General features: G+C 61.8%; 55 protein-coding genes and 2 pseudogenes (2 of these 57 running past the window's edge). 24 read left to right on the forward strand and 33 right to left on the reverse strand.

Annotated features, from left to right (window positions below; genetic code table 11):
* A protein-coding gene (locus C444_RS07020; RefSeq protein WP_004591884.1) for a beta-CASP ribonuclease aCPSF1 crosses the window boundary here: on the reverse strand, positions 1-1,560 show its 5' portion. It extends 363 nt beyond the left edge of the window; only the first 1,560 of its 1,923 coding nucleotides appear in the window; the start codon lies at positions 1,558-1,560; the stop codon falls past the left edge of the window.
* A 174-nt stretch (positions 1,561-1,734) separates the two neighbouring features.
* On the opposite strand from C444_RS07020, the gene C444_RS07025 reads away from it, so the two are divergent.
* The gene (locus tag C444_RS07025) at positions 1,735-1,917 is read left to right on the forward strand and encodes a DUF5786 family protein (protein ID WP_004591885.1); all 183 of its coding nucleotides are present in this window, start codon (positions 1,735-1,737) and stop codon (positions 1,915-1,917) included.
* Between the two features lie 16 nt (positions 1,918-1,933).
* Here the strand turns inward: C444_RS07025 and C444_RS07030 are convergent, their stop codons facing one another.
* Both C444_RS07030 and C444_RS07035 read right to left on the reverse strand, forming a co-directional pair.
* Positions 1,934-2,284 (reverse strand): glutaredoxin family protein, encoded by a 351-nt coding sequence (locus tag C444_RS07030; RefSeq protein ID WP_004591886.1) that lies wholly within the window; start codon positions 2,282-2,284, stop codon positions 1,934-1,936.
* Positions 2,285-2,350: 66 nt separating this feature from the next.
* Positions 2,351-2,593, reverse strand: a complete 243-nt coding sequence (locus C444_RS07035) for a BolA/IbaG family iron-sulfur metabolism protein (RefSeq protein WP_004591887.1) — start codon at positions 2,591-2,593, stop codon at positions 2,351-2,353.
* Positions 2,594-2,804: 211 nt separating this feature from the next.
* Between C444_RS07035 and C444_RS07040 the strand changes: the two genes are divergently transcribed.
* Positions 2,805-3,188, forward strand: a complete 384-nt coding sequence (locus C444_RS07040; RefSeq protein ID WP_004591888.1) for a thiol-disulfide oxidoreductase DCC family protein — start codon at positions 2,805-2,807, stop codon at positions 3,186-3,188.
* 73 nt (positions 3,189-3,261) lie between these two features.
* On the opposite strand, the gene C444_RS07045 is transcribed toward C444_RS07040, so the two are convergent.
* Together C444_RS07045 and C444_RS07050 are read right to left on the reverse strand one after the other, a co-directional pair.
* Positions 3,262-3,672 (reverse strand): CoA-binding protein, encoded by a 411-nt coding sequence (locus C444_RS07045; RefSeq protein ID WP_004591889.1) that lies wholly within the window; start codon positions 3,670-3,672, stop codon positions 3,262-3,264.
* Between the two features lie 46 nt (positions 3,673-3,718).
* Entirely contained in the window at positions 3,719-4,093 is a 375-nt protein-coding gene (locus C444_RS07050) for a winged helix-turn-helix transcriptional regulator (RefSeq protein WP_004591890.1), read from the reverse strand.
* A 229-nt stretch (positions 4,094-4,322) separates the two neighbouring features.
* On the opposite strand from C444_RS07050, the gene C444_RS07055 reads away from it, so the two are divergent.
* Entirely contained in the window at positions 4,323-4,646 is a 324-nt protein-coding gene (locus C444_RS07055; protein ID WP_004591891.1) for a hypothetical protein, read from the forward strand.
* On the opposite strand, the gene C444_RS07060 is transcribed toward C444_RS07055, so the two are convergent.
* Positions 4,647-5,864, reverse strand: a complete 1,218-nt coding sequence (locus C444_RS07060) for an inorganic phosphate transporter (RefSeq protein ID WP_004591892.1) — start codon at positions 5,862-5,864, stop codon at positions 4,647-4,649. It abuts the gene before it with no gap.
* 475 nt (positions 5,865-6,339) lie between these two features.
* Between C444_RS07060 and C444_RS07065 the strand changes: the two genes are divergently transcribed.
* Together C444_RS07065 and C444_RS22645 are read left to right on the forward strand one after the other, a co-directional pair.
* Positions 6,340-7,035, forward strand: a complete 696-nt coding sequence (locus C444_RS07065) for a ThuA domain-containing protein (protein WP_004591893.1) — start codon at positions 6,340-6,342, stop codon at positions 7,033-7,035.
* Between the two features lie 268 nt (positions 7,036-7,303).
* Positions 7,304-8,692 (forward strand): annotated as a pseudogene (locus C444_RS22645) (NAD(P)/FAD-dependent oxidoreductase).
* A 196-nt stretch (positions 8,693-8,888) separates the two neighbouring features.
* On the opposite strand, the gene C444_RS07080 reads toward C444_RS22645, so the two are convergent.
* From C444_RS07080 to C444_RS07090, 3 genes and pseudogenes are all read right to left on the reverse strand, one after another.
* Positions 8,889-10,112 (reverse strand): iron-containing alcohol dehydrogenase family protein, encoded by a 1,224-nt coding sequence (locus C444_RS07080; protein WP_004591894.1) that lies wholly within the window; start codon positions 10,110-10,112, stop codon positions 8,889-8,891.
* A gap of 60 nt (positions 10,113-10,172) precedes the next feature.
* Positions 10,173-12,074, reverse strand: a pseudogene (locus C444_RS07085) (molybdopterin biosynthesis protein).
* The gene (locus tag C444_RS07090) at positions 12,071-13,291 is read right to left on the reverse strand and encodes a molybdopterin molybdotransferase MoeA (RefSeq protein ID WP_004591895.1); all 1,221 of its coding nucleotides are present in this window, start codon (positions 13,289-13,291) and stop codon (positions 12,071-12,073) included. Before C444_RS07090 ends, C444_RS07085 begins: the two are co-directional and overlap by 4 nt.
* 68 nt (positions 13,292-13,359) lie before the next feature.
* Between C444_RS07090 and C444_RS22230 the strand changes: the two genes are divergently transcribed.
* Positions 13,360-13,518 (forward strand): hypothetical protein, encoded by a 159-nt coding sequence (locus C444_RS22230; RefSeq protein WP_167320808.1) that lies wholly within the window; start codon positions 13,360-13,362, stop codon positions 13,516-13,518.
* 52 nt (positions 13,519-13,570) lie between these two features.
* Positions 13,571-14,797: a tripartite tricarboxylate transporter permease gene (locus tag C444_RS07095; RefSeq protein ID WP_049909213.1), complete on the forward strand. Its 1,227-nt coding sequence runs from the start codon at positions 13,571-13,573 to the stop codon at positions 14,795-14,797.
* A 15-nt stretch (positions 14,798-14,812) separates the two neighbouring features.
* Here C444_RS07095 and corA read toward each other — a convergent pair whose 3' ends face one another.
* The 5 genes from corA to C444_RS07115 form a co-directional block, all read right to left on the reverse strand.
* Positions 14,813-15,790, reverse strand: coding sequence for a magnesium/cobalt transporter CorA (gene corA / locus C444_RS07100; protein WP_004591897.1), 978 nt, complete (start codon positions 15,788-15,790; stop codon positions 14,813-14,815).
* Positions 15,787-15,957, reverse strand: coding sequence for a hypothetical protein (locus tag C444_RS22235; RefSeq protein ID WP_004591898.1), 171 nt, complete (start codon positions 15,955-15,957; stop codon positions 15,787-15,789). Before C444_RS22235 ends, corA begins: the two co-directional genes overlap by 4 nt.
* 43 nt (positions 15,958-16,000) lie before the next feature.
* Entirely contained in the window at positions 16,001-16,642 is a 642-nt protein-coding gene (locus C444_RS07105; protein ID WP_004591899.1) for a DUF6517 family protein, read from the reverse strand.
* Between the two features lie 103 nt (positions 16,643-16,745).
* Positions 16,746-18,224, reverse strand: a complete 1,479-nt coding sequence (cysS, locus tag C444_RS07110) for a cysteine--tRNA ligase (protein WP_004591900.1) — start codon at positions 18,222-18,224, stop codon at positions 16,746-16,748.
* A 47-nt stretch (positions 18,225-18,271) separates the two neighbouring features.
* The gene (locus C444_RS07115) at positions 18,272-18,757 is read right to left on the reverse strand and encodes a DUF7523 family protein (protein WP_004591901.1); all 486 of its coding nucleotides are present in this window, start codon (positions 18,755-18,757) and stop codon (positions 18,272-18,274) included.
* A 151-nt stretch (positions 18,758-18,908) separates the two neighbouring features.
* On the opposite strand from C444_RS07115, the gene C444_RS22240 reads away from it, so the two are divergent.
* The 3 genes from C444_RS22240 (at position 18,909) to C444_RS07125 (ending at position 21,227) form a co-directional block, all read left to right on the forward strand.
* Positions 18,909-19,067, forward strand: coding sequence for a hypothetical protein (locus C444_RS22240; protein WP_004591902.1), 159 nt, complete (start codon positions 18,909-18,911; stop codon positions 19,065-19,067).
* 101 nt (positions 19,068-19,168) lie between these two features.
* On the forward strand, positions 19,169-20,050 hold the full coding sequence (locus C444_RS07120) for a CbiX/SirB N-terminal domain-containing protein (protein ID WP_049909244.1): 882 nt from the start codon (positions 19,169-19,171) through the stop codon (positions 20,048-20,050).
* Positions 20,051-20,150: 100 nt separating this feature from the next.
* Entirely contained in the window at positions 20,151-21,227 is a 1,077-nt protein-coding gene (locus C444_RS07125; protein WP_004591904.1) for a DR2241 family protein, read from the forward strand.
* 11 nt (positions 21,228-21,238) lie between these two features.
* On the opposite strand, the gene C444_RS07130 is transcribed toward C444_RS07125, so the two are convergent.
* From C444_RS07130 to C444_RS07140, 3 genes are all read right to left on the reverse strand, one after another.
* Positions 21,239-21,802 carry a DUF7524 family protein gene (locus C444_RS07130; protein WP_239641263.1) on the reverse strand — a complete coding sequence of 188 codons (564 nt, stop codon included), beginning with the start codon at positions 21,800-21,802 and terminating at the stop codon, positions 21,239-21,241.
* Positions 21,803-21,835: 33 nt separating this feature from the next.
* Complete coding sequence (locus C444_RS07135) at positions 21,836-22,030, reverse strand: methytransferase partner Trm112 (protein ID WP_004591906.1); 195 nt, start codon at positions 22,028-22,030, stop codon at positions 21,836-21,838.
* 110 nt (positions 22,031-22,140) lie between these two features.
* On the reverse strand, positions 22,141-23,517 hold the full coding sequence (locus tag C444_RS07140) for an adenylosuccinate synthase (RefSeq protein ID WP_004591907.1): 1,377 nt from the start codon (positions 23,515-23,517) through the stop codon (positions 22,141-22,143).
* A 178-nt stretch (positions 23,518-23,695) separates the two neighbouring features.
* On the opposite strand from C444_RS07140, the gene C444_RS07145 reads away from it, so the two are divergent.
* Positions 23,696-24,001 (forward strand): hypothetical protein, encoded by a 306-nt coding sequence (locus tag C444_RS07145; protein WP_004516266.1) that lies wholly within the window; start codon positions 23,696-23,698, stop codon positions 23,999-24,001.
* 9 nt (positions 24,002-24,010) lie between these two features.
* On the opposite strand, the gene C444_RS07150 is transcribed toward C444_RS07145, so the two are convergent.
* Entirely contained in the window at positions 24,011-26,548 is a 2,538-nt protein-coding gene (locus C444_RS07150) for a DUF7527 domain-containing protein (protein WP_004591908.1), read from the reverse strand.
* Positions 26,549-26,637: 89 nt separating this feature from the next.
* Between C444_RS07150 and C444_RS07155 the strand changes: the two genes are divergently transcribed.
* The 4 genes from C444_RS07155 to C444_RS07170 all read left to right on the forward strand — a co-directional run bounded on the left by C444_RS07155 (position 26,638) and on the right by C444_RS07170 (position 29,784).
* Positions 26,638-27,033, forward strand: coding sequence for a DUF7541 family protein (locus C444_RS07155; protein WP_004591909.1), 396 nt, complete (start codon positions 26,638-26,640; stop codon positions 27,031-27,033).
* Positions 27,034-27,096: 63 nt separating this feature from the next.
* Positions 27,097-27,348 carry a DUF6684 family protein gene (locus tag C444_RS07160; protein ID WP_004591910.1) on the forward strand — a complete coding sequence of 84 codons (252 nt, stop codon included), beginning with the start codon at positions 27,097-27,099 and terminating at the stop codon, positions 27,346-27,348.
* 169 nt (positions 27,349-27,517) lie between these two features.
* Positions 27,518-29,302 (forward strand): cytochrome c oxidase subunit I, encoded by a 1,785-nt coding sequence (locus C444_RS07165; protein WP_004591911.1) that lies wholly within the window; start codon positions 27,518-27,520, stop codon positions 29,300-29,302.
* 212 nt (positions 29,303-29,514) lie between these two features.
* Positions 29,515-29,784: a DUF7520 family protein gene (locus C444_RS07170; RefSeq protein ID WP_049909215.1), complete on the forward strand. Its 270-nt coding sequence runs from the start codon at positions 29,515-29,517 to the stop codon at positions 29,782-29,784.
* 5 nt (positions 29,785-29,789) lie between these two features.
* Here the strand turns inward: C444_RS07170 and C444_RS07175 are convergent, their stop codons facing one another.
* The 6 genes from C444_RS07175 to C444_RS07200 all read right to left on the reverse strand — a co-directional run bounded on the left by C444_RS07175 (position 29,790) and on the right by C444_RS07200 (position 37,504).
* Complete coding sequence (locus C444_RS07175) at positions 29,790-31,493, reverse strand: methylmalonyl-CoA mutase family protein (RefSeq protein WP_004591917.1); 1,704 nt, start codon at positions 31,491-31,493, stop codon at positions 29,790-29,792.
* Between the two features lie 75 nt (positions 31,494-31,568).
* Positions 31,569-32,360, reverse strand: coding sequence for a CBS domain-containing protein (locus tag C444_RS07180; RefSeq protein WP_004591919.1), 792 nt, complete (start codon positions 32,358-32,360; stop codon positions 31,569-31,571).
* Positions 32,361-32,398: 38 nt separating this feature from the next.
* The gene (locus tag C444_RS07185) at positions 32,399-34,114 is read right to left on the reverse strand and encodes a DHH family phosphoesterase (RefSeq protein ID WP_004591922.1); all 1,716 of its coding nucleotides are present in this window, start codon (positions 34,112-34,114) and stop codon (positions 32,399-32,401) included.
* 35 nt (positions 34,115-34,149) lie between these two features.
* Positions 34,150-34,578, reverse strand: a complete 429-nt coding sequence (lrpA1, locus tag C444_RS07190) for an HTH-type transcriptional regulator LrpA1 (RefSeq protein WP_004591923.1) — start codon at positions 34,576-34,578, stop codon at positions 34,150-34,152.
* Positions 34,579-34,663: 85 nt separating this feature from the next.
* Positions 34,664-35,602 carry a thiamine pyrophosphate-dependent enzyme gene (locus tag C444_RS07195; RefSeq protein ID WP_004516277.1) on the reverse strand — a complete coding sequence of 313 codons (939 nt, stop codon included), beginning with the start codon at positions 35,600-35,602 and terminating at the stop codon, positions 34,664-34,666.
* A gap of 3 nt (positions 35,603-35,605) precedes the next feature.
* Positions 35,606-37,504 carry a 2-oxoacid:acceptor oxidoreductase subunit alpha gene (locus C444_RS07200; RefSeq protein WP_004591924.1) on the reverse strand — a complete coding sequence of 633 codons (1,899 nt, stop codon included), beginning with the start codon at positions 37,502-37,504 and terminating at the stop codon, positions 35,606-35,608.
* 267 nt (positions 37,505-37,771) lie between these two features.
* Between C444_RS07200 and C444_RS07205 the strand changes: the two genes are divergently transcribed.
* Positions 37,772-38,491 (forward strand): DICT sensory domain-containing protein, encoded by a 720-nt coding sequence (locus C444_RS07205; protein WP_004591925.1) that lies wholly within the window; start codon positions 37,772-37,774, stop codon positions 38,489-38,491.
* Positions 38,492-38,558: 67 nt separating this feature from the next.
* Positions 38,559-38,741, forward strand: a complete 183-nt coding sequence (locus C444_RS07210; RefSeq protein ID WP_004591926.1) for a hypothetical protein — start codon at positions 38,559-38,561, stop codon at positions 38,739-38,741.
* An 18-nt stretch (positions 38,742-38,759) separates the two neighbouring features.
* Here C444_RS07210 and C444_RS07215 read toward each other — a convergent pair whose 3' ends face one another.
* Positions 38,760-39,557 (reverse strand): N-acyl homoserine lactonase family protein, encoded by a 798-nt coding sequence (locus C444_RS07215; RefSeq protein WP_004591927.1) that lies wholly within the window; start codon positions 39,555-39,557, stop codon positions 38,760-38,762.
* A 577-nt stretch (positions 39,558-40,134) separates the two neighbouring features.
* On the opposite strand from C444_RS07215, the gene C444_RS07220 reads away from it, so the two are divergent.
* Positions 40,135-41,463, forward strand: a complete 1,329-nt coding sequence (locus tag C444_RS07220; RefSeq protein ID WP_004591928.1) for a Cdc6/Cdc18 family protein — start codon at positions 40,135-40,137, stop codon at positions 41,461-41,463.
* A gap of 847 nt (positions 41,464-42,310) precedes the next feature.
* Here the strand turns inward: C444_RS07220 and C444_RS07225 are convergent.
* Positions 42,311-43,465, reverse strand: coding sequence for an acyl-CoA dehydrogenase family protein (locus tag C444_RS07225; RefSeq protein ID WP_004591929.1), 1,155 nt, complete (start codon positions 43,463-43,465; stop codon positions 42,311-42,313).
* Positions 43,466-43,591: 126 nt separating this feature from the next.
* On the opposite strand from C444_RS07225, the gene C444_RS07230 reads away from it, so the two are divergent.
* Positions 43,592-44,365, forward strand: a complete 774-nt coding sequence (locus C444_RS07230; RefSeq protein ID WP_004591930.1) for a DUF6517 family protein — start codon at positions 43,592-43,594, stop codon at positions 44,363-44,365.
* A 66-nt stretch (positions 44,366-44,431) separates the two neighbouring features.
* Here the strand turns inward: C444_RS07230 and C444_RS07235 are convergent, their stop codons facing one another.
* The 5 genes from C444_RS07235 to C444_RS07255 all read right to left on the reverse strand — a co-directional run bounded on the left by C444_RS07235 (position 44,432) and on the right by C444_RS07255 (position 49,113).
* Positions 44,432-46,084 (reverse strand): long-chain fatty acid--CoA ligase, encoded by a 1,653-nt coding sequence (locus C444_RS07235; protein ID WP_004591931.1) that lies wholly within the window; start codon positions 46,082-46,084, stop codon positions 44,432-44,434.
* 102 nt (positions 46,085-46,186) lie between these two features.
* Complete coding sequence (locus C444_RS07240; protein WP_049909218.1) at positions 46,187-46,789, reverse strand: chemotaxis protein CheC; 603 nt, start codon at positions 46,787-46,789, stop codon at positions 46,187-46,189.
* Between the two features lie 88 nt (positions 46,790-46,877).
* Entirely contained in the window at positions 46,878-47,270 is a 393-nt protein-coding gene (locus tag C444_RS07245; protein ID WP_004591933.1) for a hypothetical protein, read from the reverse strand.
* An 86-nt stretch (positions 47,271-47,356) separates the two neighbouring features.
* On the reverse strand, positions 47,357-48,025 hold the full coding sequence (locus tag C444_RS07250) for an O-methyltransferase (protein WP_004591934.1): 669 nt from the start codon (positions 48,023-48,025) through the stop codon (positions 47,357-47,359).
* Positions 48,026-48,075: 50 nt separating this feature from the next.
* A complete protein-coding gene (locus C444_RS07255; protein WP_004591935.1) occupies positions 48,076-49,113 on the reverse strand; it encodes a DUF7504 family protein in 1,038 nt (345 codons plus the stop codon).
* 197 nt (positions 49,114-49,310) lie between these two features.
* Here C444_RS07255 and C444_RS22245 point away from each other — a divergent pair, with 197 nt between their 5' ends.
* Entirely contained in the window at positions 49,311-49,469 is a 159-nt protein-coding gene (locus C444_RS22245) for a hypothetical protein (protein WP_004591936.1), read from the forward strand.
* Positions 49,470-49,496: 27 nt separating this feature from the next.
* Here C444_RS22245 and C444_RS07260 read toward each other — a convergent pair whose 3' ends face one another.
* Complete coding sequence (locus C444_RS07260) at positions 49,497-50,087, reverse strand: thioredoxin family protein (RefSeq protein ID WP_004591937.1); 591 nt, start codon at positions 50,085-50,087, stop codon at positions 49,497-49,499.
* 75 nt (positions 50,088-50,162) lie between these two features.
* Positions 50,163-50,495 carry a hypothetical protein gene (locus C444_RS07265; RefSeq protein ID WP_004591938.1) on the reverse strand — a complete coding sequence of 111 codons (333 nt, stop codon included), beginning with the start codon at positions 50,493-50,495 and terminating at the stop codon, positions 50,163-50,165.
* 117 nt (positions 50,496-50,612) lie between these two features.
* Between C444_RS07265 and C444_RS07270 the strand changes: the two genes are divergently transcribed.
* The 4 genes from C444_RS07270 to C444_RS07285 form a co-directional block, all read left to right on the forward strand.
* Positions 50,613-51,107, forward strand: coding sequence for an Lrp/AsnC family transcriptional regulator (locus C444_RS07270; protein WP_004591939.1), 495 nt, complete (start codon positions 50,613-50,615; stop codon positions 51,105-51,107).
* On the forward strand, positions 51,104-52,249 hold the full coding sequence (locus C444_RS07275; RefSeq protein ID WP_004591940.1) for a pyridoxal phosphate-dependent aminotransferase: 1,146 nt from the start codon (positions 51,104-51,106) through the stop codon (positions 52,247-52,249). The genes C444_RS07270 and C444_RS07275 overlap by 4 nt, the downstream gene beginning before the upstream one ends.
* A gap of 137 nt (positions 52,250-52,386) precedes the next feature.
* Entirely contained in the window at positions 52,387-54,879 is a 2,493-nt protein-coding gene (locus C444_RS07280; protein ID WP_004591941.1) for a type II/IV secretion system ATPase subunit, read from the forward strand.
* Positions 54,876-55,866, forward strand: the beginning of a protein-coding gene (locus tag C444_RS07285) for a type II secretion system F family protein (RefSeq protein ID WP_004591942.1). The gene runs 1,046 nt beyond the window's last position; the window shows 991 of its 2,037 coding nt (coding positions 1-991); it begins with the start codon at positions 54,876-54,878; its stop codon lies beyond the right edge, outside the window. Before C444_RS07280 ends, C444_RS07285 begins: the two co-directional genes overlap by 4 nt.

Genomic DNA, 55,866 nt, shown 5'->3' on the forward strand with positions numbered 1-55,866 from the left:
GGACATTACGGGGCCGCCGGTGACCATCCCGGAGGTTGTCAGGACGATTGCCGGTTCGTCGTCGGCGATGTCCTGTCGCATCTCGTCGCCCCCGTCGACCTGCTCGAACTGCTCGGCGAGGAACGGGTTCTCGTCCTCGTAGAGGATACGCTGGCGGAGGTCGTCCCGGAGGTACTCCGGATACGCGGTGTGGATCGCCGTCGCCTCCCGGATCATCCCGTCGAGATACACCGGCATCGTCGGTATCTCGCCCTTTCGCATTGCCTCCTCGAGGACGAGCATGAGTTCCTGCGACCGACCCACGGCGAACGCCGGAATCAGCACCTTGCCGTCGTTCTCGTAGGTCTCGTTGATAACGTCCTTGAGAACCCGCTCGGAGTCAGACTGGTCAGTCTGGTAGTCGTTCTTGCCGCCGTAGGTCGACTCCAGTACGAGCGTCTCGACCCGCGGGAAGTCGTTGACAGCGCCGTCAAGCAAGCGGGTATCTTTGTAGTGGATGTCTCCGGAGAAGGCGACGTTGTACCGCCCCTCGCCGATGTGGAAGTGACACACTGCCGACCCGAGGATGTGGCCGGCGTTGTGCATCGTGAGCTTGATATCGGGCGCGATGTCCGTGACGTTGCCGAACTCTAGCGGAATCGTGTGTTTCAGCGCGTCGCGGACCTGCTGGCTCTCGTAGGGCGGTGTCCGGCCTTCCTTCGAGGCAACATCGAGGTAGTCCAGCTGGAGCAGGCCCATCAGGTCCCGCGTCGGCGCAGTCGTGTAAATCGGCCCGTCGTAGCCGTACTTAAACAGGATGGGGATGAGCGCGGAGTGGTCGAGGTGCGCGTGGGTCAACACGACGGCGTCGAGGGAGTTCGGCCCCGCTGCGAGCGCCTCGGGCGCTTGGAGGTACGGGACTTCGCCCTCGGCACCGGGCTTGTCGCCACAGTCGATGAGGATACGGGACTCCGGCGTCGAGAGGATGAACGCGGCGCGCCCGACCTCGCGACAGCAGCCGAGCGTGGTAAGCCGAACCCAGTCTTCGTCGCTCGTGGTGGGGCGGTTGATCTGGCGACCGACGCGCTGGAGGATGTCTCGGCGCTCCTCGCGTTCCTGCTTGAGGTAGTTCCGAACGTTCGAGACGGTCGAGGACTCCATCGGCGGCGTCCGGACGACCTCGGGGGTCCAGCCGACGGACGCGGAGATCTCGTCAAGGGTCGCGCCGTGGCGGCCGATGACGCGGCCGGGCTTTTCGGCCTCGATGAACACTTCGCCGGTCTGGCGGTCGAAGTCCAGGTTCTGGACGCCGGCGTCCTCGGGAATCGTCTGCGTGATTCGAGCCCGGGCCTCGTTCGGCGGGACCAGTGCCCCCTGGGTCGGTCGGACGTTGATTCGTTTACGCAGCGTCTGTGCGAGGTTTCTGACGATGCCGTCGCGGTTGGCGACTGTCTGTGCGTCCGGTGTGTAAATAACTAGTTCCGGTCCCTCGAACGCGACGGATTCGATTTCGATGTCGTCCGGTGTCTCCTCTTCGACCTGTGCTTTGATTCGATCAAGTGTCTCGTCTGCGGAACTCATAAGTTTGGAGATGGAGGCCCGATAGCCGTCGGTAAAACCACGGCTCTCGACTGCCGTTATCTAGCGGGAGTGCAAGCACGGTAAAGAACCTTTGCTTGTCTCGGTATGTCATCGTCGGGTCGCGTCTCGGCAGGAACCGGCGAGTTTTAGTGTGGGACTGCGAGATGTATCCCTATGGGCTTTGGTAGCTACGATGAATCCGAACAGAAGGACAACGACGTAGACGCGGACGACAGCGAGGGCGTTGCGGTCCACGAGAACGACCACGACGGGTCGGTTTCCTTCGAGACAGAGGCGACCACGAGCGACCTCGTCGACAAACTCGGCGACATGAAAGACGAAGACGACGAGGCGTAAGGGCCTCGAAGACCAGTCAGAACGGCGATTCCTGCCCGACTTTTTCCGCGAGTTCGCCACGCTCGTCGAGCTGTTCGAGGATGTCGCTGCCACCGATGAACTCCCCGTCGACGAACGTCTGTGGGATCGTCTCGCGCCCGCTGTGGCGCTCTAGCGCCTCCCGATAGGCGTCGGTTGCCTTCAGAACGTCCACTGTCTCGATGTCGTCTCGGTGCTGTTGCAGCAGTCCGAGGGCCTTCTTCGAGTAGCCACACTGTGGCATCAGCTCGTTGCCTTTCATGAACAGCACGACCTCGTTGTCCTCGATGACGCTGTCTACCTGGTCCGTGACCTCTTCTGGTGAGAGTTCTTCGGGCTCGAATGCCATACCCTCACTAACGGGGTTGGGGATAAAGACGTACCGACGGGGCGAGCCACGCTGCCGGGGATTCGACTACTCGGCTTCTTCGGGTGTCAGCGTTGTGAGCTCTATGGCGTGGATGTCGCGGGTGAGATGGTCCCCCAGTGCGTCGTGGACAAGCTGGTGCTGGTCGACCAGCGATTCTCCCTCGAACGCTGGCGAAACCACACGTACGGCGTAGTGTTTGTCGTCGTCGGGGTCCCGTGGCGTGGTGACCATCGCTCGTGCTTCCGGAAGCGCTTCCTCAATGAGTTCGGCGACCGCATCCTCGTCCATACGCGCTCTGAAGAGAGCGGCAGGCAAAACAGTTGGCGTCGCGGCCACCGACTGAGCGATAGCTACCGACGGAAAGCGACCAGTCCCAGGCTGCAAACCCATCGTCGTGACCAGTTCGACGGCCTGTCCCGTATCTATCCTTGTGGAGATCGGCCGTCACTCCTTGCCGGCTGAACCACAGGTGTTTGTTCCTCTGGTCCCTAACTCGACTATGAGCGACGCAACGCTTGTCTACGATGACGACTGCGGCTTCTGTACGTGGTGGGCGGACTTCATCGACGAGCGGTCCGACCTCGAAATCGTTGGCTTCTCTGAGCTCGGCGACGACCTGCTTGCCCGCCTGCCGGACGACTACGAGTCCTGTTCGCATCTGGTGACCGACGAGACCGTCTATTCCTGCGGGGAATCAATCGAAACCGCGCTCACATACACGGAACTCGGCAAGCCAGCACGGCCGCTGGTCTCGTTCCTCCGGCAGTTCGAGGACTACGAGCGGGTCCGCGAGCAGGCCTATCGGCAGGTCGCCGATAACCGTTCGAAGTGGGGAAAGATCATGTCGAAGACGCCACCGGCGCGCAGAAATAATTCGGACTAACGCCAGATGTAGCGGACCGACGGACGCCGTTCTCCCATTGATCGGCGGTAGCCCGCGACAGCCGCCCGTCGACTCACCCCATCAGTTGCTGGTGCGTCGGCTTCATACAGCGGTCCTGAACGACGCGGCGGCCGGCCGTTTCGGCACGTTCGACGGCCTCGTCGTCGTGGATGCCGAGCTGGAGCCAGATGACAGCCTCGTCGTCGCGGTCCAAGGCTGCGTCGACGATGTCGCTGACCTCGTCGCTGGGCCTGAATACGTCGATGATATCTATGTCACCGGGAACCTCTGATAGTGAGTCGTAGGCCTTCTGCCCGAATATCTCGTCAGCGAAGGGGTTGACCGGTATCACTTCGTACCCTCGTTCGTTGAGGTACTTCGGAATCTCATGTGCGTCTTTGCCGGGGCTGGTCGAGCACCCGACGACGGCGACACGGTCCAGTTCGAGAATCTCTCGGAGTTCGTCGTCCGAAGTAACAGGCATACACGATGGTTCGTCGGGCAGCAACAAAAGCGGTTGCCTGCAGGACCTACTCCGCGGGCTCGTCGGCCTCTGTCGGTTCCTGCAAGTAGGTCTCGCCCCACGCTGCCATTTCGGTGATCACGGACTCCAGTGACTCCCCGTGTTCGGTAAGCGAGTAATTGACGCGAAACGGCTGTTCGTTGATCACTTCCCGGTCGACGAGCCCCTTCTCCTGCAGGTCTTCGAGGCTATCAGAGAGCACTTTGGACGAAATCCCGTCAACGTTCTCTTTGAGTTCATTAAATCCTGAGGGGCCGTTATCAAGCAGTCGATGGATGATAACGGGGTGCCACTTCTTCCCGATAAGGGATGCCGTCGTCGTTATCGGACACCACTCTTCGCCAGCACACCAGACGGAGAGCTTCTCCGGTGAATCACTCATATCTTGCCGTGATTTCGGCCGCGGCCGGCTAATAACTACCCCTGCACAGGTAGCCGGAGTCCATCGCCGGAAACCACATCGACAGCAGTAGGTGGAGCGATTCCATCACTGTACGAATTGCCTACCTGTTACAGCCACTCATTAGAGAAGGCACAAGCCAATATCGTGTGACAGACTCGCCGATCTCGGTCGTCGTGACTTTTACCCGCGTTGAGGAGCCAGATCCGCTATGGATCTTCAGGTTGCTGGGCTGGAGGATCTCGAAGGGCGGGTTCGAAAGGCAGTCGAGCGAATCAGCGAACTGCAGGCGGGGACGCGGGTCCAGTCGGATACATTCTTTTCGCAGCAGTTTATGCGCAACCACACCGAGTTCGACTCGTTCGCCGCGTTCTGTACGCAGAGCCCGTTCACTCTCGATGATATCAGTGACGTTCAGAACGCTCCCCGCAGCCAGCTCAACGAGTATATCGCCGCCACAACCGACTTCGAGACGTGGGAGGGGATGAAAACGCAAGCGGCAGAGGAAGATATCATCGACCAGATCGTCTCCTGATTACCCGATTCCAGGCACCGCGTTCAAGAGGGTATACAGCCCGTAGCTGATGATGCCCGCGCCAACCATTGATCCGACCCACGATCCGATTGTGATGCCGACTTTCCGGGGTGAGACACCACTACCGCCAGATGAACTCGCGGCGAGGCCACTGCCGACGATACTGGCGATCATTACCTTGTTGAACGAGATTGGAATCCCCAGAACAATCGCGAGTTGGGCGATCAGAAACGCCGGAATCAGGGCGGCAATCGACCGTCGTGGTCCGAGTGAGGCGTACTCGTTCGAGACGGCCTGAACGAGCCGTGGCCCTCGAATCCACGCACCGAGGAGGATGCCACCACCACCGAGGGCGAGCAGATAGATCGGCGAGAGCTTGAGGTCCGTCTCGAAGATTGTTTCAAGTGGCCCGGTCGCGAGCCCGACTTGTGTGCCACCGCTCGTAAACACGACGATGAGGCCCAGTATGACCAGAAACTGATTGATACCGGCTGTCTTGTCACGGTGCAACAGCGCACGTGTCCCGGCGAGTGCGAGGAGACCACACGTAACGCTCACGGCGATCATCCCGAGCGTGTAGGTCCCGCCAACGGACGTCGGGAGCAAGTGGTACGTGGTAGCGAGGTATCGGGCGACAGACCCCTGAGCGCCGCTCGCTGTTGGAATGATTGTGAGCTGGATATTAGCCAGTGCATACCCGACTGCCCCACCGAGGACGGGTACCCCGACAATTTCTGGCACGGACTCGCTCCGAAGGCCCCGCGCGAGTCCGTATGCAAGAACACCCTCAACGACGGGAATCGCGAACCAGAATCCGAGGATGACGACGTACTCGTCGACGGCGAATCCTCCACCGAGTGCGATGCCCGCGCCGATCATCGCCCCCGTGACGGTAAACGCCGATGGAATCGGATACCCGTAGGTGTTGCCGATTGTGATGAGCGTTGCCGCAGTGAGTAACGCTGCTGCTGCGGCGAGCGGCGTGATCGTTACGCCGGTTACGAGGTCTTTACCGATGGTCTCAGAGATACTGCCTCCCTGAAGGATTGCTCCCAACCCGGCTACGACTCCGACCAAGAGTGCAGCTCGGAGAACCGAGAGTGCGTTTGCTCCGACGGCGGGCGCAACGGGAGCCGAGTTACTGTTCGCCCCGACTGTGAAGGACATGAACAGCGCCGCGAGCAGCGCAATCGCGAGAACGAGAATCACGGACGCCATGGATTCAGTGCCCCCGACATTGCCTCTGGTTGTGAATCGTTGAGAGCGATTGGTTACAACCGCGTATCCACATTTGTCCACAAGCCGTGTCACGGGACGGATGAACCCATCGAACTGCCCTATATCGGCTGGTGGTGGGTCAATTGTCTGGATAAGTAATCTGGTTTATTTGGCTCCTGAATTCAGATGACCGCAATGCAAACGTCACATTGCGACATGTCTTTTGAGAAGGCACCACACAGAGTAGCCATCTGCTCATTTCCGGAGGCCTTTGTCAGAATCGTTCGGTGAGCAGCGCCGTTATGGAAATTACTATGCGTCGTCGAATCGGCCGTTCACACTGTTCACATGAGAAAATACGTCTCATGACTGAACTGGTACCGAAACCACCTCGATGGCACCATAGATTGGCGTGTTTACTTTCAGTCGGGAGAGAGTAGTCATATTTTTCTCCGGTTATTCAGTGTATTCTTGTATGGCGTCAGTCACCGTGTGGAACGAAAACCAACACGAACGGGCGACGGGCCCGGCCAATGCGATGTATCCTGACGGGATCCACACGACGTTAGCTGAGATGCTTACTTCCTACGGCCATACCGTTCAGACAGCGACACTCGATGACCCCGCCCACGGACTAACCGAGGCGGTTCTCGCCGAAACGGACGTGTTACTGTGGTGGGGCGATGTCGCACACGATGCTGTCAGCGATGCGACTGCAAGCCACGTCGAACAGGCCGTCCGTGACGGGATGGGGTTCATCCCGCTCCACTCCAGCCACGAATCGAAACCGTTCGAGGCGCTCATGGGTGCAACTGGCACCCTGCGCTGGCGCGAAGAGGGCGAGCGTGAGCACGTCTGGGTCGTCGAAGCGGGCCATCCCATTACCGACGGACTTCCCGAAGAGTTCGAACTCGAACGTGCCGAAATCTACGGAAAAGGGTTCGATCTGCCGATACCGGACACGCTAGTGACTGTAAGTTGGTGTGACGACGGTACGGTGTTTCCCAGCGCGTGTTGTTACTACCGTGATTCGGGGCGGATCTTCTACTTCCAACCTGGCCACGAGACGTTTCCAGTGTACCACCGGCCGGTCGTCCAGAAGCTCCTACACAACGCGGTTACGTGGGCCGCGCCGACTGAAACTGGATACCATTGCGCTGGACAGTCTTGACGGGCAGGACAACCAGGTGCTGTCTGTCGGCGCTCAGTTGAGTTCCCCCAATCAATCGACCGTCTGGAAACGACAGCCTGTACCTGTAACTGGGTGATTAGGAGCCGTCTTTAGGAACAGTAGGTACTGTTTTCTCTCGGGAGGGTGACCGAAGGCGACCGCAAACTTAGGAAACTGAACCACGACCATGAGCCAGTATGCGAGGACAACAGCGGAGCCGTAGACCGATTCCAAAGGGTTTGTATCTAATGACTCCGGAGAGTGGCCTATGACAGAGAACGTGGTCGTGCTCGGTGCGGGGTATGCTGGCGCAGGGGCAATAAAGAGCTTAGAGGACGAGTTAGACGGTGAGACAGACGTTGATNGTTTCTGAGACGGATTATCATCTGGTCTTGCACGAGTCCCATCGCTGCATCCGGGACCCGAGCGTCCAGGAGAACATCGCCATCCCCGTTCACGAAATCAAACAGCCCTCGACCGAGTTCATTCAGGACGAGGTCGTCGGCATCGACACCGACGCCCAGGAAGTCGACCTGGCCGACTCTGACACCATCGAGTACGATTACCTGCTCGTTGGCTTGGGCTCCCAGACGGCCTTCTTCGGTATCGAAGGGCTCGAAGAGCACGCCCTGACGCTCAAGAGCCTCGATGACGCCCTCGACATCCACGACAAGGTTCAGCAAGCGGCCCGCGAAGCCTCCACCAACGACCCGGCACAGGTCGTCATCNACGCCCTGACGCTCAAGAGCCTCGATGACGCCCTCGACATCCACGACAAGGTTCAGCAAGCGGCCCGCGAAGCCTCCACCAACGACCCGGCACAGGTCGTCATCGGCGGTGCCGGCCTCTCGGGCATCCAGACAGCCGGCGAAGTCGCCGAATTCCGCGACGAACACAACGCGCCCATCGACATCCACCTCGTCGAAGGCCTCGATCAGGTCCTGCCCAACAGCGATCCGGAACTCCAGGGGGCCCTGCGCAAGCGCCTGGAAGCCGCCGACGTGAACATCAAGTGCGGCGAGTTCATCGGCGAAGTCGACGAGGAGACGGTCTACATCGGCGACGAGGACGAACTGGATTACGACGTGCTTGNGCCCTGCGCAAGCGCCTGGAAGCCGCCGACGTGAACATCAAGTGCGGCGAGTTCATCGGCGAAGTCGACGAGGAGACGGTCTACATCGGCGACGAGGACGAACTGGATTACGACGTGCTTGTCTGGACAGGCGGCATCACCGGCCGCGATTGTATGCAGGACGTGGCACTGGACAAAGACGAGCGCAACCACCGCGTCCACGCTGAGGGGAACTTCCGGACCGACGACGAGCACGTCTTCGCCATCGGCGACTCGGCGCTGATCGACCAGCCAGGCGACCAGCCCGCACCGCCGACCGCCCAGGCTGCCTGGCAGGCCGCGGAAGTCGCCGGCGAGAACCTCGCTCGGGCGGCACGCGGGCAGCCGCTGAAGACGTGGACCCACAAAGATAAGGGGACAGTCGTTTCGGTCGGCGAGAAGGCCGTCGCCCACGACGTGATGAACATGCCCATCGAAACCTTTGGCGGCATGCCCGCGAAACTGCTGAAAAAGGCCATCGCTGCCCGCTGGATCAACGACGTTACCGGTGTCGGACGGGCCGCTAAGGCCTGGCCCGACATGTAGATAGGACCTTTTTACGTCACCCCCTCTCCTCGCGCCTCCGGCGCTGCGGGGAGCGGGTTCGTGAAAATCTACGCTAAAAACGACCGTCTCGCTCCCGCTGGTCGCGAGAAGTGAAACCGCTCGCCAGCGGCGAGCGGTATGCTGTGTCTGCCGCTCTCTCCAATAGTCGCTGGCATATGCTGCCCGCTGTAGGTCGCTACCAAGCAGACTCTAACACGCCGACAATATCCTCACGGGTTGGCTCTAGCCCCAACGGAGTGTTCGCCATGAAGGCGTCTTCAAGGACGGCGTCGGCGACTTCGGGAAACTCCTCCCGGTCGGGGCCGGCTACGTCCCGGAGTTGTGTCGGCAGTCCCAGCGTCGCCACCACCTCACTGACTCGGTCGACGACCGCAGCGTCGGGGTCGGAAGCATCGCCGACACCGAGCGCATCGGCCAAGAGCGACTGACGACCGTCGACCTGCTCGAAGAGATATGAGAGTGCGTGCGGGGCGATGACCGCGTGGGCCGCGCCCTGCTGGACCTCGTAGGTTCGGGTGAGTCCGTGGCCGAGGGCATGGATCAGCGAGAGTGTCGTCCCATCGGCCCGTGAGATGCCGTACTGGACGAGCATGGCACCCTGTGTGAGCGACTGGAACACCCACGGGTCGTCGTCACCGGTACCGAACGCGAGCAGGCCTTCCGTGAGCAGACCGAGGCCACGGGAGGCTGTGGCGTCGGTTATCGGTGTCGAGTTAGCCGCGTATATCGTCTCGATACCCTTATCGAAGCCGTTCATTGCCGACGCCGCGAGGATCGACTGGGGGGTCGTCGCAATCAGTTCGGGGTCGTAGCAGACGGCTTCAGGCATCAGTTTCGGATCGCCGACACCGCCGCTGACAGGCTCGGTCACAGGGCAGGTGTCGGGCGCAGCTGTGACTCCGGCGACGATAGAGAGATCAGCGCCGGCCAACGTTGTCGGGACGGCTACAATCGGCGGCAGTTCCGCTTCCGGGACAGCTATTGTTCCGGAATCGACGAACCCCTCACCGACAACGGTTGGATCATCGTCAGTCGCCGCGAGAACGCTGATGATTTTCGCCAGATCAAGACTACTCCCGCCGCCAACCGCCACAAGACAGTCGGCATCACTCTCCCGGAAGCGTTCGAGTCCGTCGTAGGCGGTACCGAGCCGCTTGGCCGGCGTCGTCTCCGCGAAGACACCCGCCAGTCGGTCGCCGAGTCCCTCCCGAACGGGGTCTATCACGGCCGGCGTTTCGCCGACGGTAGCGCCACAGACGACCAGCGCACGGTCGTAGCCCTGCTCGTCCAGTTCCGCACTCAGCGACCGCGCAGCGTCGGAGGCGTACCATAGTGTCGCGGGATCGTACTCGAACCGAAACGGGGCATCGAGGTCGCCTGCAACCGGTGTATCAGTCATCGATACGACCCGTTCGGCCCCGCTCGTCTTTAGCCCTTCAGGTGTCAGCGCCGGCGCTCCCTACTGCGGCTCCATACCGGCCATCCCGTCAGCCAGTGAGTCGAGGTCGTCAAGCGCCTCGGCGAGCGCTCCGACGCTGTCTTTCCCCCGCCGGTCCGGATTAGCGAGAACTCGAACCGACTGGGTCCCAAGCGAGACGAACCCGAGGTCGAGTTTCGTCGCCGTGGCACGGAGTCCGAGCCCCGCATCCGCGTCGCCTGCAAGGACCTTCCGAGCGGGACTTTCGTGGGCTTTTGTCGTGAGTTCGTAGCCGTCGATAGCATCGACAACTTCGGCACGGCCGATGCCCCGCTCATCGCCGAAGGCATCGAGCGCGTCGTCGAAACTCCGCCGCAGTCCGGAGGCGGTGTCGCGGTTGACGAAACGGTAGTCACCGTCGATGAGGTCACCCAAATCGGACACGTCGGTATCAGGACCGACGACTAGCCCCCACTCGCGCTGCCAGCCACCGATATCAGTCGCGTCGTGCTCAGCGGCGGTCGGTCCCGCGGCGACGGCAACGTCGGGCACGCCGTTGCCGAGGCGGCGGAGTCCCTCCGTCGACCCGAGCGGGAGATACCGCGGGCGGGAAACGGTGTCGAGCAGGCGCGAGAGGAGCGGGTCGTCCTCGCCCATNCCCTCGCGCCATCAGAGATGTGTATAAGAGACAGGTGGTCGAACCGCGGGAGAGAAAAGCGTCACGTCGACCATCTCCCCCTCGGCAAGGTAGTCAGTCCCCGGCGGCACGTCGACGAAGCCGTCGGCGTCGACGAGGCTCGTCGTCGCGCCGCTACCCTTGTCGACAGGGTAGACCAGCAGTGACCCGGATTCGTCCTCGACTAGTCCGGCCGGCATGAGGCGTCTGCGCCCCTCGCCGTAGCGCTCCTGGACTGCTATCGTGCCAGACACCGTTGCTGTCTGTGGCGGGTCCCGCCCGGCGGCATCCCGGACCGCCGGGGCGACGAAGGTTTGGAAGATAGTCAGTGCCGACACTGGATACCCTGGCAGACCGACGTACGCCGAGTCGCCGATAGTGCCGACGAGCATCGGCTTGCCGGGTTTGACGGCGACGCCATGGAGCCTGAGTTCGCCCCGTTCCTCGATGACGCGGTAGATGACGTCGACCGCACTGGCGCTGGTCGACCCCGACGAGAGGACGAGGTCACACTCGTCGGCGGCCTCGTGGAGCAACCGCTCCATCTCCGCGTAGTCGTCGCCGGCGTGGGGGTACATCACCGGGTCGCCGCCGGCCTCCGCGACCGCGCCGGCCAGCGTGTAGCTGTTCACGTCGTATATCTCGCCGGCGGCGCTGTCGAGGGGGTTGCCCGGTCGGACGAGTTCGTCGCCGGTCGAGAGGATGCCGACCTGTGGTCGGCCACGTACCGGGACCTCGTCGACGCCCAGCGCCGACAGGAGACCGATTTCCCGTGGCGTGACGCGCGTTCCGGGGCCGAGTGCGCGCGCCCCAGCCGCGATGTCCGCGCCGGCGAGCATCACGTTGTCTCCGGGCGCGACGGACGTGCGTACCTCAACCCCGTCGTCAGTCTCGGTCGTTCGCTCGACCATCACGACGGCGTCCGCGCCGGGTGGCATCACCGCCCCAGTAGAGATTTCGGCGACCGAACCGGACTCGACGGTCACGTCGGGCTCCTCGCCCGCGTGGACCTCACCGACGACTGACAGCGCCACCGGGTCGGCCTCGTCAGCGCCAAAGGTGTCTCTGGCGTGGACGGCGTAGCCGTCCATGCTCGCGCGGTCGAATCCCGGTACGTCGATGTCGGCGTCGACCCGCTCTGCGAGAACGCGGTCGCGAGCGTTGTCCAGCGGAACGGTCTCCGGGTCGGGGTCGATGTTGAGGCCCGCGACGACCTCGTGGGCCTTTTCGGGCGACGCGAGGTCGCGGAACTCCCGTCGGTCGCTCACTGTGACCACTCCCAGTCCTCGACGGTCACGGTGTCACCGGCGTCGTACCCCTCCACGGACTCCGGCACGACAACCCAGCCATCGGCCAGCGCGACACTCGAAAGGACGCCGGAGCCGCTGGCCCGCGTCGGTGTCGCGGTCGTTCCGTCGCCGTCTTCCTCGTGCAGCTCCACCCGGGCGTAGGTCCGTGTTCCCGGCTCACTGGCGATCTTCCGCGTCAGTTCGGCTTCGGTCGTCGGCGGCTCGGTCGATGGGAGGTGGCCGGCCCGACGGAGCGCCGGCCGGAGGAACTGGACGGCGTTGACGATGCAGGCGACCGGATAGCCAGGGAGCATGAGAATCGGCGTCCCCTCGACCACGCCCAGCGCGACCGGATGACCCGGCTTCAGCGCGACACCGTGGACCAGCACCTCGCCGATTCCGTCGACGACCTCCGGCAACAGGTCGCGCTCGCCGACGGAGGACCCCCCGGTCGTCACGACGATGTCGTGGTCGAGGTCGTCACTGATGGCCGCCCGAAGCGCGTCCACGTCGTCGGTAACGATGTCGCGGTAGGTCGCGTCGCCGCCCCAGCGCTCGACGTACTGGGTGACGGTCTGGCCGTTCGTCTCGATAACCTGGCCCGGCGCGGGGTCATCCTGGACTAGTTCTTCCCCGGTCGGAATCACGCTGACGGTCGGCCGTTCGTACACCTCGACAGTGTCGTTCCCAACCGATTTCAACAGCCCCAGGTCCGACGGGCGGAGTCGGTGGCCCGCCTCGTACAGGGTCTGCCCCTCCGCTACGTCCTCGCCGACAGGCGCGACGTTCTCCCCGCCCGCGACCGCGTCGAAAACAGTCACGCTATCGCCGGTCACCTCGGTCTCCTCGACCATCACGACGGCGTCGGCACCCTCTGGGAGTTCGCTCCCTGTGTGTACGCGGGCCGCCGTTCCCGTGGTCACTGTCTCGCCGACCCGGAGCGACTCCGGCGACCGCTGACTCGCGCCGAAGGTGTCCTCTGCTTTGACGGCGAAGCCGTCCATCGCCGCCCGACGGTAGTGGGGCACCGCCCGTTCGGCGGTAATCGGCGTCACAACGACGCGCTCGTCCGCGTCGCGGAGCGGCACCTGTTCCGTCCGTCCAAGCGGCGTCACGGCGTCCAGCAGCGTCTCCCTGGCCACCGTCACCGGCGTTCGGTCCTTGAACCCGGCCGACTTGCGGGACTCGTTGCTCATGGTAGTACGAATGGCCGACACACCAAAAAGCTCGTCAGGTTCAGGGGGCTGCGGTCGGAAGCGAACGTATGGCTGAGTCGGAACTGTGCTGTCGCCTCTGCGGGAGCAAACTCTCGACGGGACTGGTCGCGACCGACAGCCGCCACTGCTGCCTCAATTCGACGCCTATCGCCGGGACATGCCCCGAACACGGGCCGGTCGGGCCGCACCACATTGTCGAGGAATAGCAAGGCCGAGCGTCGCGGAGGTTCAAGTACGGAAACGGATCCACGTCTCAGTGTGCTCCCCGGACCTCCTGCCGCTGACCCGACAGCAACACTCGTGCTACTCGCTGCGGTCGGGGCGGGAGTCGGCCTCGGAACGCTCAGCGGGCTCGTGCCGGGGCTACACGCCAACACGTTCGCGCTGCTGCTCGCCGCCGCCGCGAGTAGCCTGCCCGGCCCGCGGCTCTACGTCGGCGTGGCGATGCTTTCAGCCGGCGTGACACACACCTTTCTCGACGTGATTCCGGCGCTGGCGCTGGGGGTGCCGGACCCGGCGATGGCGGCCAGCGCGCTGCCGAGTCACCAGTTAGTCATCGAGGGACGGGGCCGGGAGGCGCTTCGGCTGTCAGCGCTGGGGAGCGGGTTAGCCGTGTTGTTTGCCGTCCCGCTCGCGATTCCGCTTACTCTGCTGATGGAACGGATGTATCCACTGCTTCGACCGTGGCTGTCGGTGCTTCTCGCGGGGGTCGCTGTCCTCCTCGTCGTGACGGAGCACGGCCGCCGCCAGCAGGCCGGTGCGGCGTGTTCGCTCGCCGCGAGCGGGGTGCTCGGCATCGCCCTGCTCGACGCGCCGGTAACCGGTGTGTTGCCTGTGTCGGACGTGCTGGTCCCGCTGTTTTCGGGGCTGTTCGGCGCACCGGTGCTGCTGGCCGCTATCGAGGGGGAGGGCGTCCCACCACAAGCCGATGCGACGGTGACCACGCCGCGGCGAACGGTCAGCCTTCTCGCGGGCATCGGCACGCTCTGTGGTGGCGCTGTCGGCTACATTCCGGGCGTCTCCAGCGCTATCGCAGCGACGCTGGCACTGGGACTAGTCTCACATAAGGGGCCGCGGGCGTTCATTGTGACGACGAGTGGCGTCAACACGGCGACAGCGGTGTTTGCGCTGTTCGCGCTCATCTCGCTCGGGACGCCCCGAACCGGCGTCCTTGTTGCACTTGACAAAGCCGAGGTACCGCTTGTGCTCCCGGCGCTGCTCGCTGCGGTCGCTATCGCCGCCGTCGCTGGCGCGCTACTCGTCCCGACGCTGGGGGACCGCTACCTCCGAACTGTCGGTCGGCTGGACCCAACACACCTCTCGCTGTCGGTGATTTCGGTACTCGTCTGTCTCTCCGCGCTCTTCGCTGGCCTCGTCGGTATCGGCGCGTTCGGGGCCGCGACCGCAGTGGGCCACCTTCCCCCGAAGTTCGGGGCCCGGCGGGCAACCCTGATGGGGGTGTTACTCGTCCCGCTGGCGCTATAGGTAGCCCCGCTGGCGCTATAGGTAGCCCCGCTGGCGGAAATGAGCGAGCAAGACGGCGACGACGATCACCATCCCGATCATCACCGCGGGATAGCCGAACGCCCAGCCCAGCTCCGGCATATTGTACGGGCTGTCGGCGAAGTTCATCCCGTAGATACCGACGACGAACGTCAGCGGGATGAAGATCGTCGCCACGACGGTCAGCACTTTCATCACCTCGTTTGTCGACTGGGACACCGTGTTCAGGTAGATGTCCCGCGCCCCAGCCACCAGGTCGCGGTAGGTCTCGGTCAGGTCGACAATCTGGATCAGATGGTCGTACACGTCCCGGAAGTATTTCTCCGTCTGTGGCTGGATCTGTTTGGGGTCGCCACGGGCGAGCACACCGATTGCCTCCCGCGCGGGCCAGACCTGTTTGCGGAAGGACAGCAGGTCGCGACGGACGTCGTTGATCCGTTCAAGCGTCTCGATATCGGTGGAGATGGTCACTTCCTCCTCGATCTGTTCGATATCGGTCTCGATCTCGTCCAGCAGGTCGAAGTACGCGTCGACGATGACGTCGATGACTCGGTAGGCCGTGAAATCCGGGCCGCGGTGGAGAAGTCGCTCGTCCCCGCGGCCGACAGCGTCCATCACGCGCTGGACGGACGGGACGGTCCCTGTCGACAGCGTGACGACCCAGTCGGGGCCGATAAAGAGGCCGAGCGGCGTTGTTTTCACCTCCTTGTCGAACGTCGTATCGCCGGGCGTGAGCGACGCGGACTTGACGAGCACGAACGTGTAGGCGTTGAACTCCTGGACGTTGGCCCGGACGTCGTTCTTGATGTCTTCGATAGCCAGCGAGTGGAGGTCGAAGGCGGAGCTGACAGTCTCAACCTCGTCGGGTGTCGCGTCGGTGACGTGAACCCACGTCGTCCCGACAGCGGTTCGGGCGGCCGCCAGGTCCTCGTACGCTATCGCCTGTCCGTCGGCGTACACCACTGTGGAGATCACGGTGTGTCCTCCGTCGGCGTGGCGTGGCCGACAGCCGCCACCGTCAGCCCGACCATGACCGCTGTTACTGACGCGGACCGGCCGAGATAGGCGACGCTCGTCCCGACGGCGTAGCCGACGATCCCGACGAGCGTGAGCACCACACCGGCGACAAACAGCCGATTCATGCCTTCGTCATCACTGGCCCGAAAGAAAACAGTGTCCCCGCAGTCAGTTGCCCGAATGCGAAAGGCCGCCAAGCAGCGTATCGACACGCGGCCCCTCACGGTCGTCGATCCGTTCCGGGTAGACGGCGACGGCGACGACCACGTCGCCCTCGTGTTCGAAGCTCGTGAGATGAAGTAGGACATCGACTTCCTGGCCCTCGATAGTCGTCGTCCCGGAGAACACGGCCACCTCACGGGACTCGCCGAGCGCGTCCACCGAGCGGTTACGTTCGAACTGGACGTCGTTGATCTGGTCGTTCCGGCTGGCGACTTCTTCGACGAGTCGTTCGTTGGACCAGCTGGCGGCTGGGTTCAGCGTCTGTCCCGCCACGCTGGCGCTGGGCGTCGAGAAGACGATGAACCGCCCGGCGTTGACATCGCCGACCGGTCCGAGGTCGATGCCGCGCTCATACTGTCGGATGTGGTTCGTGACACGAATCGTCCGCTCCTGCCCGGCAACGGTGACCGTCCGCTCGATGGTTTGTTCGTCAGCCATCGACTGCTCGTAGCCAGTCTCTTCGAGCGCACTGTCGCTGACTGATGCCGGTGCGGAGTCGAATTCCACTGTCTCCCCGGTTATCAGGCCGACACAGCCCGACGAGACGACGAGTAACCCGACGAGAAGCGTGAGGATGCCCTTTCGCATTGTTGTTCCTACACTGTGTCCAGTATATAAAATACTTGGCCGGCCAAGGTGTTTCCTGAGGTACAAAACAGTCAGGGCACGTCCAAAACCGGTCGTTCAACCCTCAGAGCCGGTAGGTCGTCCCGTCGTCGGTGTCCTGCACTTCGACGCCGAGCGCTTCGAGTTCGTCCCGGAGTTCGTCGGCGCGTTCGTAGTTACCGGCGTCCCGTTCCTGTTTACGGATATTCAGAACCAGGTCAACGACGTCACCGGCCAGCGATACGTCGCCACTGTTGTCGTCGCCGAACGCCAGCCCGAGGATGCCGCCGCCGAACTCCTCGAACGTCTCGACGGCGCGTCGGAGCCCCTGGTAGTCCCGTCGTTCGTGGGCATCCAGGTGGGTATTCACTGCGGCCGTCAAGTCGAGCAGCGCGGTCATCGCTTCCCGCGTGTTGAAGTCGTCGTTCATCGCCTCCTCGAACGCCGAGCGGGCGTCGTCGACGGCCCCGCGCAGGGACTCGTCGGACATCTTCGCGTAGGCGTCAACGTCGTCGCAGGCCTCGACCGCACGCTCGTAACCGCGAGAGAGGCGATCCCAGCGCTCCTCGGCCTCCGCGATGGTCTCGTCGCTGTAGGTGGCCCGCGAGGTGTAGGCCGTCGACAGCAGGAAGGTCCGGAGCACGTCGGGACCGAACTCCTCGACGGCATCGGCGACGGCGAAGTAGTTGCCAAGCGAGGAGGACATCTTCTCCTCCTCTGTTTCCAGCAGGCGGACGTGGAGCCAGTACTTCGCGAACTGCTGGCCGGTCGCCGCCTCGCTCTGTGCCACCTCGTTTTCGTGGTGGGGAAAGACAAGGTCTTGCCCGCCGACGTGGATGTCGATGGATTCGTCGAGGTGGGTCATCGACATCGCCGAGCACTCGATGTGCCAGCCGGGTCGCCCCTCGCCCCACGGCGAGTCCCATGTCTGAGCAGTCTGGCAGGCTTCTTCGGCGGATGCGGCCTCGGGATGTTGATGTTCGGCGATGTCTGCCGGGTCGACGCCGCCGGCCTTCCAGAGCGCAAAGTCTGCAGGGTGGCGCTTCTCCCCTTCGGTGTCTGTGCCCTGTGATTCGATGTCGTCGACGGACTGATTCGAGAGCTTCCCGTAGTCCTCGAAACTGGTCACGTCGAAGTAGACGGACCCGTTCTGCTCGTAGGCGTGGCCCTGTTCGACGAGTCGCTCGACGAGGTCGATAATTTCGGGAACGTGCTCGGAGACGCGGGGATACACCTCCGCGCGGCCGAGGTTGAGCGACCGCATGTCCTCGATGACCTGCTGGACGTAGTGGCGGGCCACGTCAGCCTCGCTGTCGCCGTCCTCGCCGACGCGGGCGACGATCTTCTCGTTGATGTCGGTGAGGTTCTCGACGTGGTGGACGTCGTAGCCCAAGTGGTCGAGCCAGCGGGCCATCACATCGACGTGGACCCACCCCCGCGCGTGCCCGAGGTGCGGCGGGTCGGAGGTCGTCAGCCCGCAGTAGTACAGCAACACGGAGTCGGGGTCGCGCGGCTCGAAGGGCTCTTTCTCACCGGTCAACGTGTTCGTCACGCGAAGCGTCATTACCGGGAGCAACTGGGGCCGCCCGCTTTAAGCCGTCGGAAGGCGATTCATCCCTGTACGACAGCCTCGACTGTCCGGAGCGCGTCCGGTCCCGCACGGCGACTGACCACCACGACGAGCGCGTCGTCGGTGACGCCGGCGGCCTCGACCGAGACGTCGGTCGCTCGCAGGCGTCCCAGCACCTGGGCCAGCGCTCCCGAGGAGAGGTCACCGGAGGCGACGATACCCGTCAACGAGCCAGCGCCGTCGGCGAAGGTGGCGTCGCCGACCGCGAGGACGGCACTCGACTCAGCGTCGGGCGACTCGACCCGACCGAGCCCGCTCTCCATGGACACGCGGGCGTCGCTCTCGTGGACCGGCCCGTCGTCCAGCTCCTCGGCGAACCGGCGGAGTGCGGTCGCAATGGCCTCTTCTTCGCCGTCAACGTCGAGCGTGCGCGCGGCAGCGGTGTAGTTGACGACGCCGGCCCGAAGTGCGTCGTAGAGAAAGGGGCGCTCGCGGACGGCGTCTCTGGTCGCAGCTGCGAGTGACATTGGCGTCGGCCACGGACGGCGCGGGCAAAAGCGGTTCCATCGGATACCGGACGAGAGCGGTCCCATAGAATTGGGGGCCGCTCCCAGCGGGTGAGAACAGCCACGGGGGATTGTCCCCCTAGACGCTCACTCTCTACATGAGGGAAGGACAATGGCTATTGCACAACGCGAACGGCAGGTGTTCGGACAGCCCCTGAAAACGGCGGAACGAGTCATCGGTGGCCTCGTCGTAGCCGCCGGCGCACTGGGACACGCCGCGCTGCTGGCGGCCGCCGCACTGCTGTTCTACGTCCTCCTGTTCGGGCTGTGACCGAATGGAAACGGTCGGAAACCACTCGTCTTCCGCGTTCGAACCCGGCTATCCACACGGCCAACGAAGGCCCTAAGGACGACTCGCTCCAACCGGAGGGTATGGACGAAGCACTCGTTATCGCGGCCCACGGCTCCCATCTGAACGCCGAGTCGAGTACGCCCACGTACGACCACGCCGACACGATTCGGGCGACCGGCGCGTTCGGCGAGGTCCGCGAGTCCTTCTGGAAGGAGGAACCGTCGTTCCGGGAGGCACTGCGGACCGTCGATGCCGACGAGGTGTATCTGGTTCCGCTGTTCATCTCGGAGGGGTACTTCACCGAGCAGGTCATTCCCCGAGAGTTCCGTCTGGAGGACTGGGACCCAGAGCTGTGGGAGTCCGACGGGACGAGCGCGACCAACGCCACGCTGACTGCCGAGGACACCGACCAGACAGTCCACTACTGCGGTCCGGTGGGCACCCACGACTCGATGAGCGATGTCATCGTCCAGCGGGCCGAGTCCGTCACCGGCGATCCCGACGTCGGTGAGGGGTTCGGCCTCGCCGTCGTCGGCCACGGCACGGAGCGAAACGAGAACTCCGCGAAAGCAATCCAGTACCACGCCGACCGCATCCGCGAGCGGGGTCGCTTCGACGAAGTGCAGTCACTGTTCATGGACGAGGACCCCGAAGTCGACGACGTGGCGGACTACTTCGAGAGCGACGACATCGTCGTCGTCCCACTGTTCATCGCCGACGGCTTCCACACGCAGGAGGATATCCCCGAGGACATGGGGCTGACTGACGACTACCGGACTGGTTACGACGTGCCGACCACTGTCGAGGGCCACGATATCTGGTACGCCGGTGCGGTCGGAACGGAGCCGCTGATGGCCGACGTGGTGCTCGAACGGGCCGCTGACGCAGGTGCCGACGTGAGCAGCGCAATCGAGCAGGTGCGCGAGGAGACCGGCGGCGCAAAGCCCGCGACTGGCGACTGATAGGTCGCCAACCACCACTACCCGATCAGAGAACAGAAGTGGTTCACCGCGGGTTGGCCGGAACCAGCCGACTTTTGCCGACTGAGTCCCGTTTTCCAGTATGGACGGCGAGTACGTGGACGCGCTGGTGGCAACTGCCCCGGATGGCATCGCCTTCGACGACCTCCACGTGGCCCACAACGGCGACGGGTACACGTTTCAGACGCCGGACGTGGACCACAGTGGTATCGATGAGGAGACGCTCCGGACGGTAGCGGCGGAGTCACCGTACGTCCGGAACTGGTATTTCTGGCACGCCACAGCGCCCCAGAAGGCGGACCGATGGGCGTTCCTCCGCTGGCTCGAAGGCGCTGAGCAGCGAGACGTGGCCGAGCGCTACGATGCACTCGCCGATGGGGTTGCCGCGACCTGGGGCGAACTCCACCTGCGCGTCACGCTCTCCGATGGGGAGCGGACTTATAGCGTCCGGCACCGCGCCGACGCCGATGTCGGCACGAGTGCGCTCGACGCACACGACGATCCGCTCGACGCGCGCGAGATCGCGAAACACGACGACGACGGGGGCTATCGCCCGCTCAAGACTGCGCCGTCGCTCCAGACCGGCTGGACGTTCCCTGAGCTATCGGCGAGTGAGTGCGTCACGACGGTCGACGCGTTCTACCCGGCGACTATTGCGAACTGGCACCGTGAGCAAGAGGGTGAACTCGACGTGACCCACTGGCGGGACACCGTCGACCGCCAGACGGGAATCTACGGCGTCGTCAGTACCTGGGACCGCGGTGACGGCTACGAACACGTCAACTGGGTCGCAGAGGCCTGCTGTGACGATTCTCAGTGTCTCAAGCGCCGGGAGTGGCAGTACGACGAGGAGACGGACCTCGACGTCGACGGCGGGTCGGGTGCGTTCCCCTGCCGCGAGCCCTGTTCGCTGGTCATCGCCGGCGCACGCCAGTGGACGAAACTCGAAGGGGAGACGAGCCAGACCTACGAGTTCGAGCTCACGCCCAGCGAGAAAGAGCAGATCGAGGATATCATCGATGCCGTCGCCGACGGCAAGGCAGACGACATCCGCGAGGCCGACATCTACGAGGGAGCCAACCGATACCGCGCACGGTTCCTGCGAGCGAAACTGTTCGACGACGAGGGGCACCTTGGCGGTGTCGAGACCGAAGAGTGAGTTGGCCGGTCTCAGGATGAGCGAACAGCGACGAACAGGAGCCCCAGCACGATTGTGACAGCGAGTACGGCGGCGACGGTCAACAGCACACTCTCGGTGAGTACCAGCGTGATGAGGCCCGCGATCAGGACCGTGAAGCCGCCCGCCGCCAGTATCGGCCCTGCGGACAGGTCTTCGAGGCTGGGTTCCGATTCCGCCGTTGGTTTCGGCTGTGGTTTCGACAGCTCGTCGTCGACGATGACCGGTTCGTTCTCGGTCCCGCCTTCCGGGATGTAGATATCGATGTACCGGGTCTCGGCACCGTACCCCGTCACGACCTTTAGCTTGCCACGGACCGGCCCGTCACCGTCGATAGTTATCCTGACCAATCTGTCAGTTTCGGCCCGTACGTGGTGGTTTGTGGCGTCGAGTGACGCGATGGAAGAGAGCGAGTCGTCGAGGTGGAGATGGACATGCAGGGCCTCGCCGTGATTGACTAATCGCACGTCGAAACTCCCTGTCGCGTCGAACTCGTTTGGAACCTCCAGGCTGTGGATGTCCGTCCGGTTGAGGTGCACGGGCAGGGAGTCAGGCACGGATGTGACTCCGCGTGGCGAGGAAAAAAAGGTTCAGGCCGGTGCTTCGTCGCGCATGTCCGGCGGGAGGAGATTCGGAATGCCGTCCTCGATGGGGAACGTCTCGCTACACTCGGTACAGGTGAGTTCGCCCGACAGGATTTCGCCGTCATCGCGCTCCGTCACTTCGAGGTTGAGGTCGTGCTTGTCCAGAGGGCAGCAGATAATTTCCATCAGGTCCTCTTTCATATCTTCAGCCAAGACCGGTGGTCGCAAAAGTCTGCCGCTCTCCCAGTGGTATCGTCCCATCGCTGGGCGACGGCAAATGAGTGTGTAAACGTCGAACCAGGGAAAATCCGTTAGAACGGATGCTCGCGGACGATGGTTTCGCCGCGACCGGGACCGACGCCGATAGCGTAGGCCGGCGTGTCGAGTTCGGACTCGATGTATTCGACGTAGGTCTTCGCGTTCTCCGGCAGCGCGTCGTACCCCTCCTCGGCGGCATCCGCCCAGTCGATCTCGGGCCAGCCGTCGAAGGACTTGAGATTGGCCTCACAGCGCTTCCACTGCTCGGTGGTCGCGGGCATCGACGCCAGTTCCTCGCCGTCGAGCGTGTACGTGTGGCCGACCTTCACTTCGTCGAGGCCGGCGAGGACGTCGAGGTGGTTGATGGCGATGCCGGTAAAGCCGGACACGCGCGTGGAGTGGCGCAACATCGGCAGGTCGAGCCAGCCGACACGCCGTGGCCGGCCGGTAACGGTGCCGTACTCGCCGCCTTCTTCCCGGATGTAGTTCGCCAGCTCCTCGTTCTCGCCTTCACCCTGCTCGTCGTAGCCGGGCGTATCGCCGACGACGCCGCCGAGTTCGGTCGGCAGCGGCCCGCTCCCGACGCGGGTGAGGTACGCCTTCACGATCCCGATGACTTCGCCGTCGCCGACGACGCCGGGGCTGAGTCCGGTTCCGGTCGCCGCGCCGCCGGCCGTCGGGTTCGAGGAGGTGACGTAGGGGTAGTTCCCGTGGTCGATGTCGATGATGGTCCCCTGTGCACCCTCGAGCATGACGTTCTGGCCCTCGTCGATAGTCGCGCTGAGGAAGGCCCCGGCGTTGACCGTCATGTCCCCGGCCTCGAAGCGGCGGCCGAACTCGCGGAACTCCTCGAAGATGGCGTCCACGTCGAAGGCGTCCGGGTCGTCAAGATCGGCGACGTCGAGGTCGTACACGTCCTCGACGACGGCCCGCTTCTGCGGAACGACGTATTCGAGGCGCTCCTGGAGCACGTCCGGGTCGAGCAGGTCGCCGACACGGACGCCGCGCCGACCGGCCTTGTCTTCGTAGGTCGGACCGATACCTCGGCCCGTCGTCCCGACTTCGTCATCCGTTTCGCTTTTTACTTCCTCCTCGATACCGTCGAGCACCCGGTGGAACGGGAGAATGACGTGTGCTCGTTCGGCGATGCGGACGTCCGGGTCGAGGCCGCGTTCCTGGAGGGTGTCTATCTCGTCGAACAGCGTTCGCGGATTGACGACGCACCCGTTGCCGAGTACGCCGACCTTGCCGCGGATGGCTCCGCTCGGAACCAGCGAGAGCTTGTACTCCTCGCCCTCGTGGACGACGGTGTGGCCGGCGTTGTCGCCGCCCTGATAGCGTGCGACGACGTCTACGTCGTCGCCGTACAGGTCGACGATGCCGCCCTTCCCTTCGTCGCCGAGCTGTGAGCCGACGATGGTTACGGTCATCGCACGCACCTTCCATCCACCGTGATAAACAGATTACGGTCCGGAACTCACGCTCGTGAGCAGTACCCATGTGAACCGTTACGACGGTTTTAAGACACCCCTGTTCGAACGTATCAACGTTGTAGCGATTGGCCGAGGGAGAACCTTTAAATACCGCAAACACAAGTTAACAATTGCCATGATAGACAGGCTTGAAAAGGAAGTTGACATGCTGGAGCGCCACTTGCAGGTGCTTCGCATGGTTATCGAGAACGAGCCTATCGGTATCGTGAAGATGTCCAACGAAACCGGCTACCCGCACCACAAGGTGCGGTACTCCCTGCGCGTTCTCGAAGAGGAGAACCTCATCGAGCCCTCCAGCCAGGGTGCGATCACGACCGAACAGACCGGTGAGTTCGTCGACGACCTCGACGAGAAGGTCGACGAAATCATCGACAAGCTCGAAGGTATGAAGATCGAAGACGCGGCCGAAATCGAAGGCTAAACTTCTTTCTCAGAGTTCCGGGACCGCCAGGTGGAACTCCTGGTTTCTCGCTTCTAGCAGACAGAGGTGAAAGCCCTCCTTGCGCGAGAGGTTCACGAAGCTCTTCCGCTTATCGCGGTTGAACAGCCCGCTAGAGGTGGCTTCTTCGGCCGTTTCGAGCGCGCCCGGCTCGAAGAAACTACTCGTGACGAGAAACGCCGACGCAAGCGACCCGGAGGCGTTGCCGACCCGTTCGGCGTTCCGGATGAGGTCAGACATCTGGCCCTCAGAGGCCGGTTCGCGCGAGTCGTTGATGTTTGCGACGACCAGCGGGTTCCCCATCCGGTCGCGGACGACGACATCGAACCGTTCCTGTGAGCGGTTCTCCTGGCCGTCCTCCGTGTAGGTCACCGTGACGTTGCCGTTCAGTTCGGCACGGTCGATAGCTGGAAGGCCCTCGTAGAGGTCCTTCATCGCCCCCGCATGGCCAGTGTCTCGAATTTCGTAGAGGAGGTTCCGGATGAGCCAGTTGACGAAGCGGTACTGGATGCTGTCTTCGAGGAACTCCTCGAAGGGTGTCCCGTTGACCGTGGCCCCCTCGGCCTCGAACTGCGTGTGGTACTCCAGTCTGAGGTTCGCCTCGACTTCCTCGCGGCTCGCTTCCCCGTCCTTGGCTTCCTCCAGCGTCGCCTTACCCTTCGAGTCGTACCTGACGAAGAGGTTCGTCCCGTTTATCGCCTCGCCGACGCTGAGCCGGGAACCACCTGCGGTGGTGTCGTTCTGCTCGTCGAGTTGCTCCTCCAGCCGGTCGATCTCGGCCCGTGCGTCGGCTAGCTCCGACTCCAGACGGTCGCGCTCGTCCCGGAGTTCCTGGTTCGTGGCCTCTAGGTCTGTGAGTTCAGATTCGAGTTCCGACACAGTCTCGGCTCGCTGTTCGAGTTCGGATTCGAGGTCTGCCACGCGCTCCGGGTCGCGCGGTGTCGGCTCTTCGTCGGCAGGCGACTGTCCCTGGTCCCCTGTCGACGGCGTTGACTGCGGCGCATCGGCCGGCTGTGGGTCGTTCGCAGTTGTACCACGGCTTTCCTGAGCCGGTGCTGGTCCCTGTACGCTGGATTCGGTCGACGGCGTCGAGTCGTTCTGGGCCGGCTGGTCGCGTCGCGGTGTCGATGTCTGTTGTCCACCTGTTGGCGGCGTCTGCGTGGGAGACACGCTGGTGGCTGTGCTTTCCTGTGCACCGCCGGACTTGTTCGGGTCCAGCGACGGGACCGAGCGTGTTTCGAGGTCTGCACTTGACCCACCGGACCCGGCGTCCGGTGTCGGCGTTGCCGCATCAGTCTCGGGCTGTGCCTGGGACGGCCGTGACTCGGTGCTCTGGGTCGGTTTCGAGTCTGTCGGTTCGGCGTGACGGTCTGTCGAAGCCGCCTGATCGCTCTGTGCCGGGGTACTTCGAGCGCTGGCGTGCTGGGCTCCCTGCGTTTGTGACGGCTCAGTCGCCGGGCGTTTCGGTTCGGTCTCCCCGGCAGTCTCACGCACGCTGGCCTCCCGTTCAGTTGCGTCGTGGTCGGGTTCCGTCTGCGTCGCAGTGTCGGTGTCTGTCGTCGCCCGGTCTGTCGCTTTGCTGTCTGGCCGGCTGTCCGCATTCGGCTTCTCGTCCACGTCCGGTTGCTCATCCGATTCGGATCGACGGCGGGACCGGCCCGGATTCGCGCCGGCGGCTTTCGACCCCGGTGGGCCGCTGCTTGCAGGGCCGCGGTCCGGTGTCGACTCTGCTGTGGCCTGTGTCTGTCCAGCATCGTCGGTTCCATCGGTTTCGGTATCTCCGGCAGAGTCCGGGGACGGTTCCGCTGGCTCGGTGCTGACGTCGTCGCGTTGCGTTGCCTCGCCCGGTTCGGCCCCACCTGCCGGCGCGGCGTCCGCCGCCCCAGTGTCGGCCGGTTCGTCGGCGATGGCCGTCTCGTCACCAGCATCGAGTGGATCGACGCCGGCGGCCGCCGGGTCCGCTGACTGCTCGTCCGTATCGTCTTCCGGCGGTTCCGGGATCTCGATTGGCTCGATGTCGACCGGCATGACCTCGTAGATACCGACCTCGTCGTTGGCCGTCTCGAACGCCTCGTCGTCGGTGATGAGGTTGTCGGAGTTCCCGACCCACGCGACGCTCATCGAGCGGCCCTGGTGGTAGACGGTGTAGTAGTCGCCCGAGAGGACGTTCTCTGAAAGTTCGATAAAGCCCGTAAAGTTGCCGCTCGACAGGGTCTGGTCGACTTCTGCAAGCGCCGTGTCTTCGGTGTAGTACTGTGCTTTCACTTCGTCGGCTCGCTCCTGCATCACTGCAAGCAGGGGCAAGGCCTCGTGGGGCGACCGCTTGGCTGTTCCCGATGCGTCCTCAAAGTCCTCGATTGTGCCGTCGAGGACACCGACGACGGTCCCGTTCAACATGAACAGGCGCGTCGGACCCGTGATGACCGCGCCGGAGAACTCCTGCCCGGCAAGGTCTTGCAGGCCCGCGAACCCGCCGTCGAACGGAACCGACTCCCAGCCGTCGACCCGTTCGACCGTGCGTGTACTCATTACTCCCACCAAGCCGGATGGCAGACAAATAGTTTGTGCCCACGGGCGCGGTCCGATGGACATATGACGATTCGACTGCAAGTGCCCGTATGGCAGAGGAGCCGGGACTAAGCGACCAGTATCCGACTGCGAGTCCGTGGCCGCTGTTCGTCGCACTGGGATTAGCACTGTCAGAGATCGGCGTGTTCGTCGGGCTCTTTCCGGTAGCCGTCTTCGGACTGATACTCTTCGGCGGCAGTATCGCCGGTATCCTCACGGAATCCGGATACGTGGAACGGCCGTGGCCGACCCTGCTGGGCGTGGGAGTGGTGCTTATCGTCATCGCCGCCGCGTTTGCGCTCTGGCAGGTCCCGGTCACCGATATCGCCCTCTCGAACGTCGGGACCGGGCCACTCTTCACTCGGCTAGTGGCCGTCGCCGCGGCGGGTGCCGTGATGATCGCAATGGGCGGCGTCGCCTCAGTTATGGAACAGACCGCGGCCTGAGACGGGTACTAGCCCGACTCGGAAACCAACACTCTATTTACTGGCCTGTTCTAACGGACAGCCATGGCACTGTTCGGGTTCGAAAAAGACACCCTGCTTGACCTCACTGTGAACGTCATCCCGCTCGGGATCCTCTTCTTCTTCATCGTCGCGTTCGCTGCGTTCCCGGCGTTTGGAACCGATCCCGTCTTCTCGGGGCTGCAGTTCGCACTGATTATCTCGATGTTCCTGCTACTCGCTGTCCTGACCTACTACGCGGGGAAGGCCGTCGAGAACGCCGAGAAAGAAAGCGGCGAACTGGGTCACGAAGACTGAACTGACAGTTTCGGACAGACCGCTTCGAAAACTGACCGTCCTTGCCACCGGGAGACAGTGTGAGGGAGGCGCTTATTTCTGCGGTTGTAACGCGGTATGGGAGCCGTATTTTATCGTCGTTGCTGCAGGAATCGACCCTTTGATAATGTCCCAGTCCTGAAGGACGACTATGGTAGCAGGAGATATTGTGCTGACGGGGCTGATGGCCGTCCTCCTCGTCGGCGTCGCCGCGCTTCTCACCCGTGTCGAGAACTGGCGTTCGTATACGCCGCTCGCGGGTGGCGGGGCCGTCACGGGTGACGAGACGGCGGTCATCAACCGTGAGAAACCCGCAGGTATCATTCGCTGGCTAACAACCGTCGACCACAAGGACATCGGTCTGTTGTACGGGGTGTACGCGGTCATCGCGTTCGCCGTGGGCGGTATCATGGCGATGCTCATTCGCCTCCAGCTCGTCACGCCCGCTGGGGCCATCCTTGGCAACAACGCATACAACTCCATTCTGACGAGCCACGGTATCACGATGCTGTTCCTGTTCGGGACGCCCATCATCGCGGCGTTTGCGAACTACTTCATCCCGCTGCTCATCGGGGCCGACGACATGGCGTTTCCGCGCATCAACGCCATCGCGTTCTGGATACTCCCGCCCGCCGCGCTCCTCATCTGGGCCGGGTTCTTCCTCGCGCCGGTGACCGAGAACATGATCGAGCCGGCCCGCACGGCCTGGACGATGTACACGCCGCTGTCGGTCGAACAGCAGAACCCCGGCGTCGACCTGATGCTGCTGGGGCTGCACCTCTCCGGGATCGGTGCGACGATGGGTGCGATCAACTTCATCGCGACCATCTTCACGGAACGTGACGGGGAAGTCAACTGGGCGAACCTCGACATCTTCTCGTGGACGATCCTCACCCAGTCCGCGCTGATCCTGTTCGCGTTCCCGCTGCTCGGGAGCGCTATCGTCATGCTGCTGCTCGACCGGAACCTCTCGACGACGTTCTTCGCCGTCGAGGGCGGCGGGCCGCTGCTGTGGCAGCACCTGTTCTGGTTCTTCGGCCACCCCGAGGTGTACATCCTCGTCCTGCCGCCGATGGGACTGGTCAGCCTCATCCTGCCGAAATTCTCCGGCCGGAAGCTGTTCGGCTTCAAGTTCGTCGTCTACTCGACGCTCGCCATCGGCGTCCTCTCGTTCGGCGTCTGGGCCCACCACATGTTCTCGACGGGCATGGACCCGCGGCTCCGGGCGTCGTTCATGGCCGTCTCGCTGGCGATTGCGATACCGAGCGCCGTCAAGACGTTCAACTGGATCACGACGATGTGGAACGGCCGCCTGCGCCTGACGACGCCGATGCTGTTCTGTATCGGCTTCGTCTCGAACTTCATCATCGGCGGCGTCACGGGCGTGTTCCTCGCCTCCATCCCCGTCGACATGATCCTGCACGACACCTACTACGTCGTCGGGCACTTCCACTACATCGTGATGGGGGCTATCGGCTTCGCGGCCTTCGCCGGCATCTACTACTGGTTCCCGGTGTTCACCGGTCGGATGTATCAGCGTACCCTCGGCAAGGCCCACTTCTGGTTCTCGATGGTTGGGACCAACATCACCTTCTTCGCGATGCTCGCGCTGGGCTATCTGGGCATGCCCCGCCGGTACGCCACCTACCAGTTCGACGGCGCTATCGCGCCGCTGACGCAGGTGGCGACGTTCCACCAGCTCGCGACTGTCGGTGCGCTCATCCTGTTCATCGGTCAACTGTTCTTCGTCTGGAACATCGTCCAGTCCTGGCTCGAAGGTCCGAAGGTCGAGGACGGCGACCCGTGGAACCTTGAGGACGACGGCATGCTTGACCGTGAGTTCCAGTGGTTCGAGGAGCAGCTCGAAGCCGACAGTCCGGAGAAGGACCCGTCACTGCTTGCTGACGGCGGTCAGGAAGAACAAGACGACTCGTAAGCGTCCCGAACTCTGTTTTACTCTGTTTCTGTTCGTTCGCGGCCAGAACTGACAGTGTCTGTTAGCTTGCGCCGGAAACAAGCACCATAGCCGTCACGAACATCATGAGCGCGATTCCGGTCAGGACGAGAAACAGGAGCTCCTTCTGTGACATAGGATAGCTACGGGGTGGAAGTGAAAAAGGCTAATCGTCTCCGAGCCGTTGTTCCCACATGAGCGACCAAGCCGAGGCCAGGTCCGGACAGCAAATTGTCCTTCGCCTGTACGTTGGGATTGTTGTTCTTGCCGGTGTGATGGGGTTCGTACTCGGCAGCATCCGACCGGAGGACCTCGAACCGGAACTGTTCGGTGTAATCGCGCTACCGCCGACGCCGTTTGGTGTCGCTATCTATGGATTCGTCACTATCGGTATCGTGCTTGGCGTGTTGCTTGGCCTCGTCGTGTACGTTTCTGATCGAATCGACGATGCGGCCGGGTCCTGAACCGGTCACGCAACGCTGGCCGTCTCCTGATAGCTCCCGTACTCTGCCTCGAAGACAGCCATGATCTCGCCCATCGTCGCGTAGGCCTTCACCGCGTCGATGATGACGGGCATGACGTTCCCGCCGTCGGCGATCACTTGCTGCAGTTCATCGAGCGCCGCTTCAACGGCCGCGTCGTCGCGCTCTGCCTTGGCTGTCGCAAGCTTGTCCCGCTGGCGTTCCTGCACGTCTTCGTCGACAGTGAGGATTTCGGGCTCGGTGTCTTCCTCGACGGTGTACTTGTTGACGCCGACCATGACCTCTTCCTCGCTCTCGACGCGCTGCTGGTACTCGTACGCGGCGTCCTGAATTTCGCGCTGGAAGTAGCCGTCCTGAATCCCCTGAATGACGCCGTCGCGGACCGAGCCGTCGCCGAGTTCGTCCCTGATGTGGTTGATGTAGGACATCGCCTTTTCTTCGACCTCGTCAGTCAGTGACTCGATAGCGAAACTGCCGCCCATCGGGTCGACGATGTCGGCCGCGCCCGACTCCTCCGCGATGATCTGTTGTGTTCGGAGCGCGACTCGGACCGCCTGCTCGGACGGGAGCGCCAGTGCCTCATCGAAGCTGTTGGTGTGCAGGCTCTGGGTCCCACCCAGCACACCCGCGAGGGCTTGAATCGTCACGCGGACGATGTTGTTCAGCGGTTGCTGGGCAGTCAGTGACTGGCCGGCGGTCTGGGTGTGGAACTTCAGTTGCTTGCTCGCGTCGGCCTCCGCGTCGTACCAGTCGTCCATCATGCGAGCGTAAATACGCCGAGCCGCGCGGAACTTCGCGATCTCCTCGAACATGGAGTTGTGCGAATTGAAGAAAAAGGAGAGCTGTGGGGCGAACTCGTCGACCTCCAGCCCGCGGTCCAGACAGTCCTCGACGTAGGCGAAGCCATCAGCAAGGGTAAACGCGAGCTCCTGTACCGCTGTCGAGCCGGCCTCCCGGATGTGATACCCCGACACCGAAATGGGCTTGAACTTCGGGGTCTCCTGACTGGCGAACTCGATGGTGTCGGTGACGAGCTTCAACGACGGCTCCGGCGGAATGACCCACTCCTTCTGTGCGATAAATTCCTTGAACATGTCGTTCTGGAGCGTCCCCCGGATCTCCTCGCGTGGGACGCCCTGCTGGTCGGCCAGCGCAATGTACATCGCGTAGATGACGGGGGCGCTGGGGTTGATTGTGAATGACGTCGAGACCTCACCGAGGTCGATGCCGTCGAACAGCCGCTCCATGTCCGCCAGCGTGTCGACGGCGACACCCTCCTTACCCACCTCGCCGTCGGCCATCACGTCGTCGGAGTCGATCCCCATCAGCGTCGGCATGTCGAAGGCCGTCGACAGCCCGGTCTGGCCCTCGTCGATGAGGTAGTGGAACCGCTCGTTGGTCTCGTCGGCGGTGCCAAAGCCCGCGAACTGCCGCATGGTCCACTGCCGGCCGCGGTACATCGTCGGATAGACGCCACGTGTGAACGGCTCCTCGCCGGGGAAGCCGATGTCTTCTTCATAATCGATATCATCCACGTCGAGTGGCGTATACAGCCGGTCTACATCGAGGTTTGATACCGTCGCGAACTGCTCTTTGCGTTCGCCGTAGGCGTCCAGTACGGGGTCCAGTGTCTCGGCTTCCCACTCGTCTTTCTGCTCGCGGATACGCTGGAGGTCCGACTCATCGAACATACTCCGGTGTATGTCATGATTTAGTAAGAAGGTTCGGGGGAAGCGAGATGCTGCCGTCAATCACACCGCTGGGGGCTAGTCCTGGAGTCGTTCCGTCGTCTGCACGAGCGGGTGGTGTGCGTAGTCGACGACCTCGATATCGTCTATCGACTCCAGGTCGGAGTCCGCGGCCGTTTCGGCCATCCCCAGTTCGACCGTCTCGTCGAGGACGATGACGTAAGCGTCCATCTCATCGATATCGAGCCGTGCGGCGGCTTTGACGCGGTGGTGGCCGTCCGCCAGCAGGAGGTCGCCACCGTTGTCGATGACGACGAGCGGTTCCGCGAGCCCGCGTTCCAGTTCGTACACCCGGCCTTCGAGCTCGTCGGCGTACACCGTCGTCTGTGTCGGCGTCAGGTCGTCAAGCTCCACCTCACGGCGGCCCTCGTGTGTCGTGATGCCGTGGATGTTCTCAAGCGTCCGACTGAGCTTGTCAACTTTTCCCGGTGTCGCTCGCTCGATCTGTGAGCGGATCACATCAGCGTTCGAGATGATGCCAACGAGGTGGCCGGCGTCGTCAACGACCGGAAGTTTCTGGATGCCGGACCGCAGGATAACGCGCGCCGTGTCCTGAACGGCCATCTCCGGATGTGCCACGAGAATATCTGCGGTCATTACGCGGAACATCGGCTCGTGGTCCTCCGCGAGTAGCAGGTCGCGCGCGCTGACGAACCCCTCGACGCGGCGGCCGTCAGTCACCGGAAACCCGCTGAAGTGGTCGTTGTCGGCGATACGTCTGGCGACGTCCCCGACAGTGTCGTCGAGTTCGACGGTGACAACCTCGCGTGTCATGTAGTCTCCGACCGTCGGTCGACTCGATTCCTCCATCGGAGCGACGTTCTCGACCGACGGCAAAAAAGGCTCGCCTACGACGGCTCACTGTCGTCGGGTTCGACGAGCGTCTCCGGGCTGCCGTCCGCTTGTTCTGACTCGTCGTCTGTCGGTTCAGCCGCGTCGGCTGCCTGTTCCGACTCGTCGCCTCCGTCCTCGTCGCCGCTTTCCAGAAACATTACATCGCTGTTCCAGTCCGTTGCGGTGTCATCGCCCGACCCTGCAGGCGCGTCTCCAGCCGTCGCGATGGTGTCTCCGCTGTCCTGTCTAAGCGCCGTCGATTCTGTGAACGCGGTCACGTCGTAGTCGGAGCGTGCGTAGACGCGCCCGAGCAGCCGGTGGGACCGCGACTGGATGGCGTCGAGAAACCGGTCCGAGACGATAGAGCGGACGATTTCCTCCAGCGACTCCTCGCGGTCGTCGACGGTTATCATCCCCAGGTCGATCTGTGCGCCCGCCATATCGGCGTGACCGCCCGCGGACCCGATCTGTCCGAAGGCGTCACGTAGCGCCTCGCCGAGATCGATATCTGCGCCGCGCGCCCGAGCGGATGCGTAAATCGTGCCGTCAACGACGCCGTACACCATCGTCGCCTGAACGCCTTCGAGATCGAGGAGTCTGTCAGCCGCCTGCGCGAGCGCGTCCCGGTCACTGATCTCGCCGACGCCGGTCAGAAGTACTGACCCTTCCTGGTCACGGTTCGCAATCGCGCGGCCGATGACCGACAGCGTCTCCGGGCTCACGCTCGGGTCCTCGATGCGCTGGAGCGTCGCCATGTCGGCGTTTGTCACGAGATGCGCGGCGGCCTCGAAGTCCGCGGCAGCGACTTCCCGCCGGAAGTCTTTCGTGTCGACCTGGATACCAAACAGCAGGCCCGTTGCGATGTGTGTTGGAATGTCGACGTTGAACCGCTGGAGGTAGTCGACCAGCAGTGTGCTCGTCGCCCCGACGCCGCTCCGGAGATCGACGAAGCGGGCTTCGATTGGGACCCGTGGCGGGTGATGGTCGATGACGATGTCGATGGGAGTCTCGGGCGGGAGCTGGTCGTTGACACCGGCTCTGGAGTGATCGACGAGCGCGAACGCGTCGAACGCTTCCAGTTCATCCGGCGAATCGGCGTCGAGGTTCCGGAGATCGAATTCGAGAAGGTTGACGAACGCCCGGTTCTCCTGGTGTGAGATCTCCCCGTAGTAACAGAGCGTCACCTCGCAGTCGGCCCGTTCAGCGAGCGCTCCGAGAGCGACAGCGCTGGCAATCGCGTCCGGGTCGGGGTTGTCGTGCGTGACGACGGCAAGGTGGTCGTCAATGTCGCGCAGTACCTGATGGAGCTGTCTGGCCCGCGTTCCCTCGTCGCCAACCGACTGGGTGACGTAGTCGGTAACGACAGACTCCGGCGTAACCAGCCGGTCCACCACGCTATCGAGTCGGTCGCGCTGGTCTGCCGTCGCGCCGCGGCCGGCGTACGCGAGAAGGAACATGTCGGGAAAGCAGTCACGTGCGGCCGTCGCCGCGTCGGCGTTCCGTTCCGGGTCTTCACTGGCGACGATGACGCTCTCGGGGTGAAAGTCGAGACCGGCGAGCACAGACGGGTCGGCCTGGTCGGCTTCGAGCACGTTGATGCCGTCCGCCCGGAGCGTTTCAGCACGGTGCTCGTCCTGGGTCACAACTGCCAGCTCGCCGCGGTCGCCGCTAATCGCGTCGAGAAGGTCCGCGGCAGTCGGCCCGAGTCCGAGCACCAGCCGAGAAAGCATACCGTGCAGTCAGCACTGGAGCGTCTAAAAACCCGTTACTTCAGCCGTTCCTGCAGAAACGACGGATGCGCGGCGGTAACACCGTCGAGGGCGAGGATCTTGTCTTCGATGACGTCCGCCAGCGAATCCCCGTCCATCGCCCGGACTTCCGCCATCAGCATATGGTCGCCGCTAGACGTGTACAGCTCCTCCATCTCCGGAATCTCCTTGAGGTTCCGCGTGGCCTCGACGTAGCAGTCGCTCGCGATGTCGATGCCGACCAGCGCAATCGACTGGCCCGCCAGCTTCTTCGGGTCGACATCGGCGGAGTACCCGACGATGACACCCTCCTCTTCGAGTTTCTGGATGTATTTCCGAACTGTCGGCTTCGATACGTCGGCTCGCTCCGCGATTTCTGCGTACGAGGCCTGTGCGTCCTCCTCAAGGACCGACAGGATTCGACGCTCCGTAGACTCGGCACTCATGGACTAATCTTTTCGGTGCATGAAAAAATATCTTCCGAACCGGAAACCGACGTTCGAGGTGGTATCCGCAGTCCGGGGGCGAGCCTTATTTGTGGTGTTCGAGGAGGTTGTCGTAGGTCCGCTCCCACTCCGCGTCCTCGTCGAAGTACCGCTCTGCGAGCGGTTCCTCAGGCATCTCGCCGATCTGTCGCTTCTCCTCTCCGTAGGAGGGGCGCTCGTCTTCGATGTACATTCGACCGGTGAGCACTTCGCCCTCGTACAGTCGCTCTTCGGTCTTTCGCATCATCTCGGCGGCTTCCGCGCGGTCCGAGACGTCGAAGTCGAACTCGTCGGACTGCTGGACGTCCGTGTACGGGACGTAGTGCTTCGCGTCCTTGTTCCAGGTCGGACACTGGGTCAGGAAGTCGATGTGCGCGAAGCCGTCGTGCTCGATGGCTTCGGCGATGATTTCCTTGGCCTGGTTCGGGTTGACAGCCGCGGTCCGGGCGATGTAGGTCGCGCCGGCGTTGAGCTGCTGGGACAGCGGGCGGATCGGCGACTTCGCCGACCCGTGGGGCTGTGTCTTGGACTTGTGGCCCTTCGGCGATGTCGGGGATGTCTGGCCCTTTGTCAGCCCGAAGATCTCGTTATTGAACACGATATACGTCATATCGTGGTTCTCACGGGCAGTGTGGATCGTGTGGTTCCCACCGATACCGTAGCCGTCGCCGTCCCCGCCGGCCGCGATGACTTCGAGGTTGGGGTTGGCGAGCTTCGCGGCCCGGGCGACGGGCAGCGAGCGACCGTGAATGGTGTGGAACCCGTAGCTGTTGAAGTAGCTGTTGAGCTTTCCGGAACAGCCGATACCGGTGAACAGCGCGACCTCATCGGGGTTCTTGCCGACTTCCGGCATGGCCTGCTTCAGCGCCTTGAGGACGCCGAAGTCGCCACAGCCCGGACACCAGGTCGCCTGCGGTTCGATGCCGGGTGTAAACTCGTCGCGCTCGATTTCGCGTTCTTCGTTGATTGCTGAGAATGCACTCATAGGTTAGTCACCTGCCGCGGGGACGTACTTCATGTTGCTCGCGGCGAGTTCCTCGCCGTCGATGCTGGACTCGAACCCGTCGACGATCTCGGCGGGCTCGAACGGGTTGCCGTTGTACTTGAGGAGGCTCGACAGCTTGTCGCCGTACTTGCCGAGTTCCTTCTGGGTCAGACCGCGGAACTGGGCCGTCGCGTTCATCTCGACGACGAGCGCCTCGTCGACTGATTCGAGCCACTCGGAGACTTCCTCCTTCGGGTACGGGGCCATGTCGGAGACGCCGAGCGCCTTCACGGAATGGCCGTTCTCGTTGAGTCGGTCGACGGCCTCGAAGACGGTCCCCTGCTGGCTGCCCCACACGAGGATGCCGTAGTCGGCATCCTCGGGTCCGTGATAGGTCTGGTGGGACGCGTTCTCGTCCAGGTCGGCACGGATGTCGTCGAGCTTGCCGAGCCGACGGTTCATCTGTGCGATACGGTTTTCAGGGTCCTCACTGATGTGTCCGGACGGGTTGTGCTCGTTGCCCGTCGCGAGGAAACGGCCGTCCTTCTGGCCCGGCACGGAGCGCGGGCTGACGTTCGAGCCGTCCTCGGGTTCGTGGAGGAACCGCTGGAACTTCCCGGAGGTGTGGTGTGCTGCGTCCTGAATCTCCTCTTCGGTGAGGACCGAGCCGGGGTCGGCGTTCGGCTCCTCGTCGAAGTGGCTGGCCGGGAGGTTCCGGAGCTCGCCCTGTATCTTCTGGTCGTAGATGACGATAGCCGGGATCTGGTACTCGTAGGCGATGCGGAACGCCGAGCGGGTCTGGGTGTAACACTCGCGGATGTTCGCCGGTGCGAACACGACGCGAGCGGAGTCGCCCTGTGACGTGTACAGGACGTGTTCGAGGTCAGCCTGCTCGGGCTTGGTCGGCATCCCCGTCGAGGGACCGGCCCGCATCGCTTCGACCAGCACGATTGGCGTCTCGGTCATCTCTGCCAGTCCGAGCGGTTCGGACATCAGCGCGAAGCCACCACCGGATGACCCGGACATGGCTTTCACGCCGGCATGGGACGCACCGAGCGCCAGCGCGGCGGCCGCGATCTCGTCCTCGACCTGTTCGGAGATCCCACCGAACTCCGGCAGGTGTTGGGACATGATCGTGAACACGTCGGTCCACGGCGTCATGGGGTAGCCCGAGATGAAGCGACAGCCCTCGTCGATTGCGCCGTAGGAGATCGCGTTCGAGCCCGAGAGAATGACCTGCTCCTCGTCGTGGGAGCCCTCGGGGACCTCGATATCGTGGTCGATATCGAGTTCGCTGGCGGCTTCGTAGGCGTCGTGCAGGACGTTGAGGTTCGCCTCCTGCATGTCGCCGCTCATGTTCTGTTTGATTAGCTTCTCGAACTCGTCGGTGCTGATGTCGAGAATAGCCGCGGTCGCGCCGATACCGGCCGTGTTCCGCATGATCTCGCGGCCGTGTTCCTTGGCGATACCGCGGAGATCCATCGGGACGACGTGCCAGTTGTTCTCTTCGGCGGCCTCTTCAAGGCCGATTTCATCGACGTCCTCGTCGTCGAGCAGCCCCTCGTCGTAGAGGAGGACGCCGCCCTCGCGGAGGTCGTCGAAGTTCTCGTACAGCGGTTTCAGCTCCTCTTTGCCGTAGTAGGCCTCTTCCTGTGGGTTCCGGGCGAAGGAGTCACCCAGGGCCAGCAGGAAGTTGTAGCCGTCCCCACGGGACTGTACCGGTTCGTCTTTCGCACGTACTTCTACGTACGTGTGGCCGCCACGGATACGCGACGGGTAGTGGCGGTGTGTGAATACGTTCAGCCCCGACCACATCAAGGCCTTCGCGAAGTTCTGGCTTGTCGAGTCGATTCCGTCACCGGAACCACCGGCGATTCGCCAGATTAGTTCGTTGTCTGTCATGGTGAAATCCTCGGCCCCAGCTCTGGTGCCGTACCATTCCGTTGGGGGGCCATGACTAAAGATTTTCCACTATGTAACCACTCATTAATCGTTATCTTTCGGTTCAGGCACCTCAGATTGCCGTTTTCGAAATAGGGTTCATCACTGGTGGGACAGATTCACAAGGCCAAGATACCTGTCTAAGTCACACTTGTCAGCTACCACTAGTAAGTCGTGTAACTCCCTCCCGCAACGACTAACACGGTGAATACCGATGTACAGTCGAGGATGTCGTTAACGGAACTCATCGCTGGCGTCGAAGACCACCAGAAGACGCTGACTATCTTCAACGCCGGGCCGACAGCGGCCGAAGACCTTCGCGAGCGCTTCGCGGACCGCAATGTTCGCGTCCAGACCGAGCAGACTGAGAGCGGCCGCCCGGGCGAGTTTATCACTCTCAGCGAGGACGAAGAGGTCACCGCGGCCGCGAGCCTCAATTCGTTCACTGACTCGCTCGACGAAGGCCGTCAGTACATCACACGGGATAACAGCCCGTACGCGTCGATTCTCGATCATCTCGACGAGACGATGTTCACCTCGTGGTCCATCCAGCGAATGACCGCCGCGTCCCGCGAAATCGAGGACCGCGCGTGGCGCGTAGGACAGGGAACGTTGCACGCCGGCTTCCAGACCCTCTCGACTCTCCAGGGGGAACTCGACCTTTACGAACGGCTGGGTGAGACCGACGTGGATGTACACGCCTATGCCGTCCCTGACGTCGAACCACCCGAGTACAGTACGTTCTCGCTGCATCTGGAACGGTCGGACGAGATCGCCGACTCGTGGTTCGTTGTCTTCGACGGCGGCGGTGACCCGACCCAGAAGTGTGCCTTGCTGGCCGAGGAGCGCGAACCACGCGAGTTCTACGGTTTCTGGACCTACGACGAGTCGACGGTCGACTGGATTATCGACTATCTGGAGGAGACGTACGGCTATCTCGAACAGTGAAAGCCGCGCCCGAACTGGCCAATGCGGCTTGCCACGGCTTGCCGCTGGCTGCTATCTCGTCTGTGACATGACGAACGTCGCTGAGTCCCGGGAGTTCCGTATCGAAGAGACCGGAGAACGCGTCAACGGTCTCGAACTGGAGTTGCACCTGCTTTTCGGCGTCTGGGCCGTCATCGAGCGCCACGACGATCGGTGGGTCGTGGCGACTGACGACGGCGAACGCCGAACGCTTGTCGTTGTCTCGGAGTAACCTGACGTGGACCGTATATTAGGCTTCACTCCCAGACACGTCTTCGAACACTGAGAGATCGTGACCGAGAAGCACCTCGGCCTCCGTGGCTCGCTGGCGGTCGCGACACCGTTCTAGGCTCTCCTTCCACGCGCCGTTGTTCCACAGGAGGCTCGTCGCCATGGACTGTCCCGCGTAGTTTGCCTCGACGTACGCTTCGTCGCCGACAACGAGAAGCGGCTGGTCCGGGCGGTCGATGAATGCCCCCATGAGCCCGGGTGTGTGGCCGGGGAGATGGAGCAGTTCGATCCCGTCGGTGAGATGGTAGCTGTCGCCGTGGACGATCTCCCAATTCAGATCGCGGTTGAAATCGTGGTCGAGGTAGGCGATCGAGCCCTGATCCGTGTTGGCGCTGTAGTACGCATACGGGAGTTCCTCGCGGTGGACGTAGATCGGCACGTCCGTTCCTGCGAAGTTGTGCAGGCCGCCGGCGTGGTCCAGATGCAGGTGGCTCATCACGATGGCATCGATGTCGTCGACGCTGTAGCCCACATCTTCGAGATCCGCTGGCAGGGCGTGCTCGTCGGCATCGACGTGTGCGAACACCTCGTACAGCGGCGTCGGCCAGTACCCGTCGCCGGCTTCCGGGTGAGAGCCGGTGTCCCAGAGGACAGTCATCTCGGGCGTCTCTACGACGAGGTTCCAGACGACGTACGTTTCGTACTCGTGTTCCGGGTCGCGGTCCGAGGCTGTCGCGACGCTGTGGCCATCGACGACGAAGTTTCGATCAGCCTGTACGCGGCCCCGGTCGACGAACGTCACTGCGAGGTCGTCCATACAGTGTATACGGGCTGTCACAAAGTAAAGAGCGGTGCCGTTCGTTGTGGAAGGGGTTTCATGCCGTATCGACGCCGAGGTACTTTTATAGCGAGATATCCGGGAAAAGCGGGACCCACACACACCACCCTGCAAGTGTTCTCGGTGTTTGCGGGGATGGGGGTGGGGAGGGGGAGGGCCCCTTCACGTACTTAAAAGAGAGTCGGATTGTTCGATTCTACTTAGAGTCCATTATCAGAATATTAGCTGTATATCGGGATATGAGTGTCCTGAAGCGCTTATAGCTTGGATTTCATAGAAGAGACCGTTCGACAATTACCACATCTAAATTGCTTGTACCGTAAAATATATGAATAAACTACTAGTTCTAGATCTTGTCCAAAACGAGATAGTCGAGAATCGCAGGACTCAAGTGTACTAGACGAAGGATCGGTGTAGGAGACTGCTCGTGGCTGTTTTCGAGAGGGATCGGAGGAACACTTGCAGGGTGGTGTGTGACTGTTCGCCGTGAAAACACTTGAAACACTTGTACGGTGGTCACTGGTTTTATATAGAGTCACTCAAAAGGTGGGATACGATGGTCGACGTGAACGAGAACCCGTTCGATGGGACTGACGCGATCTTCGAACGAAAGCAACCGCTGAAAAAAGACACGTTCACGCCGGATACGATCTTTCATCGCGACGAAGAGATCGAGTTCTACATCAACGCGCTTCAGGACGTCATCGTCGGCCACGACCCCAACAACGTCTTCGTCTACGGCCCAACGGGAGTCGGAAAGACGGCTGTCACGAAGTGGGTACGGGACAAACTCGAAGAGAAAGCCGAGGCCGAGGACATCCCGCTCACCGTTGTTGGTCCAATAAACTGCCGGAACTACCGGTCGGCGTATGCGCTGGTCAATACACTCGTCAACGAGTTCCGTGACCCGGAGAACCAGCTCCCCGAGAGCGGCTACAGCACTGACAGTGTCTTCGAGTTCCTCTACGAAGAGATCGAGGCCGTCGGTGGGAACGTGCTTATCATTCTGGACGAGATCGACAACATTCCAGCGGACGCGCGGAACGATTTCCTGTATGAACTGCCGCGGGCTGAAGCGAACGAGAACACGCCGATCACCGATGCGAAAGTCGGACTCATCGGGATTTCGAACGACCTCAAGTTCGTCGACGTGCTGGAACCCAAAGTGAAATCGACACTGGGGGAACGAGAGATCAAGTTCGGCCCGTACGATGCGACCGAACTTCGGGACATTCTGGGTTACTACGCCGACATCGCGTTTCGGGAGGGCGTGCTCGGCGAAGACGTCGTCCCGCTGGCAGCGGCCTTCTCGGCACAGGAACGTGGCGACGTTCGGCAGGGGCTCCGAATTCTTGAGAAGGCCGGAGAGTACGCACGGATGGAGGGTGCGGATGGTGTGACAGAAGCGCATACGCGACGGGCGACGGATACCATCGAAACTGACGAACTGCTGGATTACTTCGAGCACGACCTGAGTTCACAGCAGGCGCTGACGTATCTCGCGACGACGCTTGCACTCATCGAGCCGAAACACGAGGCGTCAACGAAACGGATCTACAACCTCTATTCTTCGATTGCGGAGTCGAGCGGCCGCCGCGTGAAGTCCGAGCGCAAGATCTACGAATTCCTCGATCAGCTTTCGATGCAGGGGCTGGTCCGCTCGGCCGAACGCAACCTCGGCCGCAAGGGCGGGCGCAAGTACATTTACGAGGTCACTGACGATCCGACCGATATCATCAACGCCGCGCTCCAGTCCTCCTACAGCGATGCCGTACCGAGTAACGTCAACGGGATTCTCGAACACTATCTGGAAGACGAGGCGACTGAATTCGAGGCACCGGACACGACCGACGACGAGCAACAGAACCTCTGGCAGTTCACGTAGCCAGCGTCTTTGCACACCCCCTCCGCCTCACACAGCAGAACACTTGCACGGTGGTGTGTGTGTGTTCAGCGGCGGTCTCTCTATTGTGCAGTCCAGAACAGTTGCAGGGTGGTGTGTGTATGCCCACGATAGACCGCGAACCCGAAGTGCTAACGAGCGATTATGTGGTATTTGCCCTCCGCTGCAGTGTGTAGAACACTTGCAGACCGGTGTGTCAGTCCGTCCTGTCGCCACACCGCGGTATTCCGTTTCGAAAACACTTGCAGGGTGGTGTCAACCCCGATTCGACGGAAAAGCCGCCCAAAACGGCCTCTTCCGAACACTTGCACGGTGGTGTGTCCCGTCTATTCCCTCCTGTTTCTATCGGTGCGGGAAACACTTGCAAGGTGGTGTGAAAGCCCGCACAGAGCGCCGAACCGCAGTGTAGTAACACTTGCAGGGTGGTGCTTTAGTGGAACCCGTGCGATGCAGACACCCGTGTGAACACTTGCAAGGTGGTGTGTGAACACCTGTTCACTGTTCTGGTCCGGTTGTAGTCGAACTGGAAACACTTGCAGGGTGGTGATAGAACACTTGTATGGTGGTGTCGGGTCACTTGTATAGGGCTGTCAGAACACTTGTAGGGTGGTGTACTGACCCAGTATCACTGATCTGATCCCTACAGCGACACAGCAACCGTCCCGTTCGGCGTGCCTGTGCTGTTCAGGCCATCGAATAATGCACTGTCGTACAATGATAAGGGCAGCTAGGATTTGTCAGAGAACACTCGAAGGGTGGTGTTCCCGCGAAAAACACGTCGTTTGCGACGCAATCGATCAATCGACAGTGATCGTCCGAGCCCTCTCTATTACATCGGGGCTTGGTTGTAGATGAGGTTCCGCTGGATGTCGTTGGCTCCCTCGTAGATGACCGGAATCCGGACGTCGCGGTACACGCGGGAAATCCGGTTCTCCGTCAGCACCGACCGACCTCCGTGGAGTTGCATTCCTTTCTCCGCACAGTCCATTGCGGCTTCGGTCGCCTTTGTCTTGGCCAGCGCAGCCCAGTAGCTGGCGTTCTCTTGGTTGGCGACGCGCTCGGCCGCGTGCCACGTGAGCGCTCGGGCGGACTGGAGACCGAGTTGCATGTCGGCCAGTTTGTGCTGGACCGCCTGGAACTCGTCGACGGTCTTGCCGAAGGCCTCGCGGTCGTGGACGAACTCCCATGCTTCTTCGATGGCCGCCGCGGCAAGGCCGATGCCGTGCCCGCCGACGACGACGCGGCCGTGATTGAAGAACTCGGCGAGCATGTAGAAGCCGGCCCCTTCGACGCCGATGAGGTTCTCCTCCGGAATCCGGCAGTCGTCGAGCACGATGTGGGCCTGCTTGGACGCCCGGAAGCCCATCTTTTCGGGGATATGCTCGGCGTGGTAGCCGTCGGCGTCCGTCGGAACGATGAACATCGAGTAGTTCCCGTAGCGGTCGTTCGGGTCGGCACCCGTCTTGGCGTACAGCGTCACCCAGTCCGCTTCGACGCCGTTGCCGATCCAGTACTTTTCGCCGTTGAGTACCCACTCGTCGCCGTCCTTCTCGGCAGCCGTCGTCATCCCGGCGAGGTCGCTCCCCGTCTCTGGCTCGGAGACGGCGAGGCCGGTGAGCTGGTCGCCGGCTGCGACGGGTTCAAGATACTCCTCTTTCTGCCAGTCCGCGCCGTGGTCCTCGACGATCTCTGCCCCGAAGCTGGCGAGCTGGATCGTCAGCGCGATCCCTGCGTCGGCTTTGTACAGCTCCTCTGCCATCGCAAGCATCTGCTGGAGGTCGTAGCCGCTCCCGCCCCACTCCTCGCCGATATCCTGGGCAACGAGGCCGGCCTCCCTGGCTGCTTCGAGCACATCCCAGGGATACTCCCCGGACGCGTAGTATTCCCCCGCAACTGGTTCGATATGCTCCGCGGCGAACTCCCGAGCCTCTTCCTTGACCTCGTGTGCGTGCTCCGGAACGAGTTTCTCGGATAGCAAGTCCATGGGAATTATCATGGTTTGTGTACTCATATACTCCGTGGAACTCCGCCAAACACCGTCGTAGTTGTTTCTCCGAAAAGCCTGATAATCGGCCAGTACGCTTTTGCACGGCTGTGGCCTTCCTCGAACATGAATCGTCGAGACTACCTGCTTGCCGGAGCCACCCTCGGAACCGCCGGGCTTGCGGGATGTTCGTTTCTGGCCGCAGCCGAGGCACCACCACCGGACGTTCCGAAACAGCGCCTTGAAGACGGCGGCTGGACCCGAACGGACCAGTCCTCGGAAACAGTGTTCGACCGGAGCTACGGCCCGGTTTCGGTCGAGGCCGTCTCCAGTACGGTCCAGTACGTCGACGAACAGCTACAGGAGCGTGTCGCTAGCCGAACCCTCGATCAGGTCCAGACTGCACTCTCCGTGTTTTTCGCCACCCGTGTCGACTTCAGCCCCAATCTGGACAATCTCCCAGCCGGCGTGGGTCGCGAGGAACTGCTGGCGGAAGTCAGAACGAACGCCCGTGACAGCTTCGAACAGCAGATGGAGGCCCAGGGACTGACCGACATCGAGAAAACCGGCGAGGGAACAATCGATATCGACACCGGTGAGACAGCCGAGACAGTGGAACTGTCTGCTGTGTACCCATTCGAGGGCATCGCCTTTGATGTGACCGACAGTGAAGCTGTCGAGATACCGGCCAGCGACATCGACATCTCGGCGATGTTCGCCGTCTGGCACCACGGCGATTTCGTCATCATTTCCGGGGGCGCGTACCCGGTGCAGAACTTCGAGCAGGTCGTCGAAAGCGAACTGAGCGACGGCATTACGGTCTCCGTCGATGTCGATCTCGGTCTCCAGCCCGACACTTATCGGACCGAAGTCCGGAATCTCGTCACTGGCGTCCAGTAACTCCCACCATTAGCGCCCAGGAACCGCTACTGTCGCCGGAGACGCCCTCACTCCAGCAACACCCTCCTATTCCGGCGCGGCATCGTCGGGGACGCGGCCCTCGACGAGTGATTCGTCGGCGTACTCGTCACGGAGGGACTTCTTGTCGAACTTCCCGGTCGCCGTCTTCGGGACCTCGTCGATGGTGATGAAGTTGTCCGGCACCCACCACTTGGGGTAGGACTCGAGGACGTGCTCCCGGAGTTCATCACCGAGCGTCTCCTCGTTGGCGTCGGCCGTCGGAACGATCATCGCGAGTGGGCGCTCCTGCCAGCGTTCGTGAGGGACACCGATGACTGCCGCCTCGTTAACATCGTCGTGGGATAGCAGTTCGTTTTCCAGTTCGAGCGAGGAGATCCACTCCCCGCCGCTCTTGATGACGTCTTTCGCCCGGTCGACGATCTTGATGTAGCCGTCCTCGTCGACGGACACCACGTCGCCGGTCTTCAGATAGCCGTCCTCGAACTCCTGTTTGTTTGCTTCCGGCCGCTTGAAGTACTCCGTCGTCACCCACGGCCCGCGGATGTGGAGTTCGCCGAAGTCCTCGCCGTTGTGCGGGACCTCGTTGCCGTTGTCGTCGATGACACGGAACTCCAGCCCAGGCGTGATGAGTCCCTGCTTTGCCCGCTTGTCCAGTTGCGTCTGGTAGTCGGCATCCTCTAGGTCACTACGCAGGGACGACACCGCACCCACTGGGGCCGTCTCGGTCATCCCCCAGGCGTGAACGAGCTCCACACCACGGTCGTCGAAGAACCGGATCATCGCTTCGGGTGCGGCGCTGCCGCCGACGATAAGACGTTCGAGCGAGGAGAGGTCGACGTCGTTCTCCTTGATGTACTCCATCAGTCCCAGCCAGACGGTCGGGACGCCGGCTGTGACGGTGACATCCTCTTCTTCGATGAGTTTCGCGAGGTCCGCCGGCTCCGGCTGTGGGCCGGGGTAGACGTGCTTGGCCCCGCCCGCAGTTGCCGAGAACGGGAGTCCCCACGCGTTGACGTGGAACATCGGGACGACCGGCATCATGACGTCGTCGTCGTCGAGTGGAATCCCCTGTGGCGACTGAATACCCATCGTGTGGCTCCACAGCATCTGTTGGGTGTACTCGACGCCTTTCGGCCGCCCAGTTGTGCCGGACGTGTAACAGAGGCCGGCAGGGCGGTCCCCCTCCAGTTCGGGCCAGTCGTACTCCGTCGGCTGGTCGGCGATAAACGACTCGTAGGCAACGGCATCAAGATCCGTATCCGGGACAGAGTCGCTCATCACGACGAACTGCTCGACCGTCTCGAAGGACTCGGGGTCATCGGCGGCGGCACCCTCGAGTTTCGGCAGGAGTGATTCGTCGACGAAAATGAGTTCGTCCTGCGCGTCGCTGACGATATACTGGATGTGTTCGTCGGGCAGAAGCGGGTTGATAGTGTGTAACTGCGCACCGGTTCCCGGTACTCCGAAGTACGTCTCGAAGTGGCGGCTGTGGTTCCAGCAGAACGTTCCGAGCCGTTCGCCGTCGCCATAGCCGGCTTCCTCGATCGCGTTCGCTAACTGCGCCGTCCGTTCGGCATATTCGGCGTAGTCGTGACGGACGATGCCCTCGTGGGTACGAGAGACGACCTCTGTGTCCGGATACAGTGTTTCTGCACGCCACAGGAACGGTCGTAGAGTTTGCGGGCTGCCTCCTGGCATATCATGACGCAAGGGCCCACGGTACAAGAAACACTGCTAAATCTTTCATGAGGGAAAAGAAGTTCATCCGCAGTGCCCGCCGCCAGAATAACTTAGGACCGCTTACACTTCGATTTCCTGCATCAGGTCGACCAGTTCTTCCAGTTCCGGAAACGTGTACACTTTCACGTTGATATTAGACTCCAGTGCGTGAACGCGAGAATCGAACATCAGCGCCATCTCGTTGTCTCGGTCGCCGACGAGTTGGTCCACCATCCCGCTCCCGGGGCCGAACGTGAAGTTCGGTGTGGAGATGTCGATGGTCGTATCGAGGACGTTCGCCCAGCCGTCGATGAAGCCGCTGGTCATGATGTTGCCGATCTCCTGAATCGCCGAGCGCTCCATGTCGGTGAAGCCGTTCGCGTTGGGGTCCGTCTCCCCCATATCGCCGATCATCCCAGTGGCGAGGTCCTTCGCACTGGCGGCGTTGAACAGGAACAGGATGTGTCCGTGGGGTTTTTCGACCATTTCGATACTGATACCGATCTGCTTCTCGTCGCCGACGTGTGTTTTGATATCCGGGATATCGATGAAGTTGATCTTCGTGATCTCCATCTCCGTCTCCATCCCTGTCATCTGGCTGAGGTGGTTCGCAACGGTGTTACCGCCCTCTTTAGCCATCTGATTGAACAACCCGAGCTTCCGAATATCTATCATCAGACTCATTCGTTAGGACCAGCGTTGCCGCTGAGTTGTGTGCCCTCATACATAAGCTATGCACCCGCATTTTCGTCGGCGAGAATCGGAGCGGCACTCAAAACTGTTCGGCCGTGTCGATGCCGATAACGATGCCACACTCGTCGGCGTCGAAGTTGTCATCCCCGCGGACGGATGTGGCAAACAGAAGTTTTGCCTGCTCAGTGTGTGCGAGCCTGATGCCAGCCGCGATGTCGTCTTCGAACCTGAACTCCGAGAGGAGTTCATCACAGACCACGTCCGAGACGCGGTAGGCCCGGGTTCCGTCAACGGTGACGTAGTCGAATTCCCGTTCGAACTGACTGTGTCGTCCGATGAGGTCAGCGTGTAGGATGACCAGCGCGTCACACAGGTCCCGCTCGGCGATACCCGCCCACTCGGCCGCTCGCTCGATGACAGCGGTGTCGAGTCCCGATTCTGTCGAGGCCGTGCCGGTGTCTGCTTTCGCCATTGTTCATGTTAGTTATCAACACACATGGTAATAGTGCTTGGGTGCGTTCGCCGCTCAATTGTTCTCGGCGTCACTCCGTGCGTTTATCACTGCACGCGGACGCTCACAGCGACGCCCTCACCGAGCGGTAGCAGTCCCGTCTCGAACGCCGGATCGTCGCCGACGCGTTCGAGATAGGTGGCGATACCACGACTCGTTTCGTTGGCGTCGATGTCGTCGCCGTCCAGCAACGCCTGTACCGCCTCGAACTCCAGCGGCCCAGCCTCGATCATGTTATCGGCGACCACGGCCCCACCGACCGGCACTTTGTCCCGGACAGCCTCGAAGGCCTCCGTGTATCGGTGTTTCTCGTTGTCGATCAGTACTACGTCGAACGGGCCGTCGTAGCTCTCGACGATTTCGATTGCATCCCCGTGCTCGAAGGCGGCCCGGTTGACGAACCCGCCGCGGTCGAGGAACTCGCGGGCTTCTTCGAGTTCATCAGCGTCGATCTCCGTCAGGACAATCTGTCCATCGTCGGAAACGGCAGGGGCCATCCAGTACGCCGAGTAGCCGAAGCCGGAGCCGAACTCGAAGACACGGTCGGCGTCGACCATCCGGGCGACGAGGCGGAGCCACCCGCCGACTGCGGGACCGACTGTCGGAAATCCTTCTCGGTCAGCTTTGGCGTCCATCTCCTCGATGACAGGGTCGCTGGCTGGGGCCAGTGTACGAGCGAATTGCTCTGTGACCTCGGGCAGTGGGGCTTCGTCCATACCGGGCTATGCCGGTAGCGGTCACATAAATGAGTGGGTCCGGACCGGCACTAGCCGAGTTCGAGGCGTTCAACGTACCGGATTACGGACTCCAGCGCGGGATTGGGGTAGTACTCGACAGTATTGGCCGCTGTCTCGTATGAGAGAATCCCGAGGTCGTCCAGCCGCGGTAGGTGGTTGTGTGCCAACGACACACTCACCTCGTCGCGTGATTTAGGCGTCTCCCTGGCCGGGATGGCCTTCTCCCGCTCGTAGATGCGTTCGACGAGGTCGTCAAGTGGGACCTCGGTCTCCGACCGATCTTTCAGGTGATACAGGAGACTGCGCCGGCGCGGAGCGGAGATCAGTTCCAATACCTGATCGAATGAGTACGGTATCGGAATGGTCTCGGGCTCTTCCGGGTCGCCCTTCTTGACGCCGCCAGGTGGGGTGACGGTGTCCCGGAACGTCGGTGTCTCTTCTGCGTCTTTCGACGCCGTGACGGTCCAACCGTGGTCCGGGAGGTATTCGTACACGACATCATACAGCGGCCGAAACATCTCGACTGTCTCTTCCGTATGGGCCTCCGGGTCCATGTGGTGGTGGCTCGAGACATCCATCTCGGCACATTGTCGGTTTAACGCAGTCACCAGCGCGATGACGCGGTCGCGCTCCCAGGACTCAAGTAACCCAGTAAGCGAATGCAGGCACAGAAGCAGCGGCGTATCTTCCTGTTCCAGTCGACCGAGATGGCGAGAAACGGTCGCACCGATGTCTATCGGCGCCACTGTCGTTGGAAGGGTATCGAGCGTCAATGAAGGAAATGCGCCGGACGCTGCTGCCTGTGAGGTAGCCGGTAACTCGCTGCCGGCATCGATGATGATCGCTTCTTCGGGCATCTCGTCGTCGAGGTGCTGCTGCCACAGTGAGAGGCGCGAATCGGGGGATTCGGACACTGTGACACAGATCGCTTTCGACTTACTGACCTCCTGCTCAGCCAGGAACCCGGCACACCCCTCTCGTTCGGCGTCGCTTGAATCGCGTGCCAGCACCAATACGGACGCAGCCTCCTTCAGAGGTTGGTCCACTGTCCCACTCCCGAAGTTCATTGCGTACTGTATCGTATCTGGAACCATAAAGCCATCAACAAATAAGCGTTCCCTTGACATACGGTAACCTTTGATGAACACTGCTTGAATATGAGACAGTGTCCGTCTTGGTTCTCTCCGTACAACTAGCCTCTAATGTACATTCCAGACCGTCCCAAGTCCGAGGATTTTTGCGGTGCTACGCCGTATTATCGACTATGCCAATCATGTCGAGTAGCGACTTTTCTATTCACATAGAGGAGTGTGATGAGTTTGACGACGGGATGCCGATAAGTTCGCTTCCGGACGAAGTCACGTCTATCGACGACCTCGACTGTGAATGCTGGAGCGGGTTCGAATCGCTGAACGAAATCTAACGGACCGTGCTCGCTGGGTCGCCCCGATCAGGCGTCCCAGTACGCCGGTTCGTTACCGGGCTTCCACTTTATCGAGCACCCTCTGGACGGTTTTTCAGCGGCTGTAATCTGGTCGCCAGCGAGCAACGTCTTGATGTGTGCGGCCATCTCCCGGCTGCTTGGTTCGTCGTCCGGGTTCGGAGCGTCGTCGAGGCGACCGTGGTACGCCAGTTTGAACGTCCCATCGTCGTTCCGGAACAGGAACGGATCGGGGGTACAGCGGGCACCGTACGCGGCTGCGACATCCTGTGACTCGTCTAATAAATACGCGTCGTACTGTATTTCGCCGCGCTCGACGAGTTCCTGCATTCGCTCGAAGGAGTCGTCGGGGTACTCCTCAGGGTCGTTGGCATTGATTCCGACGACAGCAAGGTCCTCGCATTCCGTTGCGAGGCGGTTTAGTTCACCGATCTTCGCTTTCGCGTACGGACAGTGGTTGCACGTAAATACGACCAGTAGTGCGTCCTTGTCCAGGAAATCCGACAGTGAGTATGTCGTCCCGTCCGCTCCCGGCAGTTCGAACGTCGGTGCTTCGTCCCCACGTCCGAGCACATCGGACTCCGAATCGAGTGAAACCATCGTCGTCCACTACGGCTGTCGTCGCTAAAAGTCCACGGACGTGCTACACTGGCTTTTGAGACGACCGCTTTTTGCTTAACTGTCCGCTTCTTCCGACGTCGCTGCCGCAGTATCAAAGGCCTTCGCTGCCTCGAATGCGGTGCTCCCGTCGTCAACGGAGAACAGCGTCTCTTTCCCCTCCGCTTCGTGTTTTTCCAGTAATCCGACAGCCACCAATTCTTCGAGCGTTCCGTCGAGGTACAGCGTCTTCAGCGGCACGCCGGCTGCCTCGCTCAAGGCCGTTTTTGTATACGTTTCGTCCGCATCGAGGCGGAGTATTGTGTCAATAACTGTCGCCGCCTTGTCGTGGTTCGCGATGTGTGCCCATCCCGTGTCAGAACCAGCCCGCTGGCCACCCTCTTCGAACATTAGTCGACACCTAACCGGCAGAGATATTAAAACTGTCTGGTGTATTTCGGCCCGAATGATGTGACCCTCTCCCACTATTGAGCAAGGCTTTTGTCCGCGTCACTCTGCTGGCACTGTATGAGCAGTCGCCGCGAGATACTCGACCTGCTACGTGAGAACGCTCGCTATACGACCGAGGACATCGCTCGGTTGACCGATTACTCCGAGAGCGAGGTAGCCGAGGTTATCGACGAATTCGAGGAGGCAGGCATCATTCGCGGCTATCAAGCAGTCGTCGACTGGAACGCGGTCGAGAGTGACGAGGAACGCGTCCGCGCCACCGTCGAACTCAACGTCACGCTGGACCGTGAGACTAGCTACGACGACATTTCCGACCGGATCGCGAAGTTTCCGGAAGTGACTTCGCTGCGCCTCGTCAGCGGTGACTACGACTTCGACCTAGAGGTCGAGGGCGATTCGATGCGCGAAGTGTCGCATTTCATCAGCGACAAAATCGCGCCGATTCCCGAGATCACGCAGACGGTAACCCACTACATCATGGAGTCGTACAAGGAGCAGGGGATGGAGTTCGACGACCACGACGACGACGACCGGCTGTCCGTCTCACCATGACGTTCGAGCCAGCAGACAGGGTCGACAGTGTGCCGCCTTCTGGCATCCGTCGGTTCTTCGAACTGGCCGAGGAGATGGACGATATCATCTCGCTTGGGGTCGGCGAACCGGATTTTTCGGCCCCGTGGGCGGCCCGCGAAGCCGCTATCGCGTCGCTCGAACGCGGCCAGACCTCGTACACGGCCAACCGCGGGAAACAGGAGCTCCGGGACCGTATCGCGGACTACGAGGCGTCGACGCACAATCTGCAGTACGACCCCGACGAGGAAATCCTCGTCACGGCGGGCGCGAGCGAGGGCCTCGACCTCGCCTTTCGGGCGCTGCTGAACCCCGGCGACTCCGTCGCTATCGCCCAGCCATGTTACGTCTCGTACGTCCCCGGCGCGACGTTCGCCGGCATCGACGTCGTCGACGTTCCAACACGTGCCGAAGACGAGTTCAAACTCACCCGAGAGGTGCTGGAATCGTCCGGCGCGGCCGAGGCTGACGCGCTCGTGTACTGCTATCCGAACAATCCGACCGGAGCGACGATGACGGCCGAGGAGATGGCAGATGTTGCGGCCTTTTGCCGCGAAAACGATCTCCTCGTGTTCGCCGACGAGATCTACGCCGACCTCACGTACGAACACGACCACACGTCTATCGCTACCCTCCCAGGGATGCGTGAGCGGACCGTCGTGTTCAATGGCTTCTCGAAGGCGTTCGCGATGACAGGGTTCAGACTGGGGTACGCGATGGCCCCACCGAAGGCCATCGAAGCGATGAACCGAATCCATCAGTACTCGATGCTCTCGGCCCCGACGACGGCTCAGCACGCCGCTATCGAAGCGCTCGACAATTGCCGCGACGAGGTCACGGAGATGTCCGCGCAGTACGACCGCCGTCGGAAGTACGTCCTCACGCGCTTCGAGGAGATGGGACTTGACTGCTTCCCGGCGGCTGGAGCCTTCTATGCGTTCCCGGAATGTCCATGGGACGATGCCGGCGAGTTCGCTGAGAGTCTACTTCAGGAAAAACGGGTCGCAGTCGTACCCGGAACAGCCTTCGGGGAGGGTGGGTCGGGCCACTTGCGGGTGTCATACGCAACGGGTCTCGACGATCTCAAAGAAGCGATGGCTCGAATCGAGTCATTCCTTAATTGACAACTAGGGGCGGCGAAACATTCAGTACGGTCCACTTACTACCGTGAGGAGACCGTGATACAATCACCCGGAAACTCTTTTTCAGTGACAGTTAGTTGGGGTAAAGTTTTTTCCCACCTAACGGGAGATGAATAACAATGGCTATCGATGATACTGGGGGAGGTGAGTCAGAGCAGGTCAACGGTGGGGGAAACCTGACTGACGAGCCTGTACGGGTCGGCGAATACACGTGGGATGATCTTCGGCGGGAGGTACACGATGGGGGACGGTTCGACCGGAGCGTGTACCTCGGCTTTGAGCCGAGAGAACTCAGTCAGCGACTCGAAGACGCGGCAAGTGCCGGGAAAACACTGCAAGCGCCGTTCGAAGAGTATCTCGACCCGACAACGACACCAGTCGCGAAAGACATCTACACGTGGGAGCATTTCAAACAGGAGTACTATTACGAGGACGGCAGTCTTCCCCGTGATGGTGACGGCGAAGTCATCCCTTTTGACGAAAGTGAGTATCTGAATTTCGACCCCGAACACACGGAAAACAGGCTGTCCGCCGCCGAAGACATCGCCAGTGAACTGCATGAGTACGTCGACGAAAACACCGTCGACGTGAATCCGGAACTGGACGAAGACGAGTTCTTCTCGACGCGAGACGGCCACACGACCGTCGTCAACCGCTACGACCTCGAAAAAGCCGTTCCCCAGTCGAAGAAATCTCACTTCAACGAACTGGAACGGTACTGGGTCAACAAGCCCTACGCCTGCGTCATCATCTTCCACTCACGGAAGGAGAACGAGAAGAAGTACTACGTCATCGAGCCGTATCTCACCGATATCGAGATCGACCTCCGGGAGTTCCTCTCGGGCAAGCTCAAGACCGCGATCAAGTATTCCGAGGACGACGTCATCGTTCAGGGGACCGACGCCGACCGGGCGCAGGTCATCCAGCGGGAGGCCGAACAACTCCTCTCGCGGTACGACCTCTACAACGGTTCGGTCTCCAGTAGTGGCGAAGAGAGCGTTCTCGGACAGGTCAAGGAACTGTTCGGGATCGAATCGGAGACGCAAAGCGAAACCACGGGACAGCTCTCAGGTATTTCGACACGTCCAGAGCCGGCTATCCTCGAAGACGATGACCCGAAACTGAACGAGTACCAGGTCGAGAAGCTGCTGTACATGCTCAAGCGGGACTTCGTCGGCTACGCTCGGATCGACGGCGTCAAACACGACATCAACGTGGAGGACATCTCCTGTGACGGGTACAACTCCCGGGTGTTCGTCTATCACACGGACTACGAGCAGATCATCTCGAACGTCGAACACGGCGAAGGTGAACTCGATGACTTCGTCGTGAAGCTCGCCCAGCGGTCGGGCAAGGGCATCTCGAAGCGTCAGCCACAGGTCGACGCGACGCTGCCGGACGGGTCGCGTGCCCAGTTGACGCTGGGTCGTGAGGTGTCCGACCACGGGACGAACTACACCATCCGGCAGTTCAAGGATGTGCCGTTCACGCCGATTGACCTCATCAACTGGAACACCTTCTCGCTGGACGAGATGGCGTTCCTCTGGCTCTGTATCGAGAACAACAAGAGCCTCATCTTCGCCGGCGGTACTGCTTCGGGGAAGACGACCAGCCTGAACGCTGTCTCGCTGTTCATTCCGTCGAACTCCAAGATCGTCTCCATCGAGGACACGCGTGAGGTCGAGCTGCCACAGCGAAACTGGGTGGCCAGCGTCACACGCCCCTCGTTCGGCGAGGACGACAAGGGCGATGTCGACGAGTTCGACCTGCTGGAGGCCGCGCTCCGTCAACGTCCGGACTACATCGTCATGGGTGAGATCCGTGGTGAGGAAGGGCGCACGCTATTTCAGGTCATGTCGACCGGCCACACCACCTACACCACGTTCCACGCTGACTCTGTCGGCGAGGTCATCAAGCGGTTCACTACCGAACCGATCAATGTTTCGAAGACGCTGTTCACGGCACTTGACCTGGTGTCGATCCAGACCCAGACGCGGGTCGACGGCAACAAGGTCCGTCGGAACAAGTCCCTGACCGAAATAAACGAGTACTCCGCGGAGAACGACGAGATCAACGTTCGGGACGTGTACGAGTGGCGTGCCGAGACGGACGAGTACATCCAGATGGGGAACTCAAACACGCTCGAAGAGATCAAGTTCGACCGCGGGTGGACCCAGGATAAACTCGACGAGGAACTGTTCAAGCGCAAGGTCGTCCTCGCGTACCTCATCGAGAAGGGGCTGAACACCTACACGCAGGTCGCGGCGACCATCCAGGCGTTCATCAACGACCCCGACACCATTCTCACGCTCATCGCCAACGACCAACTCGAACTGTCACTCGAGGACCTCCGTGAGATGGAATCTGTCAAGATTGACATCGACCCGGAAAAGGAGGAAATGGTGCCCCGGCCGGACGCGCCGCCGGAGATGGTCGAGGAGACCAAGCAGGTCCTTGATAACGCCCAGCCGCTGTTCAACACCTACAAGAGCCGCGAAACGCCGGATATCGTCTCGGCGCTGATGGACGACTCAGACGAAAGCGCTGACGAAGACAGCATCGACTTCGGCCAGTTCGTTCCCAAGGCCGGAGCGGAGGCAGATAGCGAATGAGCCTCGACACACCGAGTCAGCAACAGGTGGGCAGCGGCGGTGCGCTCGGTGATACGTTCTACCCGGCGTACCAGATGGTGTTCGACGATGAGGGCGACTTCGTCAACAGCGTCGAGAACAAGCTTGCGGAGGCCCGGATGGCCGACAACGTCGAGATGTTCCTCGCACGCGCGCTCGCGGTCGGTGTCATCGCCGGCCTCGCGCTGTGGCTGGTCGGGACCTTCCTCGGCTATCTGCTGGTCCAGTTGCTGTTTACCGGCGGGGAAGCACCGACGCTCATCGGGATCCCAGTGTCAGAGAGCGTCTCAGAGATTCTCGCCGTGCTGAAACTCCCCTTCCTCGTGCTCGTGACGGGTATCGTCTTCGGGGCCATCGGCTTCGGCATCGGATTCGGATCACTGGTCTCGATACCCTATTTCCGTGCGAGTGCGCGCGAGCGCGAAATTAACGTCCTGTTGTCCGACTCGATCTCGTTCATGTATGCGCTGTCCGTGGGCGGACTCAACCAACTCGAAATTCTGCAGTCGATGGGGAAGGCCGAAGACACGTACGGTGAGGTCGCAAAAGAGTTCCAGTCCATCGTGCTGGAGACGGAGTATTTCGATACCGACTACCGGACCGCTGTCCGGAATCAGGCGCTCCAGACGCCGTCGGACGAACTGTCGCAGTTCCTGACCGACATGCTCTCTATCATTAACTCCGGCGGGGACATGACCTCCTTCCTCGAAGACCAGAAGGAAAAGCACATGCGAACCGCCAGGCAGGAACAGGAGAAGATGCTGGAGACGCTGGAGCTGTTCGGCGAGATGTACATGACGCTCTCGCTGTTTCCACTACTTCTCATCATCATCCTAGTCATCATGTCGATGATGGGCAACGCCCAGAAATCCCTCATTTACGGGACCGTGTACGGGCTGATTCCCCTGACGGGTCTGGGCTTTCTAGTCCTCGTCTCGACGGTCACGCAGGACTCCATCGGGGACGGCT

Origin of the sequence: Haloarcula japonica DSM 6131, from assembly GCF_000336635.1 — an archaeon.
GTDB lineage: Archaea > Halobacteriota > Halobacteria > Halobacteriales > Haloarculaceae > Haloarcula > Haloarcula japonica.

What these genes read in the sequence shown, in the direction of transcription:
- C444_RS07025 (WP_004591885.1), top strand. Translation starts at nt 1,735, where the DNA reads ATGGGCTTTGGTAGCTACGATGAATCCGAACAGAAGGACAACGACGTA.
- C444_RS07030 (WP_004591886.1), bottom strand. Translation starts at nt 2,284, where the DNA reads ATGGCATTCGAGCCCGAAGAACTCTCACCAGAAGAGGTCACGGACCAG.
- C444_RS07035 (WP_004591887.1), bottom strand. Translation starts at nt 2,593, where the DNA reads ATGGACGAGGATGCGGTCGCCGAACTCATTGAGGAAGCGCTTCCGGAA.
- C444_RS07040 (WP_004591888.1), top strand. Translation starts at nt 2,805, where the DNA reads ATGAGCGACGCAACGCTTGTCTACGATGACGACTGCGGCTTCTGTACG.
- C444_RS07045 (WP_004591889.1), bottom strand. Translation starts at nt 3,672, where the DNA reads ATGCCTGTTACTTCGGACGACGAACTCCGAGAGATTCTCGAACTGGAC.
- C444_RS07050 (WP_004591890.1), bottom strand. Translation starts at nt 4,093, where the DNA reads ATGAGTGATTCACCGGAGAAGCTCTCCGTCTGGTGTGCTGGCGAAGAG.
- C444_RS07055 (WP_004591891.1), top strand. Translation starts at nt 4,323, where the DNA reads ATGGATCTTCAGGTTGCTGGGCTGGAGGATCTCGAAGGGCGGGTTCGA.
- C444_RS07060 (WP_004591892.1), bottom strand. Translation starts at nt 5,864, where the DNA reads ATGGCGTCCGTGATTCTCGTTCTCGCGATTGCGCTGCTCGCGGCGCTG.
- C444_RS07065 (WP_004591893.1), top strand. Translation starts at nt 6,340, where the DNA reads ATGGCGTCAGTCACCGTGTGGAACGAAAACCAACACGAACGGGCGACG.
- C444_RS07080 (WP_004591894.1), bottom strand. Translation starts at nt 10,112, where the DNA reads ATGACTGATACACCGGTTGCAGGCGACCTCGATGCCCCGTTTCGGTTC.
- C444_RS07090 (WP_004591895.1), bottom strand. Translation starts at nt 13,291, where the DNA reads ATGAGCAACGAGTCCCGCAAGTCGGCCGGGTTCAAGGACCGAACGCCG.
- C444_RS22230 (WP_167320808.1), top strand. Translation starts at nt 13,360, where the DNA reads ATGGCTGAGTCGGAACTGTGCTGTCGCCTCTGCGGGAGCAAACTCTCG.
- C444_RS22235 (WP_004591898.1), bottom strand. Translation starts at nt 15,957, where the DNA reads ATGAATCGGCTGTTTGTCGCCGGTGTGGTGCTCACGCTCGTCGGGATC.
- C444_RS07105 (WP_004591899.1), bottom strand. Translation starts at nt 16,642, where the DNA reads ATGCGAAAGGGCATCCTCACGCTTCTCGTCGGGTTACTCGTCGTCTCG.
- cysS (WP_004591900.1), bottom strand. Translation starts at nt 18,224, where the DNA reads ATGACGCTTCGCGTGACGAACACGTTGACCGGTGAGAAAGAGCCCTTC.
- C444_RS07115 (WP_004591901.1), bottom strand. Translation starts at nt 18,757, where the DNA reads ATGTCACTCGCAGCTGCGACCAGAGACGCCGTCCGCGAGCGCCCCTTT.
- C444_RS22240 (WP_004591902.1), top strand. Translation starts at nt 18,909, where the DNA reads ATGGCTATTGCACAACGCGAACGGCAGGTGTTCGGACAGCCCCTGAAA.
- C444_RS07120 (WP_049909244.1), top strand. Translation starts at nt 19,169, where the DNA reads ATGGACGAAGCACTCGTTATCGCGGCCCACGGCTCCCATCTGAACGCC.
- C444_RS07125 (WP_004591904.1), top strand. Translation starts at nt 20,151, where the DNA reads ATGGACGGCGAGTACGTGGACGCGCTGGTGGCAACTGCCCCGGATGGC.
- C444_RS07135 (WP_004591906.1), bottom strand. Translation starts at nt 22,030, where the DNA reads ATGAAAGAGGACCTGATGGAAATTATCTGCTGCCCTCTGGACAAGCAC.
- C444_RS07140 (WP_004591907.1), bottom strand. Translation starts at nt 23,517, where the DNA reads ATGACCGTAACCATCGTCGGCTCACAGCTCGGCGACGAAGGGAAGGGC.
- C444_RS07145 (WP_004516266.1), top strand. Translation starts at nt 23,696, where the DNA reads ATGATAGACAGGCTTGAAAAGGAAGTTGACATGCTGGAGCGCCACTTG.
- C444_RS07150 (WP_004591908.1), bottom strand. Translation starts at nt 26,548, where the DNA reads ATGAGTACACGCACGGTCGAACGGGTCGACGGCTGGGAGTCGGTTCCG.
- C444_RS07155 (WP_004591909.1), top strand. Translation starts at nt 26,638, where the DNA reads ATGGCAGAGGAGCCGGGACTAAGCGACCAGTATCCGACTGCGAGTCCG.
- C444_RS07160 (WP_004591910.1), top strand. Translation starts at nt 27,097, where the DNA reads ATGGCACTGTTCGGGTTCGAAAAAGACACCCTGCTTGACCTCACTGTG.
- C444_RS07165 (WP_004591911.1), top strand. Translation starts at nt 27,518, where the DNA reads ATGGTAGCAGGAGATATTGTGCTGACGGGGCTGATGGCCGTCCTCCTC.
- C444_RS07170 (WP_049909215.1), top strand. Translation starts at nt 29,515, where the DNA reads ATGAGCGACCAAGCCGAGGCCAGGTCCGGACAGCAAATTGTCCTTCGC.
- C444_RS07175 (WP_004591917.1), bottom strand. Translation starts at nt 31,493, where the DNA reads ATGTTCGATGAGTCGGACCTCCAGCGTATCCGCGAGCAGAAAGACGAG.
- C444_RS07180 (WP_004591919.1), bottom strand. Translation starts at nt 32,360, where the DNA reads ATGGAGGAATCGAGTCGACCGACGGTCGGAGACTACATGACACGCGAG.
- C444_RS07185 (WP_004591922.1), bottom strand. Translation starts at nt 34,114, where the DNA reads ATGCTTTCTCGGCTGGTGCTCGGACTCGGGCCGACTGCCGCGGACCTT.
- lrpA1 (WP_004591923.1), bottom strand. Translation starts at nt 34,578, where the DNA reads ATGAGTGCCGAGTCTACGGAGCGTCGAATCCTGTCGGTCCTTGAGGAG.
- C444_RS07195 (WP_004516277.1), bottom strand. Translation starts at nt 35,602, where the DNA reads ATGAGTGCATTCTCAGCAATCAACGAAGAACGCGAAATCGAGCGCGAC.
- C444_RS07200 (WP_004591924.1), bottom strand. Translation starts at nt 37,504, where the DNA reads ATGACAGACAACGAACTAATCTGGCGAATCGCCGGTGGTTCCGGTGAC.
- C444_RS07205 (WP_004591925.1), top strand. Translation starts at nt 37,772, where the DNA reads ATGTCGTTAACGGAACTCATCGCTGGCGTCGAAGACCACCAGAAGACG.
- C444_RS07210 (WP_004591926.1), top strand. Translation starts at nt 38,559, where the DNA reads ATGACGAACGTCGCTGAGTCCCGGGAGTTCCGTATCGAAGAGACCGGA.
- C444_RS07215 (WP_004591927.1), bottom strand. Translation starts at nt 39,557, where the DNA reads ATGGACGACCTCGCAGTGACGTTCGTCGACCGGGGCCGCGTACAGGCT.
- C444_RS07220 (WP_004591928.1), top strand. Translation starts at nt 40,135, where the DNA reads ATGGTCGACGTGAACGAGAACCCGTTCGATGGGACTGACGCGATCTTC.
- C444_RS07225 (WP_004591929.1), bottom strand. Translation starts at nt 43,465, where the DNA reads ATGGACTTGCTATCCGAGAAACTCGTTCCGGAGCACGCACACGAGGTC.
- C444_RS07230 (WP_004591930.1), top strand. Translation starts at nt 43,592, where the DNA reads ATGAATCGTCGAGACTACCTGCTTGCCGGAGCCACCCTCGGAACCGCC.
- C444_RS07235 (WP_004591931.1), bottom strand. Translation starts at nt 46,084, where the DNA reads ATGCCAGGAGGCAGCCCGCAAACTCTACGACCGTTCCTGTGGCGTGCA.
- C444_RS07240 (WP_049909218.1), bottom strand. Translation starts at nt 46,789, where the DNA reads ATGAGTCTGATGATAGATATTCGGAAGCTCGGGTTGTTCAATCAGATG.
- C444_RS07245 (WP_004591933.1), bottom strand. Translation starts at nt 47,270, where the DNA reads ATGGCGAAAGCAGACACCGGCACGGCCTCGACAGAATCGGGACTCGAC.
- C444_RS07250 (WP_004591934.1), bottom strand. Translation starts at nt 48,025, where the DNA reads ATGGACGAAGCCCCACTGCCCGAGGTCACAGAGCAATTCGCTCGTACA.
- C444_RS07255 (WP_004591935.1), bottom strand. Translation starts at nt 49,113, where the DNA reads ATGAACTTCGGGAGTGGGACAGTGGACCAACCTCTGAAGGAGGCTGCG.
- C444_RS22245 (WP_004591936.1), top strand. Translation starts at nt 49,311, where the DNA reads ATGCCAATCATGTCGAGTAGCGACTTTTCTATTCACATAGAGGAGTGT.
- C444_RS07260 (WP_004591937.1), bottom strand. Translation starts at nt 50,087, where the DNA reads ATGGTTTCACTCGATTCGGAGTCCGATGTGCTCGGACGTGGGGACGAA.
- C444_RS07265 (WP_004591938.1), bottom strand. Translation starts at nt 50,495, where the DNA reads ATGTTCGAAGAGGGTGGCCAGCGGGCTGGTTCTGACACGGGATGGGCA.
- C444_RS07270 (WP_004591939.1), top strand. Translation starts at nt 50,613, where the DNA reads ATGAGCAGTCGCCGCGAGATACTCGACCTGCTACGTGAGAACGCTCGC.
- C444_RS07275 (WP_004591940.1), top strand. Translation starts at nt 51,104, where the DNA reads ATGACGTTCGAGCCAGCAGACAGGGTCGACAGTGTGCCGCCTTCTGGC.
- C444_RS07280 (WP_004591941.1), top strand. Translation starts at nt 52,387, where the DNA reads ATGGCTATCGATGATACTGGGGGAGGTGAGTCAGAGCAGGTCAACGGT.